Below are 48,962 nucleotides of genomic sequence, written 5' to 3'. Positions count from 1 at the left end.
TTTTCCGTTTCAGCGTAAGGGTTCACTCCTGACGCACCCTACTAGCCTCGTTACTGGTTTAAATGCTCCACAGCTTAATTCACATTTTGCACCGCTTGTAAATCTAGTTGAACTATGCAAATTCAACCTGAAGGCGATAGTTTTAGTCAACCAATCCGGCTGATTCGGAGTTTGTTGAGAAGGCGCTAGATATCATGACAGAGAGTTATTTTTTTGTTCACAAGAGTAAATATGCTTTAATATATGTCAAAAGGCGCTGCAAAACACGGAATTGAAAAATGTTAGAGTGCGATCGACTGCTCCCAACAATTGAACAGTTAGTAAGGCTCCACTTCGCCAGGGCTGCGGAGTCGGAAATTAACTAGCGGTTGAGGGAAAAATTCGCCAGCCCGCGAGTGAATGCTTGGCTCGATCGTGCAAACAATGCGATCGCCCTAATTCCCGACCGCAATCCCCAAAAGTCGATCGCCCTTACCGCTGGCAAAGATGAAATTCGCACCCTAGAGAATCTAGCACTCATGCAGGCTCTACTCGATAACCACTCAGAGTGCTTCCTATCCTGGATACAGTAGACTTGTTGCCTGAATCAAGTTAACAGAGGTTTGTGCTGCTGACAAAAAGCCCATTATTCTCAAACGCAACATTTGTTCTTGAACACCTGGGTTTTAGCACCTGCTTGTACGTCCGGTGAGGCTGGCCACCACCGCCACTAACTCGGCAGCATCTACGGGTTTGGTCAAATGCATCTGAAAACCTGCTAATAGTGCCTGCTGACGATCGTCATTCCGGGCATAAGCCGTCAGCGCGATCGCGGGTAGCCTACCGCCCCGCAGCGCTTCAAGTTGACGCAGCTTGCGGATCAGGGAGTAGCCATCCTCATCCGGCATCCCAATATCGCTCACTAAAACATCGGGGCTGCGATCCGTTGCGGTTTCGATAATGCTCAAAGCCTCCTTTACCGAAGCCACAGCCATGACATGAGCACCATACTTTTCCAGAATTGTGCTCAGCAACTCTAGGGCGTCAGCCTCGTCCTCTACCACTAAGATTTGTAAGCCTTCAAGGGTGGGCGAGGCCTGAAACCTCCCATTCGCCTCGACGATCGAGTTTAATGGCTCTGGATCGCTCGGTGGTAGATGGATAATCATCACCGGCAGTTTGACTGTAAAAGTCGTCCCCTGTCCTATCCCTGGACTCACTACCGTTACAGTCCCGCCATGTAATTCAACTAATTGACGCACAATGGCTAACCCTAAACCCAACCCCCCATAACTGCGAGTAGTCGTGCTGTCGTGCTGGCTGAAGCGATCGAAGACAAACGGTAGAAAGTCCGAGCTGATGCCTGCTCCAGTGTCGCTGACAGTAATTTCAACATGGGAATTAACCCGCTGCAAACGAATCTGGACTCGCCCGTCTTTAGGGGTAAATTTGAGGGCATTAGAAAGTAGATTCCACACAACTTGCTGCAACCTATCGGCATCACCCAAGAGCGGGCCAGCTTCAGAATCGAGCACGCTTTGCAGGCGAATAGACTTTGCCTCAGCAGCCAATTGTACAGACTCAATCGCCGATTCAATCACCGGCACGAGGTTGACAGGACGGACTCGGAGGCGCAGTTTACCTGTGATGATGCGAGAAACATCGAGGATGTCTTCGATGAGCTGGGCTTGAGACTTCGCGTTTCGCTCGATCGTCTCCAAAGCCCGCGCCACCTTATCCTCACTCAGGTTTTTTTGCCGTAACATCGTTGACCATCCTAAGATCGCGTTGAGAGGAGTTCTGAGTTCATGAGAAAGAATCGAGAGAAACTCATCCTTGGCACGGTTGGCGGCCTCTGCCTCTGCCCGAATTACTTGTTCACGCTTCAATAATTCGTCTTTGGTGCGATTAGACGCTTCCAGTTGGGCAGTGCGTTCCTGCACCCGTTGCTCTAGCTCCACATTAATCGCCTGGATACGGCGGCGACTATTTTCTAGTTCCTGGTTTGTAAGGGCAAGTTGAGCTGGACTGGGCGTATCGAGTGCCACTGGAATTAAGGGAATCAGTAAAAAAGTGAACGTATAGAAAGACCAAACACCAGTGACAGCTTTGATCAGTCCTGAAACCCAATAAATGGGGTGCCAAAGTGTCACTATTCCCATTAGGTGCGTCGTGCCACATAAGGCAAAAATAAAAAAGAAACCCACCAGCAGCATCACGGTGTGAGCAGGCAGATCCTTACGCTCATTCGTAAAGTAAACAATGGCAAACGCCACCGAGTAATAAGCGAGGGTAGTCAAGGCATCGGACGTTAAGTGCAGCCAGACTAACCCCGGTTTCCAGAGGTAACAATGCCCGTGAGGAATGAAATTACTAGAAAAGAAGGTGCTCAAGAGGTTAGGCATATTAGTTTACGGCACTGTCAAGTTAATTTAGGGGGTGTCATCAATTCAACCCGATGACGGCAGCAACCAGAAGAATCGCACGCCGGAAAGTTCACCGCCTAGGGTGATAGCGCGTCGCGATTCCCTGATACTGCTTCAGCTTGGGAAAAAAGTTCTTAATCAAATGACGGGCTTTGTACAATTGAGCATCGTAAGTTTCCAGGGTCTTGCAATTGCGGCGAGGTGAAATGACGGTGGTCTTCCCCTCGGCATTGAGGCGGTCAATCACGCGCTGATCTGGATCATAGCCCTTGTTAGCCAGCAGTGTATCCGCCACCAGTAATGGCTGCAGTTGGTCGCCTCCTGCTCGCGTCACCAGTTTGTCGGGGGGTGAGGTGAAACTCCAACGGATTGCCCAACGCATCCACGCGATCGCATGAATCTTGTTACTCAATGGCCCTTTACTGCCTCCAATTGCTTCATTCCTAAGCTCCTCAAAAAGCTCAGCAGGAAGATGTTTTTTCAAGTGGGAAAATGCCTGAATTGAAACTAAGTGTACCGCCGGGAAAGAGTGAGTAAATGTGCTTTAATATATGTCAAAATTCGCTCCTAAAAACGAAAATAAAAAATGTTAGAGTTCGATCGCCTGTTCCAAACAATCGAAGAATTAGTAATGCTGCACTCACCCAGCGGTGCGGAATCGGAAATTAACCAGCGGTTGATGGAAAAATTCGCCGCCCTGGGAGTGAATGCTTGGGTCGATCGCGCGGACAATGCGATCGCCCTAATTAAGGGTCGCAATCCCGAAAAGTCGATCGCCATTACCGCCCACAAAGACGAAATTGGCGCCCTAGTTAAAACAATAGGCGAGAGTGGCCGCGTGGAAGTCCGCAGATTGGGCGGCTCGTTTCCTTGGGTTTACGGCGAAGGCGTGGTGGATTTGCTCGGAGACAAGCAAACAATTAGCGGCATTCTCAGCTTCGGTTCCCGCCATGTTTCTCACGAATCTCCTCAGAAAGCTCAGCAGGAAGATGTTTCTTTAAAGTGGGAAAATGCCTGGATCGAAACTAAGTGTACCGCCGAGGAATTAGCCGAGGCCGGAATTCGACCGGGCACGCGGATGGTGGTGGGAAAGCACCGCAAGCGCCCGCTGCGGTTGAAGGACTGGATCGCGAGCTACACTCTGGACAACAAGGCTTCAGTGGCGATTTTGCTGGCTCTGGCGGAATGTTTGAAAGAGCCTGCGGTGAATGTTTATTTGGTAGCGTCGGCGAAGGAGGAGGTTGGGGCGATTGGAGCTTTGTATTTCACCCAGCGCCAGCCGTTGGACGCGCTGATCGCTTTGGAAATTTGCCCTCTGGCGCCGGAATACCCGATTCGTGACAGCGAAAACCCGGTTTTGCTGGTTCAGGACGGCTATGGAGTCTACGATGAAGGATTAAACGCCCAATTGCGCGCAGCCGCCGCAGCAGCCGATGTAGAGGTGCAGTTGGCGGTAATTAGCGGTTTTGGGAGCGATGCTTCGATCGCGATGAAGTTTGGCCACGTAGCCCGCGCCGCTTGTTTGGCTTTCCCCACCCAGAACACCCACGGCTTTGAAATTGCTCATCTCGGGGCGATCGGCAATTGCGCCGCCATCCTCAAAGCCTACTGTGACGTGCTTTGGGACGAGTAGAAAAAAAAGTTTCGCAAAGTAGTTGACAGATTGGGAAAGATTAGTTAAGGTAATAAAGGTGCGGAACACAAGCAAACGCAACGACGCGCCCCCATCGTCTAGAGGCCTAGGACACATCCCTTTCACGGATGCGACGGGGATTCGAATTCCCCTGGGGGTATTAAAAATTTAAGTCTGATATCAAAGCGATATCTAGTATGTGGGGTGGGCATTTTGCCCGCCCTTATTGCTATTCGGTCTAACATTAAGCTGATGCGTTCGATCGCACATCTTGCACCATTCTCGCTTAACAGGCTTTTCGGCCTGTTCCACAAAGAGTGAATTTTCTTGTGGAACAAGCCGAAAAGCCTGTTCATAAACAAGTAATTGAGAATGGTGCAACATCTCAGTTCGATCGCACTTTCGTTAGTTTGCACCATTGCCATTGATATCGAAGTTTTCTATAATGGGAATTTCTGAAGGTGAGGAGGCGACTATTCGCAGGTTTATATCAACTATGATTTGATTTTTATCAACAACTACATTTGCTTTTTTTATTAAGAATTTTATTGGTAAACAATCACCTGATTCAGGTTCGGCAGATGGCTGAGTTTTATATCCTGCGTCCTCCAGCCATTCACAAATCTTCCTCCAGTTTTCTACTTTTTCATCAGCTTTACCTACAAGATTTTTTACGTATTGGTATAAAGTATTACAGAAATCTACGGCAATTCCCTTGGGGTTTTTACTGAGTCTTTCGGCAATTTCGGCGGGACTGTAGCCACAGAGTAGACCCCGTAGATGTTGTTTCTCTGTGGGCGTGAGCCGCTTTCCCTTGGCGGATGCTAGGTCTGTGTAAAGAGTTTCTAAGTCCCAGTCGCGGGCAGCTTCGGGGAAGCGATCGTTAGAGGATGCCATTGCAGGGGATAGGTTTCTGGATTTTTTATAATCAAAGTCTAGCACAATTCCTAATGCTGATTAGTTTCTTTGTTAAAGGTAGTTAGATTAGGATCAGGGAAAGCAGGATCGTGATTAATTTTACACCTGGAATCCGGGCAAGGCTCACTTCTTGCGAGGTACCGTTTTCTGCTCGACAGAGTTATCAACACAAACTCCTCATAATTAGGTATTTACCCGTAAATGTTTAACCACGAATACAAAAAAGAGGCACAAGATAGACTGCGCCGTGCAGTAGAAAAGTACCAAAGAGATTGTGAGTATTTACAAAATGCCGCTGGAAGTCTTTATCAAACGCGAGTCAATCGTGGGGTTGAGATTATCCAACTATGCGAAAATTACATTAACACGTTGGCCAATTCGCCAAAAGAGTTTAGCAAAGTCGTTACAAAACTGAAGTTTCAGCTCAAGGAAATTACTGGCAAAGATTGGGATCTAATTTATGCGGCTCATAACAGCAATGTAGCAGCAGCAGGTGGTGCAGGAGTCATGGCTGGAGCAGGAGTTGCCTGTTTTGGGCCAGCAGCAGCAATGGCAATTGCTACAACTTTTGGAACAGCCTCAACAGGTACTGCGATTGCTTCTCTTTCCGGTGCAGCCGCCGTTAATGCTGCTTTAGCCTGGTTAGGAGGTGGCGCTCTTACTGTGGGTGGTGGCGGTATGGTGGCTGGAAATGCACTGCTGGCACTAGCAGGGCCGATTGGCTGGGGGATTGGTGGTGTAGCTTTGGCTGGTAGTGCTTTTTGGGCAAGTAACGAGAATGAAAAAATTGGTGACGAAGCCAACAACCGCGCTCTTGAAATTGAAGGTGACACAGCTAAAGTCAACATAACCAAGAAAGAAGTCAATCTTCTTGAGGGGGAAACTGTCAAACTAGCTAAGTTGATTCAAAGTGAACTGCAATACTTCAAGCAGAATGCACCTTTGAATTACCTGAATTTTAGCCAAGCTCTCAAACAAAGGCTGGGGACTTTAATCAATTCCATTACTTCCCTGAGCGAGTCTATTAAAAAGACCGTAGACCTGAAAATGTAATTATAATTTGGAGTGCAGCATTATCCTCTAGCAATTAGGGAGTAATGCTGCTATTTTTTTAAACATGGAAAACAGAGAAGATAGACATCTGACAACTCAATTCGTTGCTGCAATAGTAGCCCAGGAAAATCTGCGCCATGCAGAACAGCTTGCAACGGAACTCAGTAAACAAGACCGAGCGTTTTTTGCAGCGGTCGGAGAGATTGATAAAGTTCGTGATTTTGTAGGTAGTCCCGAAAAAATTCTGGGAAACACAAGCACAAAACACGGTGAAATAGCTGAGCAAGTGGAAGTTGGTATTCGCAATGCAAAATCTCTTTTGAACTCCTCTGAAACTCGCGCTACTTTTGAGGGAGTGGGTAGAACAGCACCGGAAGATTATTTAATTGATGGTATTAAAGTACAGTCTAAATTTGTGAATGGGGTTGGCAATAATTTAGACCACGTTCTCGACCACATGAAGAAATACGAAAACTTTGGCAGAGATGGGTCATATTACCATATCCCTAAAAACCAATATGAAATTATTGATAAAATATTGAAAGGGCAACAAGTCGAGGGAATAACAAGTCGTACTGCTCAAAAAATACAAGAAAAAGCTCAAGAAATAGAGCAGATGTCGGGTCGTCCTTTCAGTCAGACTGTTCAAGCTGGAGCGTCTAACTATGAAGATGTGCAAATAGGCAAAGTTGACGATACGCTAGACCGCAAAGAGCATGAATTAAAGCAAGAACACAAACAAATTAAGGATGGGATACGCTACGAGGCTCAACCTACTCTGGCTGATTTTGGTAACGTTGCTGTTAAAGGCGCGGTTATTGGTGGTAGTATTCGATTTGCTACTAAGCTTTACGCTAAGTATAAGCAAGGTAAAAACGTTTTTAAGGGTGAGTTAACCCCCGAAGACTGGCAAGAAATTGGAATTGATACCGCAAAAGGAGCTGCACTTAGTGGTATATCGGCAACAGCTATTTATGGGTTAACCAATTTTACCCAAATGTCTGCACCCTTAGCTGGTGCTTTTGTTAGTGCCGGCTTGGAAGTTGCTAGTTTAGTCGGTAGTTTGAATCGAGGGGAAATTACTGGAGATCAATTCGTTGAATTAAGTTTATTTGCTTGTGCTGATTCAGCCATTGTTGCTGCTGGAGCTACTATCGGACAAGCTTTGATTCCGATTCCTGTTGTTGGCGCTGTCATTGGTGCGATCGCGGGTCGAATCGTGACTGGTTTTTGCAAGCAGTTATTGGGACAAGATACTCATCTTGCTCGACAAGTGGAACAATATTATCAACAGTCCCTGGCTAAAATTGACCGAGCTTACAAGGCAGCCGTTGCTAATCTTCTTGCTACCTATGAACGACTAGGTAATTTAGCAGAAGCAGCTTTTGATCCTAACTTAAACCTCGAAGTGAGATTGCAAGCTAGTATCGAATTAGCTGAAGCTTATGGCGTTCCTGATTCCAAGATTATTCACAATGTAGATGAGCTTGACTATTTTATGCTGAGTTGAGCGAATAAAATATTAGGAAATCATCGGGAATTTTTAACGCAGATTTAGTATAAGGTGCGCCGCAGCGCACCCTACAGAATTATATAGCAATCATCAATTCTGCAACTTCAACAGCGGTTCAATCTGCTGTCTTTGAAACTGCAATTCATCCGCCAAAGGCTGGTAAATTTCCCGATCGCCCTGATCATTGCAATAATCCCACAAACCATTGTAACAGTGCCTGTCGTCGTCCCAACCCGGATGGTTGACAATCGGATACAAGCAGATTCCCTCTATCGGAACTCCTGCTTTCATCGCCGCCGCTACCTCAGTGCACACATAATTAAACCAGACAGGTCTAAAATCGTCTTCAGTGCCTGTTTCTGCTACGAATAAGGGGCGGCCGTAGCGCTCAAACACTTCTTGCAGCATTTCGCGAAACGGGCGGTACAGCGGATCGGTGTATTTCATCGGAGCTTCATTGTGAATCCACTGATTGCGATCGTAATAATTCACCCCAATAATATCGAGATATTTTTCCTTACCGCCGAGTTCCGGGCGAAAACGTCCAGCCAACATATCCCAAGCTTGATATTGAGATAAGCGATAACCTTCCGCCGCGTCCCGATCCTCCGGTTTGTCAGGGTCAGCAATAATGTTAATTGTGGGGTCGATTTGAACGATCCGGGTGTTGGGATTGACTTCCCAAACTGATTCTATCGCGGCGATCGAAGCTTTGATTAACTGGATTTTTAGCTCGTCTCCCCGCCCTTTCGCAAACGGATTGATGTAGGCGACATCGCCGCCGGCCCAAGCAATAAATGAAATTTCATTGACAGGTGTTACAAAAGGTGTTTGGTCGGTTTCCTCCGTTAGCACTTCCATAAAAGCGCGCACCATCTTTGCAAACCTGGAGACAAATTCGGGACTGAAAATATCAATATCGTCTGGCCAGCCGTAGTGAAACAAATCCCAAATTACCTGCATTTTCATGTCGCGGGCGGCGCGGATAATTGGCAGGGAACTGGAAAAATCATATTTTCCGGGCGACTGTTCAATTAAGTGCCAGCGGAGGCCTTCGCGGACTGTGTAAATGCCTTGCTGCTGCAAGCGTTGGTAGTCGGCGACTACAAATTTATCGTGGCCGGTGGCGGCTGTTACGTCGAGACGCTTTCCCGAACGCAATTTGTGGGTAGAGCACTCAAAACCGCCCATGAAAAAACTTTGAAACATCGTTGTTAAATAGTTGACAGTTGACAGTTGACAGTTGACAGTGAGGTTTTAAGGTTCCTAGTAATGACTTTAGTATCGTAGGGTGCGTCGCCCTCGACTAGCTTCAACTCAAAGCAAAAATCTCAGTAGCGACGCACCAGACTAAACCTTAAGTTACGTCAGACTTATGGCGTTATGGTGCGTCGCTAAGGAATCTTTGTAAATAGCTGGGATTGTCGCAGCGACGCACTCTACTTTTAGTTATGGCGTTATGGTGCGTCGCTAAGGAATCTTTGTAAATAGCTGGGATTGTGGCAGCGACGCACCCTACTTTTACTTAAATACCCTCTTGATTCTTTAGTCTATTTAGCATTGAGTAATAGCTTGCGGCTGTGAACTTTCTTCGGGAATATCCCAGCCGAGAGTTGCCGCGGCGATCGCCTCTAGGGGAAACTTGGGAGTGCGATCGGCATACAGCAAACCGTTAGCTTCTTGGAAAGTATCGGTTAACTGCGTGTAACAAAATCCGCTGAACATTTCCACTCGGTTTACCACCTTCAACAACGCGCAGTAGCGCCTTTGCAGTTCCAGCGTGTCCGACGCGCGCACGTAGCCCCAAACCCTGTAAAAATCAGGGTTTTCGCGACCGGCGCAGGCGATGCCGCCGAATTCTGTCAGCATCATCGGCTGTCCTTGGTGCGGGTGGCCGTCGAGGGTGAGGACTCGCCCGCCGGGACGCCCGCGATCGAACAAATCGGCTAGCTGGACTTCGGGCCCGTAGCGCTTGGCTAGGGTTTGCGGGTTGTTGTCGTAGTCGTGAATCGCCAGGATGTCGGTATCGATGCTTTCCCAGCCGTCGTTACCGATGACGGGGCGAGTCGAATCCAGGGTTTTGGTCAAGAAATACAGCGCTTGCACGTAGTTGCGGTGGGCTGCGGCTTCGACTAAATTCGGAACTCCCCAGGATTCGTTGAACGGCACCCAGACTACGATACAGGGATGGCTGCCGTCGCGCTCGATGACTTCTGTCCACTCCCGCGTCAGCCGTTGTACGGCTTTGGGAGTGAAGCGGTAGGCGCTGGGCATTTCTTCCCAAACTAGGATCCCCAGCACGTCAGCCCAGTACAAAAATCGGGGGTCTTCGATTTTTTGGTGCTTGCGGACGCCGTTGAAACCCATTGCTTTGACTAATTCGACATCGTGCCGCAAAGCTTCGTCGGAAGGGGCCGTCATCATGGTGTCGGGCCAGTAACCTTGGTCGAGCACCAGTCGCAAATAGTAGGGGCGGCCGTTTAGCATGAAGCGATCGCGCTGGATGCTGACCGTCCGCATGGCGGTATAAGATTTAACCTCGTCGAGTAGTTTGCCGTCGGCCCACAACTGCACTTGGGCGTTAATTAGCGTCGGTTTTTCGGGACTCCACAGCAATTCGTTACGGTAGTCGTCGATACCAGGGTCGGAGAGGGCGATGCGGCGGTGGATTTCGCCGTTGAGGACTTCATAGGTGTCGTTGACTAGCAGCAAACAGCCGATCGACAGTTTAACTTTAATCTGGATTCCCGACTGGCGATCGCCCGCGACAAACGCTTCAAAACCGATTTCCCAGCGTTCAAACTGGGGAGTCCAGCGGATGCGCTCGATATAAGTGTGAGGCACCAATTCTACCCAGACTGTCTGCCAAATGCCCGTCGTGCGCGGATACCAAATACTGTGGGGCTCTATTTGCCAGTCTTGCTTGCCCCGCGGTTGCTCCAAATCTTGGGGGTCGTCGTGGGCCCAGACTGTCACCCGCTGCATCCCGTTGAGGTTCACAATTGCTGTAATGTCTGCGGTGAAAGGAGTGTGTCCGCCTTCGTGTTCGATGACAAACTGACCGTTCACCCAGACGCGGGCGCGGTAGTCTACGGCCCCAAAGTGGAGGAGAACTCTGCCTTCTGTGTGGGGTACGTCAAATTCGCGTTCGTACCAGCAGTTGGGGTGAAAATTCGTGTCGCCGATCCCGCTTTTTGCCGATTCTGGAGCAAACGGCACTTCTATAGTGTGAGTCCACTCAGAAATATCGATCGGCTGCACGCAGTGGCCCGCGTCATCGTAAGCAAACCTCCACTTACCATTGAGACAAATCCAGTTGCTCCGGCGCAGTTGGGGGCGCGGATAACCTGTTTTGCGTCCTTGAACTGTCACCTTACTATCAAGAGTTGCAGACTCTTCTATCTCGCAATTTTCTAGTTCTCTACCTAACCAACTCATCGGCACATCTACCCAAAGTTATATTTATAGGTTAGCTACAATTACCCCCACTTTGACAAGTTTTTTGCTAATTAATTTGCCAAAGTTCTGCACATTAAAACAGCCTCATCTAAAGGCTGTCTTGTGCTGAAGTCATTAGTCAGAAGAAGGAACAATAAACCAGGAAGATTTTTCCTATCCCCCCTCTCTCCCTCTCCCTCTAGCTAGCAAGACTTGGCAAACCTCCTAACTGTTCAGTTAGCTCACTTGTGAGAGAAAATTCTTCGGCAAACGGCAAACACTGAAATATTTGCTGTAGTCCCGTGAGTTCAAATAGAATTCTAACTTGTTCGCTCATGGCAGAGATCAAAAGTATACACTGGCTGTCTCTCACTAATTTCACGATCGCCACTACAGCCATTAACTCGGAATTTTTCAGGAAATTTATTTTTGAGAAGTCCAGCATCAGAATTTTGCCACCGCTTTCAATGAGGCGCTGTATTTCTTTCTGAAACTGAGCAAACTGAGAAATTTCCAAAACCTCATGAGACAAAACAATTTTAACTAGAACGTTCATTTTTACCTCAATGCTTGTTTGAATTATTAAATAACTTTTGATGAAAACCGAGTAAGGTGCTCTATGAGCACCTTACCTTTTTACCCGTAACTCGCAGCTTCCAGCTACTTACTAGGAGATTTGCCGTTGCCGTTGTTGACAGCAGCGACTTCTAGAGAAGCTGCGGCTGGGCGATGGGCGACTCCATTGGATGAGCTGACATTAGAGGCAGAACCGTTAACATTTTCTACCAATTCAATCATCGGCTTGGTAGTAAGTTGCGTGTAAGTTGTTAGAGCTTGAGCGACTACTTGATCCATGTTGTAATACCTGTAAGTCGCCAGCCTTCCCACGAAAGAAACTCCCGGAGTTGCATCAGCCAAAGCCTTATATTTCTTGTATATTTCGGCATTTTCTGGACGCGGAACCGGGTAGTAAGGGTCTCCCTCAGCTTGGGGATATTCGTAGACAATGCTAGTTTTTAGATGCTCTTGTCCGGTGAGGTATTTAAACTCGGTGCAGCGAGTATATAAATGCTCGTTGGGGTAATTTACCACCGGTGCTTCTTGGTGTACAGGTACGTTCAGTGTTTCGTGCTTAAATTCCAAGGAACGGTAAGGAAGTTTGCCGTAGCAATAATTGAAATAGGAATCGACTGGCCCGGTGTAAATCATTTCCCCGTAAGGAATAAAACCCTCAATCTCCCGGTAGTCGGTATTCAGCATCACCTTGATGTTTGGGTGAGAAAGCATCTTTTCAAACATCCGAGTGTAGCCGTGCAGCGGCATTGCTTGATAGGTATCGGTAAAATAGCGATCGTCCCGGTTAATGCGAGTGGGTACGCGCGCAATCACTGAGTTGTCGAGTTCCGACGGATCCATTCCCCACTGTTTGCGGGTGTAGTTGCGGAAGAATTTCTCGTAAAGTTCGCGGCCGACTTTGCTGACAACGACATCTTCGGAAGTGCGAATATAATCCTTTGGTTCTGCTACTTTCGCGAAGAAATCTTCTACTTCAAATGAGGTGAGATTCAGTCCGTAAAGTTTGTTTACGGTGTTGAGATTGATCGGAATTGGCAGCAGTTGACCGTCAACGCTGGCGAGGACGCGGTGTTCGTAGGGCCGCCACTCGGTGAAGCGCGAAAGATACTCGAAAACAGGGCGCGAATTGGTGTGAAAAATGTGGGGGCCGTATTTGTGTACGAGGATGCCATGATTGTCGTAGTGATCGTATGCGTTACCGCCGATGTGGTTGCGGGTATCAATTATCAGAACTGTTTTTCCGGCTTCATTTGCTAGTCTTTCGGCAATGACGCTACCTGCAAATCCGGCTCCGACGATTAAATAGTCAAACATGGAAACACCTCTGATTGTGGGTAAGGGTAAGGGTAAGAAATAATTGGTAATTGGACATACAGCGAGGAGTGTTGAGTGTTAATTTTTGAATCCGTAACGTGTAACTCTTTAACTTCAACCTCAACATTCCTAACTTAAAACTTTCATCCTGCCTTCAGCTTTCTGCTTTTTATCGTCGATCGCACTTTCGATCAACCCCAGCATTTCGCCCCAGGTATTGTCCCAAGAATTGTCTGCTAAAAAGGCATCTACTTCACTCAGCCACTTGGTGCGAACGTCCGAACTTTCGTTAAGGATTTCTTCGGCACAAGCAACGAATTCTTCCCAATTGCTAGCAATCCGAACCAAGCCGTTTTCTCCGTAGGGCCGCACCACGTCGCGGATAGGAGTAGAAATGACAGGTTTGCCGGCAGCGAGGTATTCTGGAGTTTTCGTCGGACTAATAAACTTAGTCGATTCGTTAATCGCAAAAGGCAGCATGGCGATATCCCATCCGCCAAGATACGCTGGCAATTCTTGATAAGATTTGCCACCGAGATAGTGAATATTGGGGTGAGTTGGCAGAGTTGCCGGGTCGATTTTCACCACCGGGCCAATGATGACTAAATGCCAGTCTGGCTTTGCTTGGGCCATGCCCGCCAGCAGTTCGATATCCATGCGTTCGTCTATGACGCCATAAAACCCCAAACGCGGGTGAGGAATGTCTTTTTGATCCGCCGGTTCTTCTGAAAGGTTCCTGGCTGTCGCAAAGTGTTCTTTTTCGATGCTGCTGGGGAAGGGGTGAATGTTTGGGTGCTGGTGCTGTTTGGCTTCGTAAAGGTTGTGTCCTCCGGTAAATACTACGCTGGCGCGCTTTAATAGTTGGTTTTCATTGGCTTTTAAATCGGGGTGTGCGCCTTTGAATGCTGACAATTCATCCATGCAGTCGTAGACTACAGCTAGCGGCTTTAAGTGGCTTGTGAAGCTGACAGCCATTGGTGTGTAATACCACAGAATGTACTGGCTAATTTCTGCCGCTCGAAACAAATCATCTAGCATGGCTTGCTGAGCAGTTTGTGCTGTTGCTTCGCTGGTTCCTTCGCTCAGGTGCGGTACTATTACCCAGACTCCGCTTTCGTGGATGCTGACATCAAGCCACCAATCTGTAGCTGCGCTAAATACAGGTTCTTCTACAAAGAATACGCGACGAGTTTTGGCACAACGACTCAAGAGATGTTGCGGACGCTGATAGACAAAATTCCACCGCAAATGAGACAAGCAAACTAAATCTGGTGCTTCTACAGCCTCAGTTTTTGATAAGTTGGCGCGCACTGCGGGCGAGGGAGCGAATTGAGAGGGGGATTTGGCGGGATCTATAGAGGTAAATCGGATCTCCCATGCTCGCTCTTTATTGCTATAATTATTGTTGACTGAGTTTTCTGGGGGCGACATATTAGCCTCTGGAATTTGTCAATGAAAAATTGTCAGTTAAAATTGGTCAAGAGGATATATTTCTCAGCAGGGTCTTACTGAAAGTCGCAAGCATAAATGTGAGAAGTTTTACGAGCAAGCGCCGCATTCAGTGAGCCAAACAAAGAAACTGTTTAGCTGCGGGAAAAACCGGCTTATCTGCTTTTTTCAGAATTGAAACTTTGAGATAAGTTAATATTGTTAGATTTGCTATTGTTGTTAAATGTAACCCAGTTTTTCTGCCATAACTTCTATCTGAAGGATGACTTTTCTCTCAGGAGACACCTAGCTTGCACGCTGGGTTCAAAAGCCTTTAAAATGCCGATCGACCTTGTAAAATGACTCTTAACTGGCAGGTACGGGGTGAAAAAAGAGCGAGTTTTATTGCTTTATTTGAAGATGAGAGAAAATTTGCCATCAAGTTTATGTTGCTTTTTGATTTGACAAACCTTGCTTTTTTTTAACTCATCCGATCGCTCTTAGGGAAAATTTGTGTCCTAATATACACAGTTTCGTCAAAGATTTCTAACTTCCGATAGATTAACAATTAACAGTTTATGCAGTGGGGTTAAACTGACAAAATATCACCTATCTCAACAATATCAAATAAAACAGGTAACGGCAACGATAAACCTAAGATTTTGCGCGAGTATATGCCAAGAAACCAAGATGATGACATTTGCGCTGTGGGCGTCAGTTTAATCTCGCGCCCACAGCACCAATGTCAATCATCCCTCTAAGGGCGGGTTCGCCGATATCTGCAATCAAACGCCAAATATCCACGTAAACCCGCAACTAGAAAATAGCAGCAACTTTACAGTCGGCGGCTGTCAATTTTGGCCATTCCTCCTCCAAAGGCAAAATCTTGCACCGTCGAACTCTTTAAGAAATCGTGAGGGAAACCCAATTCAATTGCACTTACTTTGTCTAACTGCTGCATTTGTTCGGGGGTTAATTTAAACTCCAAACAAGCCAGATTTTCCTGAAGTTGCGAGAGTTTGCGCGAACCCACAATTGGAATAACTTCGACTGGCTGTTGGATCAGCCAATTTAGGGCTACTTGAGAAGCAGGTTTGCCAATTTCGGCTGCTATGAAGCTAACTTGGTCAGCTATTTTGAGGTCGCGTTCGTTAATTTTTCCCGATTCAGGTGAATTCAGCCGTTTAGCTTCGCTGGCTGTTTCTGAAGTGTTGTATTTTCCTGTTAGCAAACCGCCTGCTAGGGGACTCCAAGCTGTGACGCCAATATCAAAGGCTTTTGCCATAGGGATCAAGTCCCGTTCAGGAGTTCGCTCTTTTAAAGAATACTCGATTTGCAAGCCGATAAATGGTGTCCAACCGCGCAGGTGGGCGATCGTATTTGCTTGAGAAATAATCCAAGCCGGCGTATCGGAAATGCCGATGTAAAGAACTTTGCCGGCGCGTACCAAATCGTCAAAAGCGCGCATTACTTCTTCGACGGGTGTGGTAAAATCCCAAGCGTGCAGCCACAGCAAATCTATGTATTCGACTTGCAATCGCTTCAAACTGGCCTCTACTGCTTGCACCATATTTTTGCGGTGGTTGCCAAAACCATTGATTTCGCCATTCTTCATGTTGAGGCTATACTTAGTGGCAACTACCCATTTTTCGCGATCGGCTGCGATGAACTCACCGACATATTTTTCGCTAGTACCGTTGGTGTAGAGATTCGCGGTATCAATGAAATTGCCGCCCGCTTCTGCAAAGGCGTCGAACATTTTCCGGCTTTCGTCGTAGGAACCGCCCCAACCCCAATCTTCGCCAAAAGTCATGGTTCCGAGGCAGATTTCCGAAACGCGAAGTCCGCTGTGACCTAGTAGTTTGTATCTCATGTCACCCTTCCGCTAGTTAGTGGTTGTTAACAGTTTAGATCGGGATTTCCCAAACTGTTGCCATCAGTCGGGGTGGCAGGCTTTTGTAATGTGTTAGCGCTGCGCTGAAGGTTGAATGTTTTGCCAAGTCAATCAAAATGTCGTAGCAGGGGCGATGCTGTCTCGCCCCTGCGTTTAGTTTAAACAGCGCGCAGGGGCGATCGGCTTACCAATGTATTTAGGATTACATTTCTAAATTAAAATACAGTAAAATCGGTAAATTATAATCTACCTTTAGGTAGGTATTTACTGACATGAGTTATATATAAAAAAATGTTCTATTTTATATAAGAAAACCAAACTGAACGAGAAAAAATATCTGTAGCTAAATTAACTTTTTAGCGTTATAGTGATTTACAGATTACAAAAACTAGGTGACTCACTTGGCTGACATCGTTGATACCGCCGTTTCGGCAGGCTCTTTTACTACCCTAGTTGCTGCCGTCCAAGCCGCTGGTTTAGTAGATACTCTTAAAGGCGCTGGCCCCTTCACTGTTTTTGCGCCTACTGACGAAGCTTTTGCTAAGCTTCCCGCAGGTACTGTAGAAGCACTGCTTAAGGACATTCCTAAGCTGACAAAAATCTTGACTTATCATGTCGTTTCTGGCAAAGTTATGGCCGCTGATGTGGTCAAGCTGAAATCTGCCAAGACAGTGGAAGGTTCAGAAGTTAAAATTGATGCTTCCAATGGTGTCAAAATCAATGATTCTACCGTTACAACAGCCGATGTTGCTGCTGATAATGGTGTCATCCACATTATTGATTCAGTCTTGCTTCCTGCGTAAGCACAGATTTAGATAGCGCAATACTATCTTGAGGGCGGTGGCTGTTGTTAGCCACCGCCCTGTTTTCGTTGAGGTTTAAATATTTTAGGCTGCTCAATAATTAAAACTATTATATAGCCATCCTTGCAGGAGTCGTAAATTTTTTACCCCACCCCAACCCTCCCCTTGGTAAGGGGAGGGAGTAAGAAATTCACAAATGATTTAGGATTGCTATAGAGTAGGGGGAATTGGCCGATCGCACTGGGCTTGAGTCTGTCCCAAATTTGTCGCTGCTGGAGTTAGTGGCAAAAACTGCGACAGGTACTCTGGACAAAATTTTATCAAAAAAATAAAAAAGTGCGATCGCGTTAGCAATTGCCGATAATTAGCGGCCCACTTATTTTGCACTCTCGGGCTGATTCCCGGTTGATGCGTAGATACCATGCCACCAAACCCAACATTTCTCCGAGAAACTGGGTTTACCAGGCCTTGTCCTAATTAAGATACAATAAGAGCCACAAAGAAAGTGCGATCGACATTATTTGACATTCAAGCTATGCAATCTACAACTCAGTCCGAGACAGAACCGGCGATGGACGCTCCCAAACACGGCTTACCCGTTACCATCATTACAGGATTTCTCGGCAGCGGCAAAACAACCCTGCTCAACCACATCCTGACCAACCAGCAGGGTTTGAAAACAGCAGTTTTGGTAAATGAATTTGGCGAAATCGGCATCGACAACGAACTGATTGTCACCACCGACGACAACATGGTTGAGCTGAACAACGGCTGCATTTGCTGCACTATTAATGAAGATTTAGTTAATGCAGTTTACAAAGTTCTGGAACGTCAAGAAAATCTCGATTATCTGGTAGTCGAAACAACCGGACTCGCCGACCCGCTGCCAGTAGCAATGACTTTTTTAGGCACAGAACTGCGCGACCTGACTCGTCTCGATTCGATAGTTACAGTAGTAGACGCAGCCAACTACAGCTTAGATTTATTCAACTCTCAAGCAGCTTACAGTCAAATAGCTTACGGCGATATAATTATCCTCAACAAAACTGATTTGGTTGAAGAAGCAGATTTAGATTTGTTGGAAGTTAAGATTCGGGATGTCAAAGAAGGTGCTCGAATTCTGCGAACAGTAAAATCGCAAGTTCCCCTACCGCTTGTCCTCAGCGTCGGATTGTTTGAATCGGACAAATATTTCCAATCTGAAGAAACTCCTAGCAGTCACGACCATCACGACCATCACGACCATCACGACCATCACGACCATCACGACCACAGCCATCACGACCATCACGACCACAGCCATCACGACCATCACGACCACAGCCATCACGACCACAGCCATCACGACCACTCCGACCATTTAGAAAATGACGGATTTACCTCAATTTCTTTCCTGAGTGACAAGCCGTTTTCTCTGAGAAAATTTCAATATTTCTTAGACAAACAAATGCCAACAAATGTGTTTCGCGCGAAAGGGATTATGTGGTTTGAAGAAAGTCCCAAACGGCATATTTTTCACTTGAGCGGCAAGCGATTTACGATGGACGATGACCAGTGGAAAGGCGATCGCAAAAACCAGCTTGTTCTCATCGGTCAGGGTTTGGATACCGAGACTTTGCGATCGCAACTCGAAAACTGTCTTTGTATGCCTTCAACCAATCGCGGCAAAGGTTTTGGGAAAAACTAAAGGTTACTGGTTCCCAGGCTCTGGCCTGGGAACCGATGTAAGCGAGGCTCTGCATCTCTGGTACTTAGGAAGATAGGAGGCAGAGCCTCTGGATCTGCGTTACCAGGCCAGAGCCTGGTAACGAGTAATTACCTATTACCAATTACCGATTTCCCATGCGAGTCATCATCCAGCGAGTAAAATCATCTCAAGTCGAAATTGACGATCGAATTATTGGCAAAATTGGCCGCGGACTTAACTTGCTTGTAGGTATTGCAGACACCGACACCGAAACAGAACTCGATTGGATGGCTCGCAAATGCCTGGAATTGCGTTTGTTTCCCGACTCTGCCACGGATACCGGGCGCTGGGACAAGTCAGTACAAGACATTGGCGGCGAGTTGCTGGTTGTCAGTCAGTTTACTCTCTACGGGGACTGCCGCAAAGGTCGGCGACCTTCCTTTGACCGAGCAGCGGCTCCTGAACGAGCCGAAATTTTTTATGATAAATTTGTCGAAAAGTTGCGCCAGAGCGGCTTAAAAGTCGAAACAGGCTTGTTTGGAGCGATGATGCAAGTCTCGATCGAGAATGACGGGCCGGTGACTTTGGTATTAGAGAAAGAATCAGGGTGAATTGTTTGCAAACAAAGCTCTGTGTGCTTCTTTCTGATTCCTTCTTCCTTCTTGGATAAGATCAAATTTTCAGATTAACCGGGTTTCCTAACTGCTGTTGCGTAGGTTCTGAAGACATTGCAGATAGCTACACTCTGCCAAGTCTCGATTCCACAATCTCTAACGGCCAAAACCCCCTCAAATAGCCAGTTATTAGATTGTCCACTCAGCGGCCTGGCAGCACCCTCAGTTTTCCTGGCGATCGCCCCACGCACATAACAGCTCAGAATGCTTGTAAAGTAAGGCTTTAACGGCAATAAAACCAATCTTCCACAGCCAGCGATTAGAATCAGATTCAGCAGCCAAAAACTGTTGCATGAGAGAGTGGAACACTGGCATAACTACGGTTATCTCTACTTCCGTAACATTCAATGTATAGAGAGTTGAATCAGCACAGCAAGCGAAACCGCCAGCAACTGCCGCCTCACACTCTGACAAATGTCCTCGCACACCCGCTGTGCCCTACCACCCGATAAATGCCATGACTGCCAAAACTGCCACCACCGTCAACTGCAACACCGCTTCTGGCTTCAACTGCATTCCGGCTACCTCCAGCGAACCAAACGCCGAAATCAATACTGTTCCCAGCATCGATATCCTCGCTTTGGCTGACTTCGCCCTCAAAGAATTGCAAGGGGAAATGAAAACTGCCAGCCGCAGCGCTCAAGCAGTGGCGATGCGGATTGCTAAGGAAGTTGAACGGATTTGCCAAAAAAGCGATCGCATCCAAATTTCCGGCGAAGTTGAAGCTTGGCAAATCACCTTGGCCGAGCACCGGTTGCAAAAAACCCTGCAATACTACCGCCTCGGTTCCAAACAAGGCCGCGTCGAACTGCATTCTCACCTCGCGGCGATGATTTACCGCCATGTTGCTTCTTTCCGATCGAACTTGAACTTCCAAGCTCGCTACAACATGATTGAAGACTTTTTGCAAGGCTTTTACATCGAATCTCTGCGAGCTTTCCGCCGCGAACACCAACTCGATGTCACCTACCAGCCCCGCACGCAGCTAGAATTGGCTGAGTACATGGCTTTTACCGAGCACTACGCCAAGCGCCAAATCGGTTTGCCCGGCCGCAACCGCCAACGCCTGATCGTGTTGCGCGCTCAAGGATTTGCCAAGGGCCAGCCTCCCGAAACTGCGATCGACATTGAAATGGCTGTAGAATCGGGCAAGGGAGAAGATGCGGAAATGTACAGCCGCTCTCCGGCGCTGCAACAAGTGCGCGAGCAAATGGTATCGGAAACTGTCGATCCTGCTGATGCTGTGCTGCGCGATCGAGTAGTCTCGGAATTGATCGCCTATCTGGAATCGCAAAATCAGCCAGAATGCGTGAATTACTTAACTTTAAAATTGCAAGACCTTTCGGCTTCGGAAATTGACCGCGTGCTCGGTTTGTCTTCCCGCCAGCGCGACTACTTGCAACAACGGTTTAAGTACCACGTCGAAAAATTTGCCCGCACTCAAAATTGGAAACTCGTCCACGAATGGCTGGGTGCTGATGTCGATCAAAAGCTGGGAATGACTTCGGACAAATGGGAAGCTTTTCGCGCTCAACTGTCGCCGGAAATGCAGCAATTGTTAGAAATGAAGCGGAATCAAGAAAGCGACAAGGCGATCGCCACCGCGATCAAATGCACTCCCAAACAAGTCCAAAAACGCTGGGCGCAACTGTTGGAGCTGGCTAGCCAGACTCGCAACAGCAACCAAGCTTAAGTGGTACTCAAATATGAATGCAACTGTTTTCTTGAGACTGGAAAATGCGATCGGGTGCGGCATCTACACAGGACAGCCCGCCCCGGCGTCCGCTCTCAACTCAACAAGGGCTGCTACTAATTTATCGCCGCTTATTGGCAAATTCAATTTATTAAAACAACATTACTTTTTTTAATATCTTTCCTTCCCTGGTTAGGCCGGGGAATTTGTTTTTATTAGTCATTAGTCATCAGTCATTAGCCATTAGTCATTACTCATTAGTCATTAGTCATTACTCATTAGTCATTACTCATTACTCATTAGTCATTACTCATTAGTCATTAGTTAGGACAAATTGCTTGCTGAAGAGGCTACCGGGCATATATTCATAATGATTTTAAACATAGGGTGTAGCATAATCAAGGCAAAGTTTTTCAAATGTGTTTGCCCCAAATATCTCACCTAAAAGTCTATTTTTAAAGTAATAAATTATGTATATAGCAATCCTAAATCATTCATGTAAATTTGTAGGGTAGTGCTACCCCTACTCCCCGTGCCTACCCCCTATCTATCGGGGCAACCACGGGGAGTAGGGGTCGGATTGCCCCTACAATAATTACGCGAATAATTTAGGGTTGCTATATATTTTTTTGCTCCGTTAATGTACAGTATCAAAGTCTAATTTCTAAAAGTATTTTTCTATAAAAATAGTTAGAAACCGATTGTGAAACTTGAGGGTGCGGAAGGTGGATGAAAAATTAAAAAGTCATCTATCCAAAGACAGAAAAAGTTTAAAATAAATATAGTCATCCTACTATTTTGTTTCACTTAATCCTTCATAAGAAGGAAGCATCAAATTTGAGATATATCTAAAATGGGGTCATAAGTTGATATAGATAGAAAAGGAAGGACTGGTATGTTACTTTACAAAATTGAAGATTTTAATCCCAACTACCGCGAAGCTGCTTTTAATGGCGAAGATATCAAAGGTCTGGATATCTATGCTGGAAATACAGATGAGAAGATTGGCTCAATTGATACAGCGCTAGTTGATGAGACAGGACGTTTCCGATATTTTGTGGTTGACACGGGTTTCTGGATATTTGGCAAGAAGGTATTAGTTCCAGTTGCACTTTGTCGAGTTGAGGTTGATGCAGAACGCATCTACGCGACGGGTTTGAGGAGTAAAGACCAAGCAGAAAGACTACCCAGGTATGAGGATGGGATGGTGGTTGATTACGATTATGAAGAACAAGTTCGGGGTGTTTATCGTACTCTAACTGTAGAAGGGTCTGCACCTGTAGAAGCATCATTGCCTTTAGAAACCTCATTGCCTGTACAAGCATCTGCACCAGTTTCTATGCCGCGTTCTGTCTCTAACCAAGCTAAGGCTGCTGGTTATGACCGCAACACATACACTTACGAACAAGAGCCTCAATTGTATCAGATGAACGATCGCGAGCATCACAAGTTCCGACTCTACGAAGAACGACTGGTTGCAGAAAAAAGCCGTCACAAAGCTGGCGAGGTAGCAATTGGCAAGCGAGTTGAAACCGAAACGGCACGAGTTTCCGTTCCTACAGAAAAAGAGCGAGTTGTAATTGAGAGTATAACTCCAGAAAAGGCAGGTGCGCCAGTAAATCGAGATACTCCCTTCCAGCAGGAAAAGGTGATGCGTATGGAAGTTTACGAAGAAACGGCTGATATCAAAAAAGAAGCTTTCGTCCGCGAAGAAGTTAACATCAGGAAAGAAGTTGAAACGGAGATTGTTGAGGCAAGGGAAACACTGCGTCGTGAAGAGTTGGACGTGAAGAGGGAAGGGCGTTAGAGTGCGAATGAATTTAACAAGGGTTTGTAGTTAGTTGCGCTGTCTTCGCCCACATGAGCTGGGTCAGCTAAAAAGCTGGCAGGATACTTTGTTTTTAGGATGGTTTGGTTCAATGGGTGTGGCAGCGATTTTCTATGCCATGCTGGCGCTACGTAAAACGGGGTTAGAGTCAGCTTGGGTCATTGGTAGCCTAATTATTTGCGTGTCAATAATAGCCCACTGGTTTACTGCTGTGCCATTGGCGAAACCTTATACTAAAATGCAGCGTAAAAGACAAACTTTTAATGATTTGGTAGGTAGATGAACAACCCCAACCTAGCCAAAAAACAAGCCATAGAACAAGAGCAAGGCGAAATTTTGCAACAGCTAGAAGATTGGCTGGAAGCTCCCATGCTGGTGCTGGCATTTGTGTGGCTAGCCCTATTTATTATTGAATTAACTTGGGGATTAAATCCACTGCTAGAAGTCGTTAGCACTACTATTTGGATTATCTTTATTGCCGATTTTCTAGTTAAATTTGCCTTAGCTCCGCGCAAAATTTCCTATATTAAAAGCCATTGGATAACGGCTTTTTCTCTGCTGTTGCCTGCTTTGCGTACCTTGAGGATTGTACGAGTGGTGCGAGCATTCAAAACAGCACGGGCTGTGCGAAGTTTGCAGTTGTTGCGAGTTATGACTGGTACGAATCGAGGGATGCGGGCATTAGCTGCGAGTGTTAGCCGTCGCGGATTTGGTTATGTCGTAGGACTAACGATAATTATTACCTTGGTAGGTGCAGCAGGGATGTATGCTTTTGAAAAAGATGTCGCCGATGGTTCCTCCGGGTTAAATAATTACGGCACAGCGTTATGGTGGACGGCAATGCTAATGATGACAATGGGTTCGGAATATTGGCCCAAAACGCCAGAAGGTCGCATACTTTGCCTTGTTCTGGCACTCTATGCGTTTGCGGTTTTTGGTTATGTAACTGCGACCATCGCCACATTTTTTATTGGTCGCGATGCAGAGGATGACGAGGCAGAATTAGCAGGAGCGAAATCAATTGCAGCACTTCAAACGGAAATTGCTGCCTTGCGGGCTGAGATTCAGCAATTATTAAATCAGAATTCAAAGTCTTGAATTAGGTAGATGCCAACATCAAGTTTTTGTCAGCACTGGCACTACTTTTTCGCCAAACGCCTCAATAAACTGCTCTTGCGATCGGTTAACGTTGTGCAAAATTAGTTCATCAAACCCCAATTCCATATCTTGTTGCAACCACTCAATATGCTGCTCTTGGTCTGCCGAAATGCGGACGTGTTGATATAACTCCTCTGGTTGCACAAACTCCCCGGCCGCATCAAATTGATCGGGTGTTATCAGTTCTGTCAGCATTTTACTTTTGAAGATATTACTACGCCATTGATGATGAGCGCCTTGTAGTGCTTTCTCTGCATTACTGTTATAGGAAAGCTGCACTTTCAAAATCATTGGTTTCCCTTCTCCACCACCGCGACGAAACGCATCGACGACTTTTTTTAACTTTTCAGGTGGGCGAGAAGTAGTAATTAATCCATCTGCCCAACTGCCCACCCATTCTGCGGTTTCTGGCGTAACTGCGGCGCCGATAATTAATGGGAGAATTTCCGGGCGGGTATAGAGTTTTGCATCTTCTACGCACACTAAACCGCGATGGGTGACGGTTTCTCCTGCCCAAAGGGCGCGGATAATATCGACACATTCTTTGAGGCGCGCGTTGCGATCGCTCTTAGTAGGCCACTTATCCCCAGTAATATGTTCGTTCAACGCTTGACCGCTGCCAACCGTTAGCCAAAAACGATTGGGAAACATTTCTCCCAACGTTGCCGCAGCTTGGGCAATAATAGCCGGATGATACCGCTGTCCGGGAGCGCAAACAACCCGATAGGAAAGCCTCGCCGTTGCTTGCATTGCTGCACCCAACCAAGACCAAGCAAAACCACTTTGTCCTTGCGCTTCACTCCAAGGATGAAAGTGATCGGAAGAAAGGGCATGGGTAAAGCCAGCTTGTTCTGCCATTTGGACATATTTCAGCAGTTCGCTGGGCTTAAACTGTTCGTGGGAAGCATGATAACCAATTTTTGCCATAAGTTTTTAGGAGTTTTGAGTACAGTAGGGGCGGTGCCCCCGTGCCCGCCCTGAGTTTTGAGTTAAAATATCCAGACTTAAAAGCAGGTGATTTAATCAGGACGCCTTGTAAAAGTTTTGAGCTTTGAGTTAGATAAGTTTTTAATTCAAAAAAATTGTTGTACTCAAAATTCATAACTTTCTGCATAACGGGCAAGCTTATGAACCGAAAATTCGCCGATAGCGAGCTTCAATTACCGAGTAGATGCCATAGGCAATTAAACCCAAAGGTACTAGAGCCAAAATCACTGGACTAAAAGGCTGTTGTGCCACAATTCCCAACACATCGCCCAATCCTTTCGTTTGACTGGCATCCGATAGCCTTGCTGCTTGAATTAAGAAAAAACCGATTATAACGAAAACAACTCCACGGGCAGCAATTCCGAATCGACCCAACCGTGTCGCCCAAGTTTGCTCGGTTTGGCTCATTTCATTTAGCTTGAAATGGCGGCGAAATTTGGCTTTATATGCTTGGTAGAAATAAGAAAAACCGACACCAATAACAATTGAGCCTGCCAATCCTACCAGCCATTCTCCAAACGGTTGCGCTAAAATTTGGGCTGTCAAATCTTCGGTTGTATCGCTCTTACCGCCGCCGCCTGAACCCATTATCAGTTTTACAGCCGTTAAAGCTAAACCTGCGTAAGCTAAAGCACTTAAGGCGTAGCCAATGCGTTGGGCAATTCGCTTGGCATCCATTTTCTGTCCTTGGTTTTCTGGGTCGAGAATTGCCTGAACGATACGCAAAAGGGCATAACCAATAATGCCAATCGTTACAAGAAATAGCAGAAATTTACCGAAGGGTTGGTTAACAATTTCTGATAATGCACCGCTAGTATCGGTTGTCCGGCCGCCCATACTGAAGACGGCTTGTGCTGCTAAAAAACCGACAATAAAGTAAACTAAGCCTTTGGAAGCATATCCCAATCTTGCCAGTCGCTCAAACCAGGGATGAGAAGCTGCCTGTCCAATTGAGTCTTTAATGCTGTCGGTGGGTGAGTTGTCCCGTTTCATATTTTTTGACAATTTAGTTGTTAACGACTGCTGCCATACCCAATAGTGCATTCCTGTCCAGCTAACTGAGTTCTTAAACAGATAATTTATGTGATTATTTATTAATTTAAAGATTAGCTTGTTTAGATTTTTTTAAAATCTGTCTTGAGCGGGAGTCTCATCGGTTGATTGAGTAATAAATTTCACATTTATTGGGCTTGACAAATATAGCTTTAGGGGCTATGAGATGGCTTCCATGATGGAGGAGTCTGCCAGCGGTCTAGTATATCTTTGATTAAAACTTCTTTAACCCAAATTTGAATAACAATTAGAATTGGTAGCGCTAAAAATAATCCCAAAAAACCAAAGAAAAATCCGAATGCTGTCACGAGAGCTAAGGTGTAAGCGGGAAGCAGAGATACCTGCTTTTCCATAATGATAGGTGTGACCAAGTTGCCTTCAATTTGTTGAATTAGGAAATAAAGCAACAACACCGCGCCTGCTTTTGAAGGCGAATCTAATAAAGCCAGCAGCAACGGTGGAATTACGCTTAAAATTGCGCCCATATAGGGAATTAAGGCTAATATGAATGCCAGAAGCCCGTTCACAAAAGGCAGGGGAACTTGCAAAACCAACAAACCAATAATGCTCGTAATACCAATAAAACTCATGCTTAATGCAACGCCGGCCAACCAACCCATTAAACCCTCTTCGCATTTTGAGAGAATTTCATCGGCTCGCTGACGGTAAAAAGCCGGAAAAAGGCTGATAATTGCGTGGCGGTATGGCATCGGATTTACCAGAAGCATGATTGTCAAAATGGTAATTAATAAGGTATTGAGAATCAAGCTGAGATAGTTGGAAAACCACAGATAAATATGCGAACTTGTCCACCGAAAAAGCGTTTTAATTTCTTGGGTTAAATCGTCAATACTGGGAAGGTTATCAACTATTTGTCCGGGTAATCTTGCTTGCAACCAATTGCTCCAAAGTCGCAGTTGTTCTATTCCTAGCGGGACGAGTTCGGACAACTCTTGAAATTGATTGCTCAGGCGCGTTACGATGAGAGTTAGCAAGACAGCGCTCGCTGTGACTAGAATCGCCGCTGCTAAGGCGATCGCCACTCCCCGCTTCGCACCCGACTGCTGCAATCTTCGCACTAAACGGTTGAGAGCGATCGCTAAAATTACGGCGGTAAAAAACAGTAAAACAATCGTTCTAATTTTCCACAAAATATAGAGCGAGGCTACCAAAGCAAAAAAACCGATCCACTTTCCTAAACCCACAACAAAAGCCTCTCTATTCACCAACACTTAACTGGAGCAGGGAGATTTTTTTGGCTAAACTTTCTACAGCGAGAGTGAGCGATCGCATCAATTCCGAATCCTCACTGTATTCTGCAGAAGCCAAATTCATCAGCCGCTGACTTTGGCTAATTTCTATTTCCTGGCTCCAATCTTGTGCGGTACTATCTTTATAAACCCCAATCGTTATTCCCTGTTGTTCATTCAAAAGCGAAAAACAAGGAATATCTGATGCCCCATCACCCACATAAATGACTTGTGTTAGCGGGATGTGCAATTCTTCCGCCGGAACATCCCGATAAACAAATGTTTTGCCATCGTCTTTTGGATTGTTGTCAACGCCTTTGGCAAGTTGAAACAAATAGCGAGTTTTTTCCGTGTGAGTTACAATTTTTTTGACAAACTCAATCTCGCCCTCTTTACCATAATGGAACTCGCAACCCCACATCGCCTTAAACTTGGGGGCGATGCAATTATTACGGGCAATTTCCACCATGCCGCAGCTAATTATATAAAATTCAACTTCCACTTTGGGGTTGATTGCATAAGCGCTTTGGCGTAGGCGATCGAACATTTCTGCAACGCCATCAAAGGGCGCTAATTTTTTCCCAAAATTTGCTATATATTCCTGGGTTATTTTGTTCCCTTGACGCTTAGATTCCTCGATAATTGCGTAAAATCTGGCTAGAATATTGTCCCAACCGCTATCAATTAAAGGTTGAATTCGCTCGCGACGAAAGGCGAGGGCATCAATATTGAGACTTTCTAACAGACTATCGACGGTATCCGGGACAAGGGTATCGTCGAAGTCAAACACGACGGCGATATAGTTAGATAAAGGTTTGGTTGCGAGAGTCATAACAATTTGAAAGTGAAGGTTAACTAACAACAGCAACTTGATAGTTGCGATTTTCCCAATTTTGGGAAATAGTTCCCAAACAGGTAAAGTGTAAAAACTGAGATATTGCACCAATGTCAATAATGGGATTTTTCGTGGAGTCGGGCGGGTTTATTTAACCTGTTTGCAAGCTTTAAGACTATTGGTGAACCCGCCCCTACAGATCCGGCACGAATGCTGTAATATCTGAGAAAAACACTGTTTAACTTCCTCCTCCACTCGTGCCAATTATCCCGGTCAGTTGTAAAAGATAGATAACTGCAAAGCAGGCAAAAAAGATCCCTGCAATTACCGTTCCACCCCAGATAAACTTCGAGGGTCGCAATTCCTTGGGCAGCATTCGATGATTCACATAAAGCGTTAATCCAGTCACAATGGGAATGTGAGCTGCTTCAATGCCTCCAGCCATTTGTAACAAGGAAACGGGTTCGCCGAAAATCAGATAAATCGCAATGGGTAACGCAGCTAACAGCACTATAATATAAAATCGCTGCAAAAATTTTTCATTCGTCCAGCGACCCTGCACGCCAAATCCTTGCAGTAAAATTTGCGTGCCATCGGCAAACATCCGCCCAAAGCCATCTTGGACTGAAAGCGTGGTGCTACAAAAAGTAATAAAAACAATTGCCACCATAAACCAAAAGCCAAATGGCCCCCAAAGGTTGCCTAGCAAACTACCCAAAATTTCTGCTACTTGTTGTTCTTTTGGCACTAATCCTTGGGGACGCAACAACTCGCCACCGAGAATCAAAAAAGCGAGTGCCGCTAACAGCGCACCCACGACTGCTAAGGTGTTGGAGAAACTCATTAAAGTCACCCAACCCTGCAACCTTTTTACTTGTTCGTGGCTGATTTGATCAAAATCAAGGGGTTGTTCTTGTTTGAGGGAAGCAGCACCGTATCCTCTGGCTTCCACCCAATAGGAATACCACATCAATCCTGCTGCCCCTGCTAGCATAAAACCCAGCCAAGGTAGGATTTCTTGATATTGCACGTTTTGGGGAATTTGAGGTACTAACCCCGCTGCGAATTGTCGAAGGTTGGGAAAAACAAAAATCGCCGCGGCTACCACGGCCAACGTGCGGCCGATGCCGATAATTGAGGAAATTTTTTCAACAACTTTATACTGCCCCATGAACACAATTGCTGCCGTCACAGCGATAATAATCACCGTCCAAAGTTTAACTGTTCCTCCTGTTACTAGAATCAGTGCTGTAGCGGCGGCACCTGCAAGTCCGGCAACTGTGGAAATTGCTACTACCACCTGCGGCAATAAAATCAGCCAAATCGTCCAATTTTTCGGTCCAGGAATTTGCTTAAAACCTTCTAAAATTGTTGCACCCGTACAAACCGAAAACCGCCCGACTTCGTTGTTGATAAACCACTTGAGGATAACAGCCGCTAGCAGCGCCCACAACAGCGAGTAGCCGTAAAGTGCTGCAATTCGAGGTGTAAATAGTAACTCACCAGAACCAGCAGCCGACAGCATCCATAAAAAACTCGGCCCCAACCATTTAAAGCGATCCCAACCCTCTGGTGGCTGCGGGATTTGTTGATTTGTATTTTCACCCTGTTGGTTAGTTATTTGTGCAGAAGAACTGCGATCATCGCTATCTCTATTCATTGTTATTACTAGATTAGTAACTGGTCAACACCGATCGATTTACCCACGATTTATGGTGAGGTTGAAATTGTGGATTTTCATATTCCGGTGCTTCACACTTCGTTAAAACGACGCTTGCTGGTGGCTTTTCCCCAAAGCCCGATTAAACCAAAGACAATTGCGATCGCCAGCAAAAACGTTACATTGAACTGAATGTCAAAGCCACTTGCATGATTGTGCCAACGTAAAACTCACCGCAGGTCTTTGCCAATTGCAAATGAGGGTACGCGCAAAGCCAAAAAAACTGCTGCTAGTCCCAAAAAAACGGCAATCTCCACGACGAATGCGATCGCACTCAGGCTTGACTAGGTTCTCAAATTTGAGAGAGGAGTTTTCCTTCCCAATTACAGCGATCGAACCAGCTAGAAGCCTCCACAATCGCATTCGTGGTTGAATTTTTGAATGGGTCAGGTTTTCTTGTACTCAAGGAATTAATTTTGTACAAAGATGCCTCCTAACACTGCCACTCTTACATTTTCACCCTACACATCTGTATGGCAAAGATTGTGCAAAATTAAAGCAAATAGCGGAATATCTTACTTAAGATATATTGCTTTTACATTCAATTTTAAAATCACCAAACTTAAGATAGATGTTGCACAACTATTTTTTCTCTACAGACACTTTTTAGAAAAACCCAAAGCTCATTCTCAGGTTAGGCGCGTCGCTATTGTTTAGTTTGTATGCTGAGAACTACGAAGTTCATATAATTTAACAAGAGCGAGATGACACAAAATAGCGATCGAGCCAGCGAAGCAATAGAATTGCTGGGTCAACAAAAGTTGGAACTAAGCGATCGCGATCGTGAAGAGATAATTGAGCGCATCCGTCCCACTGCCTTAATCATTCACGAAACGATTAGGGTTGAGGGTGAAAGTGAGTTGTGCCGTCCAGTTTCAGCCCTAGCTTGGTCTGGATTAGCTGCAGGACTATCTATGGGATTTTCCCTGGTGGCTCAAGGTGTACTCCAAGCAAATTTACCCCAGCAATCTTGGAGTTCTATCATTGTCAGCCTTGGGTACAGTATCGGCTTTGTCATCGTGGTGATGGGGCGTCAGCAATTGTTCACTGAAAATACTCTGACAGTCATTCTGCCTTTGTTAAACGATCGCAGACCCAAAGTTTTTATGCGAGTGCTGCGATTATGGGGAATTGTCTTAGCAAGCAATTTGTTCGGTGCATTCATATTTGCCTCAATAGTTGCACAGCCTGGAGTCTTCCCGCCTGAATTTCAAAAAGCGTTTGGCGAAATAGGTTTAAGAGTTATCGATGGAGGATTTTGGATAACTTTATTGCGGGCAATCTTTGCGGGTTGGTTAATTGCTTTAATGGTCTGGCTTCTCCCCGCCGCTGAGTCTTCCCAACTGTGGGTAATTGTGATCATCACTTCCCTGGTTGGGCTAGGTGAATTTCCTCATATTATTGCCGGATCGGTGGAAGTTTTCTATGCAGTGGCAATTAAAGCTGTTTCCTGGCCAGAATATTTTGGCAAATTCATGATACCTACCCTAATTGGTAATATTTTAGGCGGAGTTACCTTAGTGGCTGCCTTAAACCATGCCCAAGTTGCTCAAGATGACCTCTAGAAATTGAGCTAAAATAAACCACATTAAGGGCATGGAGAACCCCGATTTCTCTAAGAAGTCGGGGATGTGCGATCTTAAGATAGAAGGAGAGTGATGATGACTACAAACTGGCGTGGCTATCGAGTTGCAGCTTGGGTAGGACAGGCGTTATTAACAATAGCAGTAATAGCTGCTCTGAGTCAGGGAAAATGGCAAAATGCCTTGGGGTTAGCCTTATTCTTAGTAGCATCCCTGGCGTTTGTGGTGATGGTCGATCGCTTGCCAACGCTGTTTGATTTCCTGTTTGTGCTTGCTGCCTTACTCAACGCCGGAGGCTGGGTTTTCGGACTGTTTTACCAACCGGGACCTTATGATGAAATTGTTCATGCTTTCACGACTTTTGCCGTGACTTTAGCATTGAGTTTTTTAGCATACAGTTCAATGCTGACTATTTTTCGCAACCATAAACTGCTGTACTTGCTAACAATAACCAGTTTTGGGATTGCGATTGGTGCTTTGTGGGAAATTACCGAGTGGACGGCTGGTATTGTTCTCTCAACCGAAGTGATTGGGAGCCTGGATGATACGATTATTGATTTAATTATGGATAGTTTGGGAGCTGCAATAGCTGCCATAACGGGCTTATGGACGTTGCAAGAATGGATGCGCCCCAGTGCGACAGTGGGGAATCAAGCATCTATCGCCAATAGTCCGAGCGATCGCACTTAACTGAACTGAAAGGAATATTATCATTTTTTCTTCAATCATCTTTCATCAGATAGATATTTTCTTATTGCCTCCGACAGATGGCAAGCTTTGGAGACTTGAGGTTAAATGGATATATAAGCAACATTTTGAAAGAATGTAGAACGTAGAACACAGACAATCGACCTTGAGCCAAAGTAAATTTTTAATAATTTAAATTTTCTTTTCACATTACTGCAAGAGGTTGGTTGTTGCGATTTAGGAGGATTTTATGAAAATAAAATCATTTTCAACGGCAATTGGACTGGTTCTGTTGGGTTCAACTATTTATTTACCGGAAATTGCCCTAGCTAGCGCCAAACCCTCTATCCAAGTAGCTCAACGAAGAGTAGTCGGCTCGGATATAGACAGTTTTACCGCGTATCCAGTACAGCGATTAGATCCGGGAACTCAACTCTTTTTCGTGCTGCGAGGAACCCCGTATTCTAGAGCTACCTTGACTATCCCAAATGCAGTGCAAAATCTGCCGATGCGGGAGGTTCAACCCGGAGTTTACGAGGCAAACTACATGATTCGCGAGGGCGATCGTATTTCCGAAAATACAGTTGTGCGGGCAAATTTGCAACAAGGCGATCGCATCAGCAGCACCCGCTTGCAACAACCTCTAGTAGCTGGTTATAGCGATCGCCGCTTTCAATCTTTGTCTATTAACCGCTTCACTGCTCAATCCGTACCGCAGTTAGAGCCGGGAACCACGCTCAATTTCAAATTGCTCGGCACTCCCAACGCTACAGCTAATTTCTCCATTGAAGGAGTTGCTTATAACATTCCCATGCGGGAAGAATCCAACGGCGTTTACACAGGGGAATATACGATCCGCAGCCAAGATTATTTCCCCCCTGCAGGTGCGGCGGTTACTGCTAGTTTGCAGTCGGGAAATCAAGTTATTCGTTCCCGTTTAGATCGAGAACTAATTGCTGGCGATGATGGCAGTTCCAACACTGCCGAAATCCCGCTAGAAATTATCACTCCCGAAGAAAATGCTCGCGTCAGCGGGACGGTTGAAGTGGAAGGACGCAGCGCCCCAAATGCGACAGTTAATGTCAACGTTCAGGCTACCTCTTCTGTGGCAGGTTTATTTGGAGTTGAACGAAATATCCTCGAACGCACAATTCGGGCGGATGAACAAGGTAAATTCAGCTTTGCTTTTAAGCCGACCATTTCTTTACCAGGAACCCGATACGAGGTGAATCTCACTTCTAGCAGAGGCGATCGCACCAGCGAAGAAACTTTGGTACTGTTTCAAAATTGAGCGGTGACTCGCGACTATTTGCCCGCGCAAAATCGGGCACACCTGACTAAATTTGAAAGATTCCATCAGGAGATATCTATGTATCAACTAAAAAATCCCTGAAAAAAAACGCCAGGGATATTACAAATCATCTCTGGCAGTTTATTAATCGGTATGCCAACCATGCCTCTTGTTGCATCAGCAACTCCTCAGATGAAACGACTAAATAGGATGGCAATTAAGGAGTTTTAAGAGTTCACCCTGACGGTCAAGTGTTTTTGAATTAGGCTATAAAAAAACCCGGTTTTAAACACAAATTCTGTAGCTTCATCAACAAAATAAACAGAAAAAATCAAGGAGGTTTTTCAATGGTTAATAATCGTTTGAACAATTACACTCAAAAGCTCTCGAATGCTAAGGGAGGAGCGATCGCCCTCGCACTAGCAGCTATCCTGCTTCCGGCTTGTACTACCCCACAGCGACAAGCAACGGCACCTGCACCTGCACCTGCAACACCCGGTACGGTTCCCACGACAACCGAGAATGTGGTTGATAACACAGCACAACTGCTTGGCAAAACTGTGACCATCAGAAGCGAACCAGTCAAAAAATTGGGGCCATCGACCTTTACAGTTAGCGATAAGGAGTTTTTTAGCACCGAATCGATTTTGGTTGTCAATGCCACCGGCAAGCCCTTTGTGCTGCCGACTGAATCAGATCAAGAAGTTCAAGTAACAGGAACAGTTCGCAATTTTGTCCTTGCAGATATTGAGCGCGAGTACAAATTAGGCTTAGAGCCAAACTTGTACGCTGAGTACGAAAGTAAACCTGCGATCGTTGCACAATCGATGGCGCTAGCCCCCACACCGGGTGAACTCACCTCAAACCCCCAAAAATACTACGGCAAGACACTGGCGGTGAGCGGTGAAGTCGAAAGCCTCAGAAGTCCAAACTCGTTCACTTTGGATGAAGACAAATTAATTGGCGGACAAGACTTGTTAGTGATACACACAGTTCCAAAACCAACCGTGCAAGAAGGTGAGAAGGTTGCCGTAACCGGCGAGTTGCGTTCGTTTGTCGTCGCTGAACTTGAGCGGGACTACGATCTGCAATGGGATTTGACCTTGAAGCAGAAGCTAGAAGCCGAGTATACCAACAAACCTGTCTTAGTTGCTACAGGAGTATATCCGTCAGCCATTCCTCAGTAACCAATACACCTCTCTCATAACTACTGCGGGGAGTAGGGGTTAGGCATCCTGTCCTGCCCTTAACCGAGTTTTCTGCAGAAGTCTAATAGCTAACCACCAGGCGATCGCTTGCGACAGGAAGACAAGCAGAACCTCTTTCTTACCTCGTTTATTTTGATGCTCAATTCAGCAATAAGGTGGATATAATGAATCAACCAGAATCCGTGCCGCAACCGCTGACCCAAAGCGAATTCGTCGCAACTTTTCGCTTGTTTAGTAGATTTAGCTTCTGGATACAGTTATTCTTGGGTGCTGTTTCCGGCATTGTTTTATTATTTGCTATGTTGGGTCGCAACATGGGCGAACAAACCAATAATGCAGGTATTGGTTTCGGGGTAGTTTTAGCAATAGTGGGCCTGTTATTGCTGGCGTTTAGAATATTTTGGGATTTTCGCTATCGGCTTTTAGGCCGACTTTTGCACGCCGAAAATTCCCAGGTATATCCCAGCAAAGAACATATTACTCACACCTTACGGATTGGATTAGTTTCTAGTTTGGTGGGGGTATTAATCGCGTTTGTCGCATCTGAAGAAACAGTGGCTGTAGTCCTAGCAAAAACTCTGAGTCAACCGCAAGCGCTCGCAGCTTATACGCCAGAAAATGTGATTCGTTCTCTAGATATTTTTGTGACGATGGCAAACGTCAATCTGATTGGCGCTCACTTTTTTGGAGCTGTTACTTCTCTTGGGTTACTCAATTGGGTAGAAGAGTAGTTGGCACCATGGGCGATCGCTAAAGGCAAACACAACTTCTATGTCCTTATGATTGACAAGGCCTGGCCGATTTAACTAAGGTTGGTGGCGAAAGCACTGCCTTGGCTCCCAGAGAGCGAAGACAGTGCAGCTACAAGCTAAACAAGTTGGCTATTTGCATGAACATCTAATCGGAAATAGCGATCGCTCCTGCTAATGGTAGTCAGTCTGAGCAACCATTTTTTTTCGTAATTGATTTATTATAGCGACAGATATTTCATCGAGCTTGAGATGGATAGATTTTGAATCTGGACAAACAAAACTTAGGCTCATATTCCTAAAGATGAGCTATAGCCGTGGAATTCAGCTTCCTAAATAGCCCTGTGGCAGGGTTTCTGAACAAAGCCATTTCCAACAGTTTCTCTATTAAGAAATTTACTGCAATGAAAGACCTCTGGTATAAAAACGCAATTGTCTACTCCCTCGATGTTGAAACCTTCATGGACTCGGACGGGGATGGTGTCGGCGACTTTCATGGACTGATCAACCGTCTAGACTATTTATCCGCGCTAGGAATTACTTGTTTGTGGTTGCTGCCGTTTTATCCTTCCCCTAACCGGGACAATGGTTACGACGTGATGGATTACTACAACATTGATCCGCGACTGGGAACCCTGGGAGATTTTGTCGAGTTCATGCACCAAGCAAGGGAACGAGGCATTCGCGTACTGATCGATATGGTAGTAAATCATACGTCCAATCAGCATCCTTGGTTTGTGGCAGCCAAAAGCGATAAAAACTCCAAGTATCGCGATTACTATGTGTGGTCAGAAAATCCACCCAAAACTGATCCAGAACAACTGATATTTCCCGATGTCGAGGACAGTATTTGGGAGTACGATGAACAAGCAAAAGCTTACTATTTGCATCACTTCTATAAAGAACAGCCAGATTTGAATATTGGCAATCCGGCTGTACGAGAAGAAATATGCAAAATTATGGGTTTCTGGCTAGAACTGGGCGTGTCTGGATTTCGCATTGATGCTGTTCCGTTTTTAATTAAAGGAATTGGCATCGAAGGTGCAGACCCCGAAAAGCTGCGAGGTTTCTTGGAAGAAATGAGAGATTTTGTGTCATCGCGTCAGGGTGATGCTGTGTTGCTGGCAGAAGCAAATGTCGATCGCGAGCAAATTTCTATCTACTTTGCTAAGGGCGACAGAATGCACATCCTGTTCAACTTTTTGCTGAACCAGCATCTGTTTTTGGCCCTGGCGCGTCAAGAATCCACAGCATTGCGCGAGGGACTAAAAACCTTACCGGATATTCCTGATATTTGTCAGTGGCTTAATTTTGTGCGCCACCATGATGAACTGACGCTAGATCGCATTACTTCATCGGAACGAGAGGAAATTTTTGCAGCATTTGCGCCTGAGAAAACTATGCAAATTTTCGGGCGCGGGATTCGTCGCCGCTTACCACCGATGATGGGAGGATCTCGTCGCCGGATTGAACTTGTCTACAGCTTGCTGTTCACCCTGCCTGGTACACCCATGCTGCGCTATGGGGAAGAAATTGGCATGGGGGATGACCTTTCGCTGGAAGGTAGAGACAGCGTTCGCACGGTGATGCAATGGTCAGATGCAGCGAATGGTGGCTTCTCGACGGCTGCAACTGATACTCTTGCCAGACCTGCGATCGCCCACGGAGAATACGGTTACAAACAAGTCAATGTCACCGCAGCGCAGCGCGATCCTGGCTCATTAATTAACTGGATGGAACGTGCAATCAGCATCCGCAAGCAATGTCCTGAGTTGGGTAGGGGCAAGTGGCACCTTCTGGAAACCGACTCTCCCTCGGTGTTAGCCCACTGCTGCGACTGGCAAGGCAGGACGGTGATTGCTGTCCACAATCTAGCGGACAAACCTTGTACCGCTACGCTCAAATCTAACGAATACAGCAATCTGTGCGACTTATTTGGCGATCGGCTCTATGAATCTCTCGATGCCGAATCGCCATCTATTCCCTTAGAAGCCTACGGCTATCGCTGGTTTCGAGTCAATCGAATCCAGGGGTAAAAAAGTTAATGTTGAGGGAAGAACTAGCGACGTGGGCTCGTAGGAATGTACTTAGCAGTATTCTTGTCTGGAAGCGGTTGTATCTGACCTTGATTGACCAAAGCTTGATGAATTAGGGCAGTAGCACTACCCCGACTCAGCAACTCGTTCGGATTAAGAGCTCTGGGATCTGGATAGTTGACCACTATCTTTGCCTTTGTCGCTGCTGCCACTGGCTCAACCGCATATTTAGGAAGTTTCTCGGCATCTTTATAGTACGACTTGAGAAAATCTAATGCTGAATTTTTAGCAGGCGCAGTTGCAGCTTTTGTCGTTGTTGGTGGAACAGTCTTAGCCGGTTTAGGTGTGGGGGCCGCCCCAGGCTGCAGCCTTGCGACTACAGGTAATAACGGCTGCATCAAAACAGTCGCTGCGAGGGGAAATGCCAAACGGTTCCTAGCAATTCGACGTTTATTTACTGGAGTTTGCCTTGCTGGAGTTGCAGCAGCTCGATCGGTTTTGACAACAGGGGGATTGTAATCCATATTTAAACCCCTCATTAACACAACTAATGCTTGTGCCTTAGTCAAGGACTGCTTCGGACGAAACTCATTTCCGGGAAAATCATTCATAAATCCCGTTTCATAAGCTTCTTGAATCGGAGTTTCTGCCCAGTAGTTTTTAGGCACATCCTTAAAGTAACTTCCACTCGGTATCTTTCTAACGCTGGCTCGATTAAAAGCTTGGCGGATCATCGCCGAAAATTCATCCCGATCCACAGCCTGTTTGGGTCTAAAAGTTCCGTCTAGATATCCGGTAACAATCTCTTTTTCAGCTAAGGAATCAATAAACGGACGCGCCCAGTAATTCGGCGGTACATCAGGAAATTTCGATTTAGCTTGTTGAGCAGCAACTTGCTGGGAAGTTAGCACAAAGCCAGTGCCACTGACACTAATTGCTAAAGCTAAAAAGGCTACGCTGATTGACGGTAAATGCCTGCGATTAGTCATGATAAATTTCCTCCTGATTTTTGCATTTTTAACGATACTATTTGGCTGAGTTAAAGCGGATTACGTTTTTTTCTATCCGATTCCCATTCTGTTTTTACAACATCTAACTCTTCGCGACGTACTGTGTCTGTTGCCTCAACCGTATCTTGCTCAACTTCTTTTCTGATTTGCACTTCCTCGCGCACGAACGCTTGCTTTTTGATATTGACGGTTTCTTCGTAGATTTCCAAATGTGCCATTTCTTCTTGATTGAAGGCGGTATCTGGAGTTACGCGACTCCCTACATATTCGGGAGTTGTGTGCTCAATCACAACTCGCTCTTTTTCTACAGGAACTTCCAGTTGTACCGTTTTGGTCTCAACTTGTTTGCCAATTATTACCTCGCCTGTTTTGCGACGGGTTTTATCTGCAACTAATCGTTCTTCGTACAGTTTGAGTTTTTGATGATCCTGTTCGTTCATCTGATACAATTGGGGCTCTCGCTCGTAAGTATAGGTATCCCGGTCATAAGCAGGATTACTAGCTTGAGGCAAGACAGAATGCGTTGTAGAAACTGGAACGGGTGCTTCTAAAGGTAATGATGCTTCTACTGGTACAGACGCTTCTACTGTTGAAGTTCGATAAATACCCCGCACTTGTTCTTCATAATCGTAATCAACTGCCATCCCATGCTCATACCTGGGTAGTTTTTCCACTTTGTCTTTACTCTGCAAACCTGTAGCGTAAACACGCCGCCCATTAAAATCAATGTGACAAAGAGCGATGGGAAGTAAAACTTTTTTGTCAAAAATCCAAGAACCAGTCTCTACCACAAAATAGCGGCAACGTCCTGTCTCATCTACCAGCACAGTATCGATCGTGCCAATTTTATCATCGGTACTTCCGCCATACACATCCAGCCCTTTGATATCATCGTCCTCAAAAGCGGCTTGGCGGTAGTTGGGATTAAAATCCTCAATTTTGTAAAGTAACATTGTTGTTTCCTGTACTATCTACATCAACTTGTGTACCTACTTTAGATAGATATCAGGTCTAATACTTCCTTCTTATGAATGATTCAGCAAATTGAGAATCATCAAAATAGCGATAATTTTTTATATTTTTCTATCTTTAGGTAGATGAATTTAGGATTCCTGTACTCAAAAGGGTGAATTTATCTAATCATTCGTAGGTTGGGTGGAGCGAACCTACAACGTTTCTGCCAGCAAATATCACAAGGATTTATTAGGTTTTATTATCACCTTAACTATCACCTTAACTAGGGGATATCCTAGAAAATCAAGGGCATCTCTAAAGGATCTGCTGGTTTTTTTTTAAAGGAAATTTCCATTTTAGGATCGAAGTTACTACTTTTGATATTTAAAAATTTTAACTTAAAAAGATTATGCCCATCGGTAGATATTTTGGTAATGATGATTAAGTAAAATTAAATTACCTTCAAGAAAAAAAATGCTCACGTAACGCAGGGGTTAATCTTTTATGACTTATCCAGATCGATCGGGCAGTCCACTCACTGAGCCTACAATCGTCAATCCGCTGGTGGATTACCACGATCGAGTGAGGTGGGGGCCAATTTTGGCAGGAATTGCGATCGCTCTGGGTACTCAACTAATTTTAAGCGCTTTGGGAATGGCGATCGGATTAACCGCAGGTGCAACAGGCGCGGATGCAGGTTCCGTTGGTATTGGGGTCGTAATTTGGTCGATTATCAGTTTGCTGATTTCCCTTTTTTTAGGCGGTTGGGTGATGGCTCAAAGCTGCGGCCCGATGACCAAGAAAACAGCATTTTTGAATGCAGCAATTCTTTGGGGAGCTACATTAGCACTTAGTGCTTGGTTATTAGGAAGCGGGATATCGGGTGCTGTTGGCGCTGCCGCTGCTAATGCTGGAGAAATTGCCAATCAAGTACAACAACAGGGCGGCGTTAATATACCCAATCAAGCCCAGAATGTAGGCCCAAATCAAGTTCGCGATATAGCTGGTAATACAGCTAAAGCTACTTGGTCTTTTCTACTTGGCTCTTTGCTGAGTTTGGCAGCGGCAATGATGGGTGGTGCTGTTGGCGCTCGCAAACCTCGCGTTTATGCTTGATTAGCGGTCAACCACCCACCACTAATCGGAGTACCGATATAGTGGGGGCACAGAAATTGCCAAGTTGACCAGTCTAGGTGTTAAATCACTACGTTTAAGGCAAGTGTTAAAGACCTACCAGAGAATGCGTTGCTAGTTCTCTGCTCTAGAACTTAAAAGTTAAACAGGTGTAAGGGTTAAGCCAGTGCTTTTAAGATAGTTACCGACCTTAAACATTGACGAAGCTAACATTACCCCGAAAGGGAGGACTTAAAATGTCTAACTTTGTTTTTGTACTAGATACCCAAAAACGACCGCTCAATCCAATCCACCCAGGAATGGCCCGTAAATTGCTAACTAATGGCAAAGCTGCTGTTTTTAAAGGGTATCCATTCACACTAATTCTCAAGGTAGAGGTAACAGCAACCCAAAAACCAATCACTCTCAAAATAGACCCTGGCTCTCAAACCACTGGGTTCGCATTACTGCAAGGAGAAAAAGTAATCTTTGGCGCAGAACTGACTCACCGAGGTCAAGCTATTAAAGCCAGCCTTGAATCTCGTCGTTCATTACGTAGAGTCCGGAGAAATCGCCATACTCGTTATCGTCCAGCTAGATTCCTAAATAGAACTCGCCTTAAAGGTTGGCTAGCCCCAAGTTTGCAACATCGCGTTGAAACAACTATAACATGGGTGACTAAATTGATGAAAGTAGCCCCCATTGTTTCTATTGTTCAAGAACTTGTGCGGTTTGACTTACAACAATTAGAAAACCCGGAAATTTCTGGAATTGAGTACCAACAAGGCGTTTTGTGTGGCTACGAGGTTCGGGAATATTTGCTCAACAAGTGGGAGAGAAAGTGTGCTTACTGTGGTATTACAAATACACCATTACAAGTCGAACATATTCATCCCAAAGCTAAGGGTGGTTCTAATCGCATTTCTAATCTTTGCCTTGCTTGTGAAAAGTGCAATATCAAGAAAGGAACTCAAAATATAGAGCAATTCCTGTCTAAAAAGCCAGATGTTTTAAAACGGGTTTTGTCTCAAGCAAAGCGTTCTTTAAAAGATGCGACAGCCGTCAATTCAACTCGTTGGGCATTATTTAATCGGCTTAGCATGATTGGTTTGCCTGTTTCTACTGGCAGTGGTGGCTTAACAAAGTTCAATCGCACTCGATTAAGTCTAGCTAAAACTCACTGGTTAGATGCAGCTTGTGTTGGGAACGTTGAATCGCTGAAAATTTTAACAAACAAGCCGTTGTTAATTAAAGCTACTGGGCATGGGACGCGCCAAATGTGTCGTACCGATAAGTTTGGATTTCCATGTCGCTATGTTCCCCGGCTTAAGTTTGTTAAAGGTTTTCAAACTGGAGATATTGTCAAAGCAATCGTTACTTCTGGCAAGAAAGTTGGTAAATATGTTGGGCGTGTTGCCGTCAGAACAAGTGGTTCGTTTAATATTTCCGCATCAGAATTGGTGTCGGGGGTTAGCCACAAATATTGTTCAATTATTCACAGAAAGGATGGTTATTCGTATGCAGCATAAACCTTGCCCCCCTTGGACTCCCACCACGCTCCCTGAGTACAGGTGAGCGTGGGGGTCTCCAAGGGGGAAGACAGATGAACAAGCTAAAAACCTTTTCTAAGGTTTTGGCATAGAGATTTAAAAGGAGATAAAGCGATGCAACAGCAGAGTATCTGGCAAAAATATACCAGGTTAACAAGTTCGATCTTGTTAACGGCAACGGTATTAGTTGCTCCCTCGTTCGCCGCTAATACAAATCAAAAACAGATTCAAGGTGACTATCTACTAGCGCAAGCTTCAGACAACTGTCGCCAGGTTATTGCGAGGAATGGCCTTAATGTTCGGCGACAACCGACGGCTAACAGCGAAGCGGTTGGTATCATCGGTTCCGCACGAAATGTGACGATTCAAAATCTTGGTGAGAATGGCTGGGTACCAATTTCAGCCCCGCTACAAGGCTACGTATATGGTGGTTTTCTCGGAGCGTGTGAAGCCGCAACCGCCCCGCCTCCTACTGACTGCCGCCAAGTTGCAGCAGCCAGAGGAATTAATGTACATCAAGCACCTTCCACTGATGGGGAAAGGGTTGGAGTCGTCGCGAGTGGACGAAGAGTGACGATTGAAAGTATAGGAACAGATGGTTGGGTGCCGATTACAGTGCCTCTGAGAGGCTACGTCCAAGCTGAAAACCTGGCGTATTGTAGTTAATTGAAAAAACAGTGATGGATGACCAATCAAACCCCAAAAAAGAAACTAATTCACAGCAAAAACCTGGTTTGTTAAATTTCATTGCCGAGACAACAGAATCTGCACTGAATACAGGCAAAGCGGTTGTTGATACAGCAGTTGATTGGGGGGAAGCTGCTGCTAAACAAACTTATCGATTGATTGGACAAGCGACGCAAGGAACCGGAGATGCGGTAACTTATGTTGGCAATCTTCCCTTTGTTAAACAAGTGGCGGGGGTACTCAGGCTTGATTGGTTAGTTGGGGTCAGCGATCGCATCGACTTAGCCAAAGCCGAAGCTCAAGTCAATGAACTCCAACAAAAGTATCCCAATGAATATCCCAGCGAAATTGCCCATCGCATTATGGTGGAAAAAGCGATTCAAGCCGGTGGTGTCGGATTTGCTAGCAGCATTTTACCGGGTGTCGCGGCTGCACTGCTGGCGATCGATTTAGCGGCGACTACTGCGATTCAAACCGAAATGGTTTATGAAATTGCCGCCGCTTATGGGATGGATTTGCAACAGCCAGCCCGAAAAGGTGAGGTTTTGGCAATTTTTGGGTTAGCGCTCGGCGGTAGCAACGCCATGAGAGCTGGTTTGGGCTTTTTACGCAACGTACCGCTGGCTGGCGCGATGATTGGTGCGAGTACGAATGCTACGATGCTGTACGCGCTGGGATATGCGGCGCGCGAGTTTTACGAAGCCAAAGTGAGGGAAGAGACTGAAGAACCTGGAACCGAAACGCTGCAAGCGATTCAGCAACAAAGCGAGAAATATCTTGATGTGGCGATCGCCCAGCAAGCAGGAATGGATCAAATTATGGTTCACATGATTTTGGCAAGTTATCCCAACAAAAACTGGGAAGATATTCTGCCAGAATTGAAGGCATTGCAATTAAATGCCGATTCTCTCCAAAGGATTGCTGCTAACATCAAGTCCCCCAAACCATTGGGTGCATTGTTAGAGCAACTTAACCCGGACTTTGCAGTACCGCTATTAGCTCAATGCCGTCGCATTGCCGAAAATAGCGGAGAGGTTTCTGAAGCAGAACAGAGGGTGCTGGATGCGATCGCACAAAAACTCAACGGTGAAGATGTGGCTTCGATATCCACTTGAAAAAAATTGTTGGTGCGTTAGCTTTCGGCCTAACGAACCATCCCCAATATTTACTGGGGCTGTGTAAGTCCTAAATTAGTCTCACGTTAAAGTAATCTACAGCCTTAAGATAGAGTTTGACGTGGCTAATTTCACTACTATCAATAACGACTGATGCAAGAGGAACTTTTATGACAGCAGAAATATCTGGAGTCTGGGACAAGATTGAGAGCATGATCAATGACTTCATTGTCCTGCTGCCTAATATGATACTAGCGTTCCTTGTTTTCGGAATCTTTTTCTTTGTTGGGAGGTCAATTAAGAGAGCGGTCAGGCGGCTTACTCGCAACCACCGCCAATCCCGGAATTTGGGACTGGTTTTGGGAAGGTTAGCGCAGGGTATTACTGTTTTGGTTGGTCTGTTTATTGCCTTGTCGATTGTAATTCCCACATTTAGAGCAGGCGATTTGGTGCAACTGCTGGGAATTAGCGGGGTAGCGATTGGTTTTGCCTTTCGCGATATCTTACAAAACTTCCTAGCTGGTATCCTAATTCTGTTGACGGAACCGTTCCAAATCGATGACCAGATTGTGTTTAAAAACTTTGAGGGAACGGTAGAAAATATTGAAACTCGCGCTACAACAATCCGAACCTATGATGGTCGCCGGATTGTAATTCCCAATGCGGAATTGTTCACCAATTCTGTTATGGTGAATACCGCGTTTGATAAACGCCGGATGGAATACGACGTTGGTATCGGCTACGGGGATGATATTCACCGAGCCAAGGAGTTAATGATGGAAGCCATGCACAGTGTGGATGAGGTTTTGAATGACCCTGCTCCTGACGTGCTGCTGATGGAACTTGCAGGAAGTACCGTCAATATCCGCGCTCGATGGTGGATTGCTCCGCCGCGACGAATTGACGATTTGCGATCGCGCGACAAGGTACTTTCTGCGATTAAGGAAAAGCTGACTGCTAATGGCATCGACTTGCCCTTTCCTACGCAGCAAATTTTGTTTCACGACCAAACCGAAGAGACGGATGGCGATCGCAAACGTCAACGCGAAGGATGGCCCGCTGGTAATGGCGAAGTTCCCAAACCCCGCAGCATCAGCGGTTCTCTGCGACAACTAATTGAACAGCGATCGCAATCTGACGGCAACGGACAATCGCCACCCCACCACAACTCATGAAAAATGTCAAGTTAAGCAAAATTTGGGACTCGCTGCACTCTAGCTACTGGTTTATCCCAACCTTGATGGCGCTGGGGTCGATGATTTTGGCGATCGCCATGCTGACAATTGACCGCACGGGTAATATACCAAACTGGAGGTGGATTTACACGGGTGGAGCCGATGGTGCGCGAGCGGTTCTTTCATCGGTTGCCGGTTCAATGATCAGCGTTGTTGCTACAGCTTTTTCCATTACTATTGTGGCGCTTCAGTTGGCGAGCTCCAATTTTGGGCCCCGATTGCTGCGTAGTTTTATGCAGGATACGGGCAATCAAATCGTGCTTGGCACCTTCATTGCCACGTTTATTTACTGTTTACTCGTACTGCGAACCATTCATGCAGAAGGAGAAGGATACAGTCTCTTTGTACCCCAACTCTCGGTTACAGTTGGTACCGGATTGGCAATTGCCAGTATCGGCGTACTGATTTACTTTATCCATCACGCATCAACCATTATTCAAGCCTCCCATGTAATTACTCAGGTTAGTGGCGATTTAGACAAAGCTCTAGATCGTCTGTTTCCCGGAAAAATCGGAGAATGTAAACCGAACAACTCGCGAAAAGTGGGAGAAATTCCGGCAAATTTTGACTCGGAAGCAAGTCCAATCAAAGCCACTGGCGAGGGTTATTTGCAAGCAATCAATGACGAGGAATTAATGAAAATTTCCCGTCAGTACAATCTGCTTGTACGTCTTAAAACTCGACCGGGAAAGTTTATCGTCAAGGGTAGCGATGTAGCGATGGTTTTCCCGGAAAAACAGGTGAATCAAAGCCTGAAGAAAAAAATTAATGATGCTTTTATTCTGGGCAAAGAACGGAATGAATATCAAGATGTAGAATTTCCCATCGATCAGTTAGTGGAAATCGCCTTGCGTGCAATTTCTCCTGGTATCAACGATCCGTTTACTGCGATTCGGTGTATCGATCGACTCAGCGCCGGATTATCCCGCCTCGCTGAAAGGGATTTTCCCTCCCCCTATCGCTACGACGATGAACATAATTTGCGCGTCATTGTTGAAGGAGTGACGTTTGAAGGCTTAGTCAATACTGCATTTAACCAAATTCGCCAATACAGTAAATCAGACGTGGCGGTAACAATTCGCTTATTGGAAGCTATAGCTTGCATCGCCACTTACACCCGCAATTCCCAACAACGAGAAGCTTTACGCCGTCACGCGGAGATGATTTTAAATAGTAGCCGCGAACAAATCTCTCAGGAGCAAGACCAGAAAGATGTGCAAGAACGGTATCACCAAGTCATTAAAGCTTTAGCAGAGGATTAATTGGGTAGAGCAGAGTTATGGTAATAACAGCAGCTTTGCGATCGGCTCCTAATACTTTAGCTTTAACCGCGCTGAGTGCCATTGGTTTAGCGCTGACACATTTATTTTGCGGCAAGTTGCGGTTTGCCCCTATTCCTCGCAACCGCTGGCTTTCAGCAGCAAGTGGGGTTTCGGTAGCTTATGTTTTTGTGCATATTTTACCGGAATTAAATCTGCACCAAGGGGTATTAAAGCAAGTAGAATCAGGAGTTATTTCCTATCTAGAACACCACGTTTATTTAATAGCTTTGTTAGGATTGACTGTATTTTAAAGTCTAAACGCTCTAGTACGCGAATTACTTCGCTTACTTGATATTCTGGGCAACCTAGGCATAGCTAACCTCTATGCTAGTTACAAACCTAGGAGTGATTTCGTCGGGTAAAGGACACTCTTCGAGATAGAGCCTTGTACCTTCTTTGAGATTGGCGATCGCTTGTTCTATGGTTTCGCGTTGGTCAATTGTGCCGACTTCTGGACATTCGGCCATGTACATATCTTCTTCTTGTAAATGATGACTGTGAAGCTTTTAGTTTTCATTATATTTTTGCTTTCAGCATCAGAGGTTGCTTAGTTTCTATTTCCTAGTTTATCTTGGATGTAATTTTTTTGCAAGTACAGGGGAAGAGGCGCGATTCCCTACGGGATAGCTGCGCTTCACGCGCTTTGTGACAAGTTGGGACGTAAGGGCGATCGCCTTTTGGTTATTTCTCAATTGAAAAGCGATTGCTATATCATCAAAAAATGCGATTCGTCGCAGCCTATTTGCCTTCGCCGAATCGCCCCTTTCCTTAATGTTTATGAGCTATATCACTTTTGCTGAGTTGCATTTACTTACCTTGCTGCCAATTGGTTATCTACTTATTTTCAGTAGATTCTTCATTAGTAGTTAAAAAGTACACTAAAAATCAACGCGGGAAATAAGAGAGACAACAGGTTTTAACCTGTTGAGTCGGGTTTCATCCCCTCCATAAATCGCAGGGGTTTTCACCCTCCCACGTTATTTCCGATAGCGACAGGCTACCAGCCAGCATAGCAGAATCCTCAACTGCTGATAAAGTCCGCTGCTGTCAAGCTCGCTGGTGTTAGAGGAACCTGAGAAGTTGGCGATTTATCCACAAGTCCAATAATTCGACCAGTGGATTTAACTCGTAGAGCTAGATTTTGATCGGCACCAGCGCAGACGCCACAAAATGCATTCCAGGGTTCAAACTGCCTTTCCACGAAACGTGGATTCAACCCAGCAGTTTCAAATGTCAGGACTTCGATGTCAGCAAATGTCAGACCTTGTGGAAGTGCAATTTTGTCTTCCCCAGGGAAGAAGTCTTGCAGAAAATCTACTGTATTAGTAGCGACTTCATCTTGAAGGATAAACGTGTCTCGTCCAGCTCCTCCATTCAGAACATCAAAACCTAAATCTCCAGATAAAATGTCCGCACCGTCGCCACCCGATAGCTTGTCGTTATCACGCCCCCCAAACATTTGATCGTTGCCGCGTCCACCAATAAGGGTATCAGTGCCCGCATTCCCAAACAAAACGTCATCGTCAAGTCCACCGTCAAGAGTATCTGCATCTTTACCACCGTAGAGGGTATCGAACCCGCCCTCACCATCTAGTGTGTCACGACCCTGATTCCCGAACAGTTCATCATTGCCACCCAAGCCACGGATCCAGTCATTACCCCCCAAGCCGAACGTTCTGCGGCTGCCATCAGTATCACGAATGAAATCATCATCCTCTGTGCCTTGTGCATCGGGAGTATTTGCAATATTGATGTTAGCCATTGCTTCTTAAAAATTGCTTAAATTTATTGCGTCCTGATTTTTTAGCATATGTGAAAAATATACTCAAATCAAATCAAATCAATAGGATTTAGTAGGCATTTTTTTACCTTTCCTGATTTCTTTCAGTTGGATAAAGTAGGATTTAGTTGCTAAAGTATCAAACCGTAGGATAAAGTAGGATCGCAATAGGCAAAACCCAAACCCTGACTCGACCTATGGACGTTGAAGAAGTCTTAAAAGTGGCTGACGATCTCGTATTCGCTAAGACAGAAAAACACCTCAACCATCTACAAGAAGGTATATTGCGAGGCACTTGGCAACGCCAGAAATACCCAGAAATTGCCACCAACTGCCACCGTAGCGAAGCTCATGTCAAGAAAGTTGCAGCAAAATTATGGAAACTTCTATCAGAAACATTAGGTGAAGACATCAATCAATCTAACTTTGCATATACAGTGGAAAGATGGCTATTTTCGATAGTTTCATCACATTTTGGCGACAATGCACAAGTTGGTAAGTTTAAGGTTTGTGCAAACCATCCTGAATCCTTAGAAACCCCAAACTTAGAAAATAAAAATCAGGACACCTCTAGCAAAACTCAGCCCAAACAGCGATTAGACTTATCCGATGCACCAGAACCCAACCTATTCTATAACCGCACATCCGAACTCACCACCCTCGAAAACTGGATTTTAGGCCGCAACCGCCTCATCACCATCTTAGCGGGACTTAAACATAAAATACGATAAAAATAGGTTATAATGCTTACATAGCAAGCATATAACGTTAAAAAATGACCC

44 protein-coding genes and 1 tRNA gene are annotated in these 48,962 nt (G+C 45.6%); 25 read left to right on the top strand and 20 right to left on the bottom strand.

The window, feature by feature from the left end:
- Positions 1 to 361: 361 nt before the first annotated feature.
- The 3 genes from QUB39_RS24800 to QUB39_RS24790 form a co-directional block, all read right to left on the bottom strand.
- Positions 362 to 520 (bottom strand): hypothetical protein, encoded by a 159-nt coding sequence (locus QUB39_RS24800; protein WP_333211215.1) that lies wholly within the window; start codon positions 518 to 520, stop codon positions 362 to 364.
- 145 nt (positions 521 to 665) lie between these two features.
- Positions 666 to 2,384, bottom strand: a complete 1,719-nt coding sequence (locus QUB39_RS24795) for an ATP-binding protein (RefSeq protein ID WP_333053720.1) — start codon at positions 2,382 to 2,384, stop codon at positions 666 to 668.
- Between the two features lie 91 nt (positions 2,385 to 2,475).
- On the bottom strand, positions 2,476 to 2,889 hold the full coding sequence (locus QUB39_RS24790) for a hypothetical protein (RefSeq protein WP_333053721.1): 414 nt from the start codon (positions 2,887 to 2,889) through the stop codon (positions 2,476 to 2,478).
- A gap of 102 nt (positions 2,890 to 2,991) precedes the next feature.
- Between QUB39_RS24790 and QUB39_RS24785 the strand changes: the two genes are divergently transcribed.
- Positions 2,992 to 4,038, top strand: a complete 1,047-nt coding sequence (locus QUB39_RS24785; protein WP_333248116.1) for a M42 family peptidase — start codon at positions 2,992 to 2,994, stop codon at positions 4,036 to 4,038.
- A gap of 87 nt (positions 4,039 to 4,125) precedes the next feature.
- Positions 4,126 to 4,198: transfer RNA gene (locus QUB39_RS24780), tRNA-Glu, on the top strand.
- A gap of 245 nt (positions 4,199 to 4,443) precedes the next feature.
- On the opposite strand, the gene QUB39_RS24775 is transcribed toward QUB39_RS24780, so the two are convergent.
- Entirely contained in the window at positions 4,444 to 4,935 is a 492-nt protein-coding gene (locus tag QUB39_RS24775) for a helix-turn-helix domain-containing protein (RefSeq protein ID WP_333211210.1), read from the bottom strand.
- Positions 4,936 to 5,157: 222 nt separating this feature from the next.
- Here QUB39_RS24775 and QUB39_RS24770 point away from each other — a divergent pair, with 222 nt between their 5' ends.
- Both QUB39_RS24770 and QUB39_RS24765 read left to right on the top strand, forming a co-directional pair.
- Positions 5,158 to 6,009, top strand: a complete 852-nt coding sequence (locus tag QUB39_RS24770; RefSeq protein WP_333211209.1) for a hypothetical protein — start codon at positions 5,158 to 5,160, stop codon at positions 6,007 to 6,009.
- Between the two features lie 64 nt (positions 6,010 to 6,073).
- Positions 6,074 to 7,519 carry a hypothetical protein gene (locus tag QUB39_RS24765; protein ID WP_333211207.1) on the top strand — a complete coding sequence of 482 codons (1,446 nt, stop codon included), beginning with the start codon at positions 6,074 to 6,076 and terminating at the stop codon, positions 7,517 to 7,519.
- A gap of 93 nt (positions 7,520 to 7,612) precedes the next feature.
- Here the strand turns inward: QUB39_RS24765 and QUB39_RS24760 are convergent, their stop codons facing one another.
- The 6 genes from QUB39_RS24760 to QUB39_RS24735 form a co-directional block, all read right to left on the bottom strand.
- Positions 7,613 to 8,731, bottom strand: a complete 1,119-nt coding sequence (locus tag QUB39_RS24760; RefSeq protein ID WP_333485177.1) for a beta-glucosidase — start codon at positions 8,729 to 8,731, stop codon at positions 7,613 to 7,615.
- 345 nt (positions 8,732 to 9,076) lie between these two features.
- Positions 9,077 to 10,960, bottom strand: coding sequence for a glycoside hydrolase family 2 TIM barrel-domain containing protein (locus QUB39_RS24755; protein ID WP_333211203.1), 1,884 nt, complete (start codon positions 10,958 to 10,960; stop codon positions 9,077 to 9,079).
- Between the two features lie 199 nt (positions 10,961 to 11,159).
- Positions 11,160 to 11,516: an STAS domain-containing protein gene (locus tag QUB39_RS24750; protein WP_333053731.1), complete on the bottom strand. Its 357-nt coding sequence runs from the start codon at positions 11,514 to 11,516 to the stop codon at positions 11,160 to 11,162.
- Positions 11,517 to 11,620: 104 nt separating this feature from the next.
- Entirely contained in the window at positions 11,621 to 12,850 is a 1,230-nt protein-coding gene (glf, locus tag QUB39_RS24745) for a UDP-galactopyranose mutase (RefSeq protein ID WP_333053733.1), read from the bottom strand.
- Positions 12,851 to 12,979: 129 nt separating this feature from the next.
- On the bottom strand, positions 12,980 to 14,281 hold the full coding sequence (locus QUB39_RS24740) for a glycosyltransferase family 1 protein (protein ID WP_333053735.1): 1,302 nt from the start codon (positions 14,279 to 14,281) through the stop codon (positions 12,980 to 12,982).
- A gap of 832 nt (positions 14,282 to 15,113) precedes the next feature.
- Positions 15,114 to 16,151: an aldo/keto reductase gene (locus QUB39_RS24735; protein ID WP_333211200.1), complete on the bottom strand. Its 1,038-nt coding sequence runs from the start codon at positions 16,149 to 16,151 to the stop codon at positions 15,114 to 15,116.
- A gap of 422 nt (positions 16,152 to 16,573) precedes the next feature.
- Here QUB39_RS24735 and QUB39_RS24730 point away from each other — a divergent pair, with 422 nt between their 5' ends.
- From QUB39_RS24730 to dtd, 3 genes are all read left to right on the top strand, one after another.
- Positions 16,574 to 16,975 carry a fasciclin domain-containing protein gene (locus QUB39_RS24730; protein WP_333053794.1) on the top strand — a complete coding sequence of 134 codons (402 nt, stop codon included), beginning with the start codon at positions 16,574 to 16,576 and terminating at the stop codon, positions 16,973 to 16,975.
- 535 nt (positions 16,976 to 17,510) lie between these two features.
- Positions 17,511 to 18,662 carry a GTP-binding protein gene (locus QUB39_RS24725; RefSeq protein ID WP_333053737.1) on the top strand — a complete coding sequence of 384 codons (1,152 nt, stop codon included), beginning with the start codon at positions 17,511 to 17,513 and terminating at the stop codon, positions 18,660 to 18,662.
- Between the two features lie 155 nt (positions 18,663 to 18,817).
- A complete protein-coding gene (dtd, locus tag QUB39_RS24720; RefSeq protein ID WP_333053738.1) occupies positions 18,818 to 19,273 on the top strand; it encodes a D-aminoacyl-tRNA deacylase in 456 nt (151 codons plus the stop codon).
- Between the two features lie 225 nt (positions 19,274 to 19,498).
- Here the strand turns inward: dtd and QUB39_RS24715 are convergent, their stop codons facing one another.
- On the bottom strand, positions 19,499 to 19,750 hold the full coding sequence (locus tag QUB39_RS24715; RefSeq protein ID WP_333053739.1) for a hypothetical protein: 252 nt from the start codon (positions 19,748 to 19,750) through the stop codon (positions 19,499 to 19,501).
- Between the two features lie 43 nt (positions 19,751 to 19,793).
- On the opposite strand from QUB39_RS24715, the gene QUB39_RS24710 reads away from it, so the two are divergent.
- The 3 genes from QUB39_RS24710 (at position 19,794) to QUB39_RS24700 (ending at position 23,955) form a co-directional block, all read left to right on the top strand.
- Positions 19,794 to 21,029 (top strand): HetZ-related protein, encoded by a 1,236-nt coding sequence (locus QUB39_RS24710; protein ID WP_333211198.1) that lies wholly within the window; start codon positions 19,794 to 19,796, stop codon positions 21,027 to 21,029.
- A gap of 895 nt (positions 21,030 to 21,924) precedes the next feature.
- Positions 21,925 to 22,836, top strand: a complete 912-nt coding sequence (locus QUB39_RS24705) for a DUF2382 domain-containing protein (protein WP_333211196.1) — start codon at positions 21,925 to 21,927, stop codon at positions 22,834 to 22,836.
- Positions 22,837 to 23,136: 300 nt separating this feature from the next.
- A complete protein-coding gene (locus QUB39_RS24700; protein ID WP_333053743.1) occupies positions 23,137 to 23,955 on the top strand; it encodes an ion transporter in 819 nt (272 codons plus the stop codon).
- 18 nt (positions 23,956 to 23,973) lie between these two features.
- On the opposite strand, the gene QUB39_RS24695 is transcribed toward QUB39_RS24700, so the two are convergent.
- The 5 genes from QUB39_RS24695 to QUB39_RS24675 all read right to left on the bottom strand — a co-directional run bounded on the left by QUB39_RS24695 (position 23,974) and on the right by QUB39_RS24675 (position 29,800).
- Positions 23,974 to 24,942, bottom strand: coding sequence for a TIGR03885 family FMN-dependent LLM class oxidoreductase (locus QUB39_RS24695; RefSeq protein WP_333053744.1), 969 nt, complete (start codon positions 24,940 to 24,942; stop codon positions 23,974 to 23,976).
- 198 nt (positions 24,943 to 25,140) lie between these two features.
- Positions 25,141 to 25,995: a DUF1206 domain-containing protein gene (locus QUB39_RS24690; protein WP_333053745.1), complete on the bottom strand. Its 855-nt coding sequence runs from the start codon at positions 25,993 to 25,995 to the stop codon at positions 25,141 to 25,143.
- A gap of 212 nt (positions 25,996 to 26,207) precedes the next feature.
- Complete coding sequence (locus QUB39_RS24685; protein WP_333211193.1) at positions 26,208 to 27,260, bottom strand: AI-2E family transporter; 1,053 nt, start codon at positions 27,258 to 27,260, stop codon at positions 26,208 to 26,210.
- A 13-nt stretch (positions 27,261 to 27,273) separates the two neighbouring features.
- Positions 27,274 to 28,137 carry an HAD hydrolase-like protein gene (locus QUB39_RS24680; RefSeq protein ID WP_333053747.1) on the bottom strand — a complete coding sequence of 288 codons (864 nt, stop codon included), beginning with the start codon at positions 28,135 to 28,137 and terminating at the stop codon, positions 27,274 to 27,276.
- Between the two features lie 241 nt (positions 28,138 to 28,378).
- On the bottom strand, positions 28,379 to 29,800 hold the full coding sequence (locus QUB39_RS24675; protein ID WP_333053748.1) for an Nramp family divalent metal transporter: 1,422 nt from the start codon (positions 29,798 to 29,800) through the stop codon (positions 28,379 to 28,381).
- 69 nt (positions 29,801 to 29,869) lie between these two features.
- On the opposite strand from QUB39_RS24675, the gene QUB39_RS24670 reads away from it, so the two are divergent.
- From QUB39_RS24670 to QUB39_RS24640, 7 genes are all read left to right on the top strand, one after another.
- Positions 29,870 to 29,992: a hypothetical protein gene (locus QUB39_RS24670; protein WP_333053750.1), complete on the top strand. Its 123-nt coding sequence runs from the start codon at positions 29,870 to 29,872 to the stop codon at positions 29,990 to 29,992.
- 572 nt (positions 29,993 to 30,564) lie between these two features.
- On the top strand, positions 30,565 to 31,425 hold the full coding sequence (locus QUB39_RS24665; protein WP_333211191.1) for a formate/nitrite transporter family protein: 861 nt from the start codon (positions 30,565 to 30,567) through the stop codon (positions 31,423 to 31,425).
- A 93-nt stretch (positions 31,426 to 31,518) separates the two neighbouring features.
- The gene (locus QUB39_RS24660; protein ID WP_333211189.1) at positions 31,519 to 32,133 is read left to right on the top strand and encodes a hypothetical protein; all 615 of its coding nucleotides are present in this window, start codon (positions 31,519 to 31,521) and stop codon (positions 32,131 to 32,133) included.
- 247 nt (positions 32,134 to 32,380) lie between these two features.
- Positions 32,381 to 33,421, top strand: a complete 1,041-nt coding sequence (locus tag QUB39_RS24655; RefSeq protein WP_333211187.1) for a hypothetical protein — start codon at positions 32,381 to 32,383, stop codon at positions 33,419 to 33,421.
- A 347-nt stretch (positions 33,422 to 33,768) separates the two neighbouring features.
- Positions 33,769 to 34,608, top strand: coding sequence for a hypothetical protein (locus tag QUB39_RS24650; RefSeq protein WP_333211185.1), 840 nt, complete (start codon positions 33,769 to 33,771; stop codon positions 34,606 to 34,608).
- A 185-nt stretch (positions 34,609 to 34,793) separates the two neighbouring features.
- Complete coding sequence (locus QUB39_RS24645) at positions 34,794 to 35,360, top strand: DUF3611 family protein (protein WP_333053759.1); 567 nt, start codon at positions 34,794 to 34,796, stop codon at positions 35,358 to 35,360.
- A 422-nt stretch (positions 35,361 to 35,782) separates the two neighbouring features.
- Positions 35,783 to 37,414 carry an alpha-amylase family protein gene (locus QUB39_RS24640; RefSeq protein WP_333211183.1) on the top strand — a complete coding sequence of 544 codons (1,632 nt, stop codon included), beginning with the start codon at positions 35,783 to 35,785 and terminating at the stop codon, positions 37,412 to 37,414.
- 23 nt (positions 37,415 to 37,437) lie between these two features.
- On the opposite strand, the gene QUB39_RS24635 is transcribed toward QUB39_RS24640, so the two are convergent.
- Both QUB39_RS24635 and QUB39_RS24630 read right to left on the bottom strand, forming a co-directional pair.
- Positions 37,438 to 38,403, bottom strand: coding sequence for an S-layer homology domain-containing protein (locus QUB39_RS24635; protein ID WP_333053761.1), 966 nt, complete (start codon positions 38,401 to 38,403; stop codon positions 37,438 to 37,440).
- A 50-nt stretch (positions 38,404 to 38,453) separates the two neighbouring features.
- Positions 38,454 to 39,377 carry a DUF2382 domain-containing protein gene (locus QUB39_RS24630; RefSeq protein WP_333053762.1) on the bottom strand — a complete coding sequence of 308 codons (924 nt, stop codon included), beginning with the start codon at positions 39,375 to 39,377 and terminating at the stop codon, positions 38,454 to 38,456.
- Between the two features lie 505 nt (positions 39,378 to 39,882).
- On the opposite strand from QUB39_RS24630, the gene QUB39_RS24625 reads away from it, so the two are divergent.
- The 7 genes from QUB39_RS24625 (at position 39,883) to QUB39_RS24595 (ending at position 46,651) form a co-directional block, all read left to right on the top strand.
- The gene (locus QUB39_RS24625) at positions 39,883 to 40,494 is read left to right on the top strand and encodes a hypothetical protein (RefSeq protein WP_333053763.1); all 612 of its coding nucleotides are present in this window, start codon (positions 39,883 to 39,885) and stop codon (positions 40,492 to 40,494) included.
- Between the two features lie 254 nt (positions 40,495 to 40,748).
- Positions 40,749 to 42,020 (top strand): RNA-guided endonuclease IscB, encoded by a 1,272-nt coding sequence (gene iscB, locus QUB39_RS24620; protein WP_333053764.1) that lies wholly within the window; start codon positions 40,749 to 40,751, stop codon positions 42,018 to 42,020.
- A gap of 135 nt (positions 42,021 to 42,155) precedes the next feature.
- A complete protein-coding gene (locus QUB39_RS24615; protein ID WP_333053765.1) occupies positions 42,156 to 42,707 on the top strand; it encodes an SH3 domain-containing protein in 552 nt (183 codons plus the stop codon).
- Positions 42,708 to 42,721: 14 nt separating this feature from the next.
- Positions 42,722 to 43,843 carry a hypothetical protein gene (locus QUB39_RS24610; protein WP_333211180.1) on the top strand — a complete coding sequence of 374 codons (1,122 nt, stop codon included), beginning with the start codon at positions 42,722 to 42,724 and terminating at the stop codon, positions 43,841 to 43,843.
- A 170-nt stretch (positions 43,844 to 44,013) separates the two neighbouring features.
- The gene (locus QUB39_RS24605; protein ID WP_333053768.1) at positions 44,014 to 45,018 is read left to right on the top strand and encodes a mechanosensitive ion channel family protein; all 1,005 of its coding nucleotides are present in this window, start codon (positions 44,014 to 44,016) and stop codon (positions 45,016 to 45,018) included.
- Entirely contained in the window at positions 45,015 to 46,340 is a 1,326-nt protein-coding gene (locus QUB39_RS24600) for a DUF2254 domain-containing protein (protein ID WP_333211178.1), read from the top strand. Before QUB39_RS24605 ends, QUB39_RS24600 begins: the two co-directional genes overlap by 4 nt.
- A gap of 17 nt (positions 46,341 to 46,357) precedes the next feature.
- Positions 46,358 to 46,651, top strand: a complete 294-nt coding sequence (locus QUB39_RS24595) for a hypothetical protein (RefSeq protein ID WP_333211176.1) — start codon at positions 46,358 to 46,360, stop codon at positions 46,649 to 46,651.
- Between the two features lie 54 nt (positions 46,652 to 46,705).
- Here QUB39_RS24595 and QUB39_RS24590 read toward each other — a convergent pair whose 3' ends face one another.
- Complete coding sequence (locus QUB39_RS24590; RefSeq protein WP_333211174.1) at positions 46,706 to 46,873, bottom strand: type II toxin-antitoxin system HicB family antitoxin; 168 nt, start codon at positions 46,871 to 46,873, stop codon at positions 46,706 to 46,708.
- A 548-nt stretch (positions 46,874 to 47,421) separates the two neighbouring features.
- A complete protein-coding gene (locus QUB39_RS24585) occupies positions 47,422 to 48,162 on the bottom strand; it encodes a calcium-binding protein (RefSeq protein WP_333211172.1) in 741 nt (246 codons plus the stop codon).
- 215 nt (positions 48,163 to 48,377) lie between these two features.
- Between QUB39_RS24585 and QUB39_RS24580 the strand changes: the two genes are divergently transcribed.
- The gene (locus QUB39_RS24580; protein WP_333211170.1) at positions 48,378 to 48,911 is read left to right on the top strand and encodes a hypothetical protein; all 534 of its coding nucleotides are present in this window, start codon (positions 48,378 to 48,380) and stop codon (positions 48,909 to 48,911) included.
- Positions 48,912 to 48,962: the final 51 nt, after the last annotated feature.

Origin of the sequence: Microcoleus sp. AT8-B5 (genome assembly GCF_036705565.1) — a bacterium.
Classification (GTDB): domain Bacteria; phylum Cyanobacteriota; class Cyanobacteriia; order Cyanobacteriales; family Microcoleaceae; genus Microcoleus.
Note: the sequence above shows the minus strand (reverse complement) of the source record. Positions and strands in the feature narration are given on the sequence as shown.

What these genes read in the sequence shown, in the direction of transcription:
- QUB39_RS24645 (WP_333053759.1), top strand. Translation starts at nt 34,794, where the DNA reads ATGAATCAACCAGAATCCGTGCCGCAACCGCTGACCCAAAGCGAATTC.
- QUB39_RS24700 (WP_333053743.1), top strand. Translation starts at nt 23,137, where the DNA reads ATGAACAACCCCAACCTAGCCAAAAAACAAGCCATAGAACAAGAGCAA.
- QUB39_RS24755 (WP_333211203.1), bottom strand. Translation starts at nt 10,960, where the DNA reads ATGAGTTGGTTAGGTAGAGAACTAGAAAATTGCGAGATAGAAGAGTCT.
- QUB39_RS24680 (WP_333053747.1), bottom strand. Translation starts at nt 28,137, where the DNA reads ATGACTCTCGCAACCAAACCTTTATCTAACTATATCGCCGTCGTGTTT.
- QUB39_RS24585 (WP_333211172.1), bottom strand. Translation starts at nt 48,162, where the DNA reads ATGGCTAACATCAATATTGCAAATACTCCCGATGCACAAGGCACAGAG.
- QUB39_RS24750 (WP_333053731.1), bottom strand. Translation starts at nt 11,516, where the DNA reads ATGAACGTTCTAGTTAAAATTGTTTTGTCTCATGAGGTTTTGGAAATT.
- QUB39_RS24775 (WP_333211210.1), bottom strand. Translation starts at nt 4,935, where the DNA reads ATGGCATCCTCTAACGATCGCTTCCCCGAAGCTGCCCGCGACTGGGAC.
- QUB39_RS24630 (WP_333053762.1), bottom strand. Translation starts at nt 39,377, where the DNA reads ATGTTACTTTACAAAATTGAGGATTTTAATCCCAACTACCGCCAAGCC.
- QUB39_RS24590 (WP_333211174.1), bottom strand. Translation starts at nt 46,873, where the DNA reads ATGTACATGGCCGAATGTCCAGAAGTCGGCACAATTGACCAACGCGAA.
- QUB39_RS24795 (WP_333053720.1), bottom strand. Translation starts at nt 2,384, where the DNA reads ATGCCTAACCTCTTGAGCACCTTCTTTTCTAGTAATTTCATTCCTCAC.
- QUB39_RS24600 (WP_333211178.1), top strand. Translation starts at nt 45,015, where the DNA reads ATGAAAAATGTCAAGTTAAGCAAAATTTGGGACTCGCTGCACTCTAGC.
- glf (WP_333053733.1), bottom strand. Translation starts at nt 12,850, where the DNA reads ATGTTTGACTATTTAATCGTCGGAGCCGGATTTGCAGGTAGCGTCATT.
- QUB39_RS24710 (WP_333211198.1), top strand. Translation starts at nt 19,794, where the DNA reads ATGACTGCCAAAACTGCCACCACCGTCAACTGCAACACCGCTTCTGGC.
- QUB39_RS24660 (WP_333211189.1), top strand. Translation starts at nt 31,519, where the DNA reads ATGATGACTACAAACTGGCGTGGCTATCGAGTTGCAGCTTGGGTAGGA.
- QUB39_RS24695 (WP_333053744.1), bottom strand. Translation starts at nt 24,942, where the DNA reads ATGGCAAAAATTGGTTATCATGCTTCCCACGAACAGTTTAAGCCCAGC.
- iscB (WP_333053764.1), top strand. Translation starts at nt 40,749, where the DNA reads ATGTCTAACTTTGTTTTTGTACTAGATACCCAAAAACGACCGCTCAAT.
- QUB39_RS24765 (WP_333211207.1), top strand. Translation starts at nt 6,074, where the DNA reads ATGGAAAACAGAGAAGATAGACATCTGACAACTCAATTCGTTGCTGCA.
- QUB39_RS24665 (WP_333211191.1), top strand. Translation starts at nt 30,565, where the DNA reads ATGACACAAAATAGCGATCGAGCCAGCGAAGCAATAGAATTGCTGGGT.
- QUB39_RS24760 (WP_333485177.1), bottom strand. Translation starts at nt 8,731, where the DNA reads ATGTTTCAAAGTTTTTTCATGGGCGGTTTTGAGTGCTCTACCCACAAA.
- QUB39_RS24610 (WP_333211180.1), top strand. Translation starts at nt 42,722, where the DNA reads ATGGATGACCAATCAAACCCCAAAAAAGAAACTAATTCACAGCAAAAA.
- QUB39_RS24770 (WP_333211209.1), top strand. Translation starts at nt 5,158, where the DNA reads ATGTTTAACCACGAATACAAAAAAGAGGCACAAGATAGACTGCGCCGT.
- QUB39_RS24725 (WP_333053737.1), top strand. Translation starts at nt 17,511, where the DNA reads ATGCAATCTACAACTCAGTCCGAGACAGAACCGGCGATGGACGCTCCC.
- QUB39_RS24640 (WP_333211183.1), top strand. Translation starts at nt 35,783, where the DNA reads ATGAAAGACCTCTGGTATAAAAACGCAATTGTCTACTCCCTCGATGTT.
- QUB39_RS24580 (WP_333211170.1), top strand. Translation starts at nt 48,378, where the DNA reads ATGGACGTTGAAGAAGTCTTAAAAGTGGCTGACGATCTCGTATTCGCT.
- QUB39_RS24595 (WP_333211176.1), top strand. Translation starts at nt 46,358, where the DNA reads ATGGTAATAACAGCAGCTTTGCGATCGGCTCCTAATACTTTAGCTTTA.
- QUB39_RS24635 (WP_333053761.1), bottom strand. Translation starts at nt 38,403, where the DNA reads ATGACTAATCGCAGGCATTTACCGTCAATCAGCGTAGCCTTTTTAGCT.
- QUB39_RS24655 (WP_333211187.1), top strand. Translation starts at nt 32,381, where the DNA reads ATGAAAATAAAATCATTTTCAACGGCAATTGGACTGGTTCTGTTGGGT.
- QUB39_RS24735 (WP_333211200.1), bottom strand. Translation starts at nt 16,151, where the DNA reads ATGAGATACAAACTACTAGGTCACAGCGGACTTCGCGTTTCGGAAATC.
- QUB39_RS24800 (WP_333211215.1), bottom strand. Translation starts at nt 520, where the DNA reads ATGAGTGCTAGATTCTCTAGGGTGCGAATTTCATCTTTGCCAGCGGTA.
- QUB39_RS24785 (WP_333248116.1), top strand. Translation starts at nt 2,992, where the DNA reads ATGTTAGAGTTCGATCGCCTGTTCCAAACAATCGAAGAATTAGTAATG.
- dtd (WP_333053738.1), top strand. Translation starts at nt 18,818, where the DNA reads ATGCGAGTCATCATCCAGCGAGTAAAATCATCTCAAGTCGAAATTGAC.
- QUB39_RS24605 (WP_333053768.1), top strand. Translation starts at nt 44,014, where the DNA reads ATGACAGCAGAAATATCTGGAGTCTGGGACAAGATTGAGAGCATGATC.
- QUB39_RS24690 (WP_333053745.1), bottom strand. Translation starts at nt 25,995, where the DNA reads ATGAAACGGGACAACTCACCCACCGACAGCATTAAAGACTCAATTGGA.
- QUB39_RS24740 (WP_333053735.1), bottom strand. Translation starts at nt 14,281, where the DNA reads ATGTCGCCCCCAGAAAACTCAGTCAACAATAATTATAGCAATAAAGAG.
- QUB39_RS24650 (WP_333211185.1), top strand. Translation starts at nt 33,769, where the DNA reads ATGGTTAATAATCGTTTGAACAATTACACTCAAAAGCTCTCGAATGCT.
- QUB39_RS24705 (WP_333211196.1), top strand. Translation starts at nt 21,925, where the DNA reads ATGTTACTTTACAAAATTGAAGATTTTAATCCCAACTACCGCGAAGCT.
- QUB39_RS24675 (WP_333053748.1), bottom strand. Translation starts at nt 29,800, where the DNA reads ATGAATAGAGATAGCGATGATCGCAGTTCTTCTGCACAAATAACTAAC.
- QUB39_RS24625 (WP_333053763.1), top strand. Translation starts at nt 39,883, where the DNA reads ATGACTTATCCAGATCGATCGGGCAGTCCACTCACTGAGCCTACAATC.
- QUB39_RS24615 (WP_333053765.1), top strand. Translation starts at nt 42,156, where the DNA reads ATGCAACAGCAGAGTATCTGGCAAAAATATACCAGGTTAACAAGTTCG.